Here is a 55,149-nt window from a genome sequence, read left to right as displayed (position 1 = left end):
GTTCGGCTATACGGGCATCAAGAGCTTCGAGCCGGACTTTAGCAAGCTTCCGCGCTGCCTCCCGGTCGTCTCCCGCATCGAGATCCAGGAGTTCCTTGATCTCCTCAAGCGTGAAGCCCGCGGTCTGCGCCTGCCGTATGAATCTGAGACGGCGCAAGTCGTCCTCTCCATAATGCCGAACACCGACATGTTTCCTCGGCGTCGTCAGCAGACCACGCCGCTGGTAGAAGCGGATGGTCTCGACCCCCACGTTTCCAGCCGTCGCAAGTTTTCCGATCGTTATATCCATAGGCTGTTGACTCCGTACCACGGTACGGAACGTATGGTCATGCCAACGGTTTCACAAGACAAGGAGACGTGAAATGTTGGACAAGGTTCAAAACACGAAAAAGGCGGTCATCCATCGCATGGTGATGCCTGGCCATACATGCCCTTACGGGCTGAAGGCAAAGTACCTCCTGGAACGGGCCGGGTACGAGGTCGAAGACCACCACCTGGAGACACGTGAAGAAACTGAGGCGTTCAAGAAGGAGCACGATGTCGCGACTACGCCGCAAGTGTTCATCGACGGCAGGCGCATCGGCGGACATGACGACCTGCGCAGATTTCTCGGGAAAAAGGTGGTCGATCCGAAGGCAACGACCTACCGCCCGGTTATTGCGCTCTTCAGCATGACTGCGCTTACCGCGATGGCGGCGAGCTACGCCGTCAGCGGCGATGCGTTCACGCTGAAGTCAGCAGAATGGTTCATCGCATTCTCGATGGTGGTGCTCGCACTGCTCAAGCTTCAGAACGTTGAAACGTTTGCCACCATGTTCCTGAACTATGACCTGCTCGCGAAGCGGTGGGTCCCGTACAGCTACATCTATCCTTATGCGGAAGGGCTGGCTGGCATCCTGATGGTGGCTGGAGCCCTCAACTGGATTTCGGTCCCTCTCGCCCTCTTCATCGGCACCGTCGGTGCCGTCTCGGTGATTAAGGCAGTGTACATCGACAGGCGGGAACTTAAGTGCGCTTGCGTCGGTGGCTCCAGCAATGTCCCGTTGGGTTTCATCTCGCTGACTGAGAACCTGATGATGATCGCGATGGCTGTCTGGATGGCTACAGCCTCAATCGGCCTTGTCGGCGCTCACGCGATGTGACCTGCGCCCGCTTTCAAGGATCGGAGACGCTTTCTTCGCAAATCTCCGATCCTCACTTGATGAAGATCAACGCAAGCGTATTGTGGAGCGGTAGCTTGTTCCCGAGCACAACTGGGCTAAGCGAGATGAACCTGCGGAAGCTTTCACCGCTGATTTTGAGGATATGCGTCGCGCTGATCGCGGTCGCCGTTCTCTTCAGCGCGCCCGCCTCCCATGCAGCGCACCAGTCATGTTCCAACGTGGCCAGCAACTCCGTCTGGCAATCCCACAACGATGACCACCATTCGAAAGCAAAAGCGGCCCTCGGCGATCAGGCTTGCTGCAGCAGCATCTGCGCCGTCTGCCTGCTGATCATCCCGTCGCCGACGGCGTCTTCATCCGTCTCGTTCCTGCTGGCCCAAACTTCGGATTTGCAGGCTCCCCTAGTCGGGAGAGCGCCCTCACCCGGTCTCAAGCCTCCGCAGTCCGCCGTCTGATGAACTTGTCCGCTTTCAGCAGAAATCCACCACAAGTATTGTCTACGTACAGACAAGGATAGAGAGGCATAACATGTATCGCCGTCAATTTCTGAAGACTCTGGCCGCAGGTGCGGCAGCGGTCTCGCCCATCATCAACTCATCCAGCGCGCTTGCAAACTCCACGCCCGTGGACCTCATCATCGGCAAGAGAACTCTGGATGTGAACGGCAGGGCCGCCAGCGTTTTCGGGCTCGTAGACCGCAACGACCGGCCCGGTCTCATTTTAGACGCGGGTTCTGATTTCAACGTCCGCCTTCTCAACGAGACATCCGAGGACACCCTCATCCACTGGCACGGTCTGACGCCGCCGTGGACCATGGATGGCGTTCCGGAAAATCCGGCCACGCTACTCATGGCCAAAGACAGCCGGAACTACAACTTCCCGGTCGGCACTGGTGGCACCCATTGGATGCACGCTCACACTCTGCAGGAGCAGAGCCTGCTTGCAGCACCGTTGATCGTCCGGACAACCGAGGACCGGGCGCGCGATGAACAGGAAGTCGTGGTACTCCTCCATGACTTCTCGTTCAAATCTCCTGAGGAATTGCTGGAGGCCTTGCAGGGCGGCAGTTCCATACACAGCGGCATTCAGTCAGGCCAGCAGGGCATGATGCAGATGATGACGAACATGCAGGGTCACCAGATGCCAATGACAGATATGTCGACGATGAGCATGCCAAAAGAGGGAATGTCGTCGCCTGACCTGAACGATATCGAATACGACGCATATCTCGCCAACGACCGCACTCTCGACGATCCTGAAGTCGTCAGGATCGATAAGGGCGGTCGCATCCGCCTGCGCATCATAAACGGAGCGACGGCGACCTCGTTCACGATCGATATTGGCGGCATCGTCGGTAGCCTGATCGGCGTGGATGGGAAAGATGTAGTGCCGATAAAAGCAAGCCGCTTCCCCATCTCCATGGGCCAGCGCCTCGACATCCGGTTGGAGCTTCCTACAGGTCCAGGTTCGTATCCGATCCTTGCGCTACGCGAGGGCGCGACAGAGCAGACGGGGATCGTCCTCGCGACCAAGAACGGAATCGTCGGAAAGATCGGCACCAACGCCTCGAAGGCGGGTCCCGTTCTCGACCTCGGGCTCGAGCAGAAGCTCCGTGCGAAGACACCTCTTTCCGCGCGGACTCCAGACCATCAGTTCGCGGTTGACCTGACAGGTGACATGGCTGCCTACACCTGGAACATTGCTTCCTCCGTGCCACTGGACGTCTCCAAGGACAAGCGAGTTCGCCTGACCATGCGGAACATGTCCATGATGGCGCACCCGATGCATCTCCACGGGCACCATTTCCAGGTTGTGCGCATCAATGGCGAGGATGTCGCGGGAGCCGTTCGCGACACCGTCCTTCTCACTCCGATGGCAGAAGTCGCCGTAGAGTTCGACACGATCAATCCTGGCCGATGGCCGCTTCATTGCCATCACCTTTATCATATGGCGACGGGGATGATGACCTATGTCGCCTACGACGGCGCGATGTGATCAGGAGACCTGACATGGCACACGACCATCATGGACATGCCCACCATCATGATCACGCCCAACCCGGCGAGGTGGGAAAGACGATCCCACTAAAGACACCGCCTGCGGGCGAAGGAACCGTTTACACCTGCCCGATGCATCCACAGGTCAGGCAGATCGGGCCGGGCAACTGCCCGATCTGCGGAATGACCCTGGAGCCGGAAGCGCCGACGCTTCAGGAGGGTCCCAGTGAAGAACTCATGGACATGCAGCGCAGGTTCTGGGTCGGCCTCATGCTGGCCCTTCCCGTGCTGGCGCTCGAGATGGGCGGGCATCTGACGAACCTGCATATGCTGCTTGGGCCGCAGACGTCGAACTGGATACAGATGGTCCTCGCCACTCCTGTCGTTATCTGGGCGGGCTGGCCCTTCTTCGAGCGCGGCTGGCAGTCACTGGTGACGCGCCATTTGAATATGTTCACCCTGATTGCCATGGGCACCGGGGTCGCTTGGATATACAGCGTCGTCGGAACGGTCATGCCGGGTGCGTTTCCGGAAACCCTACGCTCGGCTGAGGGCACGGTCGCCGTATACTTCGAGGCCGCCGCCGTCATCACCGTGCTTGTTCTGCTGGGGCAGGTTCTCGAACTTCGGGCGCGTGAGCAGACTGGCGGCGCGATCCGTGCGTTGCTGGATCTCGCACCGAAGACGGCGCGGCGGGTTAAGGCCGACGACGCCGACGAGGACATCGGTCTTGACGCGGTCGTCGTGGGAAACAGGCTGCGTGTACGTCCGGGGGAGAAGATTCCCGTCGACGGCACCCTTCTCGAGGGCCGAAGCTCCGTGGACGAGTCCATGATCACAGGCGAGTCCATGCCGGTCACAAAGCAAGTCGGAGCCAAGCTCATCGGAGGCACGATGAACCAGACTGGCGGCTTCGTCATGGAGGCTGGCAAGGTCGGACGCGACACGATGCTGTCACAGATCGTCCGGATGGTCGCGGAGGCGCAGCGATCCCGAGCTCCCATCCAGCGGCTCGCGGATGAAGTGTCAGGGTGGTTCGTTCCTGTGGTGATCGCGATCGCCATCGTGTCCTTCATCACCTGGATGCTGATCGGCCCGGAGCCGCGTTTCGCCCATGGCCTCATAGCGGCGGTCGCCGTGCTGATCATCGCCTGCCCCTGCGCGCTGGGCCTCGCCACCCCGATGTCCATCATGGTCGGTGTCGGCCGCGGCGCAAGGCTAGGCGTGCTCATCAAGAATGCAGAGGCCCTCGAACGCTTCGAGAAGATCGACACGCTGGTCGTCGACAAAACCGGAACCTTGACCGAAGGTCGACCCAAGGTAACGGCGATCGCGCCGAGCGACGGCATTTCCGAATTGGAACTACTCCGCCTTGCAGCAACCCTAGAGCGGTCGAGCGAGCATCCGCTGGCGCTGGCCATCGTAAACGCCGCCAATGAGAGGGGTATTCCGGTCGGCGACGCACGGGACTTCGACAGCCCGGTGGGCAAGGGCGTGACAGGCACGGTCGAAGGCAGGAGGCTGATCCTGGGCAGCCACCGGATCATGGGCGAGTCCAGTGTCGAAGTGGCCGCGATGGCTTCCAAGGCCGAGGAGCTACGCGACGAAGGCGCAACCGTGATCTTCATGGCGGTTGATGGCGCACTTGCAGGTCTTTTCGCAATCGCCGATCCGGTCAAGGAGACCACGCCCGAGGCCGTTCAGTCTCTCGTGGGCGAAGGAGTTCGGGTGGTCATGCTGACGGGCGACAATACGACAACGGCCAAGGCGGTCGCACGGAAGCTCGGCATAGCCGAAGTTGAGGCTGAAGTCTTGCCGGAAGATAAGAGCAAGATCGTCGCGCGCCTCCGTAACGAAGGGCGCATTGTCGCCATGGCCGGAGATGGTGTGAACGATGCTCCCGCGTTGGCGGCGGCGGATGTCGGAATAGCGATGGGAACAGGCACGGACGTCGCAATCGAGAGTGCGGGCGTGACCCTTTTGAAGGGAGACCTCCAGGGGATCGTTCGCGCCAGGCAGTTGAGCCGGATGACGATGCGAAACATCCGTCAGAACCTCTTCTTCGCGTTCATATACAACGCGGCCGGCATCCCCGTCGCGGCCGGCCTCCTCTATCCGACCTTCGGCCTTCTGCTTTCTCCGATTATCGCGGCGGCTGCCATGGCCCTTTCATCGGTGAGCGTGATCGCCAACTCACTCAGACTCCGGAGCATCAAGCTATGAACTATTCCCAAACATGGTTGGCTGGTGGCCGCTTCGCTGACGATCACCGTCACAGTCTTATCCTCAGCGACAATTCATATCAGAGGCAGCGGATGAAGGTATCAATGTCAATTCTTGCCTTCTAGACAGCAGGAAATGAAATAGTAAGCTTAAGCCCGGGCGAGTTGTCCGCTACACTAGTATGCGCTTGGTGGAGATCAGCGATGGCCTTTACCATACTGAGACCAAGCCCGGATCCGAATGTGGTTCTACTTTTCTCTAATCGATAGAATCGATCGAATACCCGCGGCACCTCGTTCACCGGTATACCAGGTCCGTCGTCACTAACGGTCAGCTCAATGAAACTCGCTTCCCGGCGCACGCTCATTTCAATTCGCGATCCTACTGGGGTATGTCTCATTGCGTTTGCCAACAAATTAGTCAGCAATTGACTGACAAGGTCTGCATCACCAACGATCGAGCATATTTCCGTATCGCTTTTAATGGATAGAATATAACCAGAGTCCGCAGCGATACTCTCGTAGATTTCAAAAATGTCCCGAGCTAGAATTGAAAGATCGAATATCTTGAAACTCGCTGTCCGACTGCGAGACTCAATTTGAGCAATTCTCAAAAGCGCATCAAAAGTATCAGCAATCGATCTGAGCTCCAGCAATGCTGTCTCGATCGAGGCTTTTGAATCCGCCAAGTTTTCAGCCTCCAGCGCATCATCAAGGATTAGGAAGGCCCGCCCGATGGGGGTTTTCAAATCGTGCGCAATATCAGTTGTTACCTGTGTCAAAGCCAAGACGCTGGCCTCAAGACGGGAAATTGCCACATTGACTTCACTGGCGAGAACGTCAATATCGTCCATTCTCCTCGATATTCGCAGGCGCTTGGAAAGCTCTCCATGCCCGATGGCGTAGGCTGTATCTGATAGCGCGGCTATCCTCTGCCGACTTCTGTATGCAAGAATCCCTGCCCCCCCGAGACCGATCGTGAGTACGATGGCTGTGGTCCAACCGAAACTCACGAGAACAATACCGGCCAGCTGATTTGTATCTGTATAGCTTATCCCTACGATCAGATCATTATTTCCAAGAGCCCCTCTAAAGAGTTTGTAGTTGTTATCGCTATCGTGCTGATCTTGTGGCGATAGATTCGAAAAACCTTCTGGAGCACCAGATATTCGTCGATTTCCGGCTAATATTTCGCCGGAATTCCCACGCAGAGTGTAGATTGTCTCCGCACCCTGTATAGCTGGGCCATGGTTCCTGATCATATCGGTCGCGCCCGACAGCCCGCGCGTGTCGAACGCCACAGATATTTCTCTGAACCGCTCCATAACATTGGAATTGAGACGTTCATCGAGAAATCTCAAAACCATTTGGTAAGCGACGACGTTCGCCGCAAGGTAGGCTACGAAGAATAGGGAAATGTATAGAACGGCGAGCCGAATAGCTGTGCTTTTTAGAAGGCTACCTGCGCGCATGAAGGCTGTAGCCATTGTTGCGAACCGTGTGCAAAAGAGGTTTGTCAAATGGCTTATCAATTTTTGCGCGCAGCCGACTTACGTGGGTCTCGACCACGGAGCTTTGCGGATCAAAGTTGAAGTTCCATATTTTTTCTAGAAGCATCGTCTTAGTAAGTACCCGCCCTTCATTGCGCATCAATATTTCAAGCAATGAAAACTCGCGCGGCAATAGGTCGAGAGGATTTCCTGCGCGGCTCGCGGTTCTTTTCATCAAATCGATCTCGAGATCACCAACACACAGCACGGTTTTCTCGACTGAGATTGGGGGACGGCGAACAAGCGCGTTTATGCGCGCCATCAGCTCCGAAAACGCAAACGGCTTCACCAAGTAATCGTCACCACCTGCTTCAAGCCCTTCAACCCGATCATCAACACCGCTCATGGCTGTTAGGAACAGAACTGGCGTTCGCACCGAAGCGCTTCGCAAGCTCTTAACAACGGTCAAACCATCCAATCCGGGAACCATTCTGTCAACGACCAGAATATCGTAAGAGTCGAAACCCGCAGAGAGACCTTCACGACCATTTGCCACACGGTCAACGACATGACCAGCTGATTCCAGGCCCTTTACAATATAGGCCGCTGTTCGGTCATCGTCCTCGATGAGAAGGAGTTTCATATGGCGTTCTCACTAATTTTGTCGAGGCACACGCGACGTTATTCGATAGCAAGTACCTGTCATCACGGAGATTAGGGTTTTGTTACGGCGATGAAGTTGGAGATTTCTGACAAATTTGTAAAGCTGATGAAATTGGCTTGAAAACGTCTCGTTTCATTCTCTACGGGCTGCAATCGGCAGCACCAGAAAAGGAAACTTCGATGAAGTCCAAAATCCTCTCTCTCTCTTTGGCATTCGCAGCCTTGGCGTCCACCGCACTCGCCAATCAACCGATCAATCCAGATGCTTCACAGATTAGCAGGATCACCCAGGGCCATGGTCAGCCAGGAGAGACTGCCACTGCGTCTTCCGATCCGAATGTCTCGTTCCGCGTGCTCGACAACGGTTGGATTGAGCGTTCCAACAAGAAGTATGGCACGGTGACCATCACCGACCCACGGCGCGAATGGAAACGTACTCACGAAGGACGCTAACTCCGTGCAAACGATTATCTCTAGGATCTCTCGCGGCCTAGTCAGTGGTGCCGCATCGTTGCTAGGTCCTACTGCGTGGGCGGAGCGGGAGTGCATCAGTGAAAAATACCAATATCGTGGCATCCTATAGCAGACTGAGGTGACAGGACGGGTCTATCTCGGTTCTGGAAACCTTAGCCAAAATGGTTTCGAACGTTCCGCCAACGCCGGCGGAAACTTGGAAGCTGGCGTTGTCGTTGATTTGCCAAAGGGGCAAAAATGGCCCTCCCGCAAAAATGGCAAGGAAAGCATTGCCGGGCTTCTGCCAGTTCAATTCAGGGAGACGGTAACCCTGACGACTTTACAAACCGGTGCAGACTTTGTCCCACCCGAAGAACCGGAATCGCTACCGCCAATCTCGTGGCTTGTTTGGAACGAAGGCATACTCTCTACACCCGACAGTACACAAGCCATGGTAATTGGTGCGGACAGCAACCCCGTCGAAACACCTTGTAAATGGCCCGCTCCAGCACCTGTGATCGTAACACTTGTGGAGGGTAACTGGCGCCTCCCAGTCATTTCTGCGGGTGCGTTGGTTGTTACACGCCCCCCTGACATGACCGTCGAAGATGTTCTGGCAACGCTTGCTTACTTTCCAGAACCCGACATCATTGACCATCCTGATGATGGCGGGGAGGGTAGTGAAGCGTTTGCCGATCCTTCTGACGCATCCGAGGCGTGGCCTGCCACCTACGCGATCCGGAGAATGATGGAGCTCCTAGTACGTTTAGGCGAAGTTCAAGTGCGCATCGACCCAAGAGACTGGCAGCGATGGTGTCGGGAATTGCGGGAGTCGCTATGCGCTATCTCCTTGCAAGAGCAGGGTATGATCGAGTTCTTTCGGAAAGCTGGAGCAAATCCGCTGCCCGCTTTGGCGGACACGCATATGCGACCAAATGGATCTGCAGGTGCGCTGCTGACTGACGCACTTTCTGTTGTTGCGAAGGACTGGAAGCTAAACGACTGTCCGTCGCTTTGGGACAGGGAGAATGCGTGATGGTAGACTGGAAAAGCGTCGCGGACTTCCTTTCTTGTATCGCTGTAGAAAGTGAAGAGACCCTCTTGGATCAAGGGCAGCGCGCGAGTGTAATGGAACTGGCTCGCCGCATCGGGAAAGGTCAGCGCTCCGCCTTACTAGCGGACGAAGTGGGGATGGGAAAAACCCGCATTGCAGCTGCTCTCATTCACGCGGTTCGTAAAGCGGGGGGACGCACTGCAGTCGTTCTTCCCGCGGGCCTTGGAGTGCAGTGGCAGCAAGAATTAAGGCGTTTTAACGCTGACGACAGGACGTTACTGCCGCTACGCAGTTATGAAAGCTTTATCTCGGGTTTTTCTGGAGAAAATGATGCAGAAGGTAGCGAGCGACGCAAACGCGGCCACAAAGAATGGCTGACGTATCGCCGTCAGCAGCGCGAACTACCCGAAGGGGGTTGGGCTGCGGAGAAAATCGTGATGATTTCGCACTCCTTTGCAAATATGCAATTCCCCAATCGGGGCGAAGGGCCGGCGAGCGGTTGGCGCCGGGAGCTGCTGCCAAACGTTTCTCGTCTGGTAGAAGGTCGGCGCCGTAACCTGATACGCAATAATTTTTATTCAGGCGAACTAGGTCATGTCCACGCCAGCCGCAGGGCAGCCCAAGAGATTGCAGATGCTATACAAGCGCATGATTTGCCTTGGGACAATTTGCAGAACGATCAGAGATGGTTGTCTTCTGAAGAGTACAAACGAAAAATCCTGCCCCTGATCGGTTACGGTCTCGGCCAGTTCGATCTGATCGTGGTGGATGAGGCCCACAAAGCACGGGGGGCAGATACGAGCCTCTCACGCATTCTTGGACCAGTAAGTTGGGAGGCAAAGTCTCCTTTCCGCCTCGGCATGACAGCTACCCCGGTGGAACTGAATTCCAGCCAATGGATCGATACGCTGGAACGTATCAACGGACGCGAAAATCATGATCAGATCGCAGCGCTTTCCGAACTTACGGAATGGATTACCGGCTATGTCACAGTGGTTCGGAGAATTCAGACCGAGGTATTGGACAAAGCACTCGCTGAAGATTTTGCTACAGCAGCAGCGAAGTTCTGCGATGCCTTGCGGCCCTATGTCTTGCGTCGCGACAAGCGGAGTGATCCAGAATTTAGCGCATTCAAGGAGATGCATGGCGATTATCGTGAGGTCGTAGATGTGGCCGTGTCTCCCGAAGCGGAAGGTTTCACCCGCGATTGGTTGCGCCGCTTCTGCGCAGCCGAGGCACTCTCGTTGCTTCCGCAGGATGATCCGCGTGTAAAGCGGTCGAGGCTAGCGATTGCCCAAGGATACGGACTTGGTGTGACAACCGAGGAGGAAACTCACGAACAAGCGGCACAAGACACCGACCTAGTTGGGCAGGCGAGATTCTGGAAGGATGCATTTTCATCAGGTGATGCCGATATCTATAGTCATCCTGCACTTGTTGCGGCTGTTCGAAAAATAGAAAGCTACACAGACGCGAAAGAAAAAGTCCTCGTTTTCGGCAAATTCCTCGTACCCATGAACGCGCTAACTCGGCTTCTGGACGCGCGCGAGATGCTACGACGCTTGCGTGACAATATGCATTGGCCCGCTAGTGGGATTGCAGAGAGCAGTATAGCTGCCGTTGCCGCGGCATTGAGGGATCCCGTTTTCGCAGCTCCGATAGGTGGGGTCGCAGAGATCAACAAGATACTCAAACATCGCTACGATGAGTGGGCTAGCAGCCGTCGAACAGAGCTTTCTCGCCTGCATCGGGATATTGAAGGTCTTGCGAACCAAGGGGGAACCGCGGCATTTCTCAACGAACTTCTGCATCGCAGCGCTGACAAAGAAGAGCTGCAGATCGGTACTTTGCTCGAAGCGCTTGGCGATAGGCGCCGAGTTGCTGATGCCCCTTGGACGGGTAACGAGCTGCTTGCTCTATTTGATTCACTTTTGCGGGATCTTGCGAGCGAGGAAGACGGCGAGAGTCGTGACACGCACAGAGCAAAGCTTGAATTGTATCTGCAGGATTATTCCGGACGCGAGGGAAACTTCGCCCGCATGATGTCGGGCTCAACTGCTCCTCAAACACGTCGCACTCTACAATCTGCTTTTAATAGAGCGAGCAGTTGGCCAATGGTGCTGGTTGCGCAATCACGTGTCGGTCGTGAAGGCCTCAACCTGCACGAAGCGTGCCGCACTGTGGTGCTGCTTCACGCCGAATGGAACCCAGGCATTGTCGAGCAACAGATTGGGCGAGTAGACCGCAAAAACAGTCTTTGGCTTAGAGATTGGCGAGACTGGGATCCCCAGCGGGTTGGACCTCCACCCCGTATCAGGGTTCACCCTGTTGTTGTCAGCGGCACCTATGACGATCACAACTGGCAGGTTTTGAAGGGTCGTTGGCTGGAGTTGAGAGCACAGTTACATGGCGACGTCCTACGCCCCCACCAACTGGCGTCCGAAATCGATGACACAAAATCAGCATCTATTGAACTGGTTCGTCGCTCGACGCCTGATTTTTCGCCTCCTTGTTGTAGTTATCCGGGGCAACTGACAGAGTGAGAGTTCCGTAAAAACAGCTGTGTGAGCAGAGAGATACAAGAAAGAGCCGAGAACTAACCCATCATCTTCAGTGTTCCCCGAATGACATCGACTTACTACCATGTCGGATGTGATGTTCGAGCACTATTCGCAAACCACAATGCATTGGCTGATGGCATGGTATTTTGAGCGGTTTTCATATGACAAATATCAATCACAGTAGGCCGACACTTCGCCTTCTCGACAACTATAAGCGTGAACTTAGGTCCCTGTCACATAGCGATAAAATCTCGAAAGTTGCGACGGAAGAACCGACGCGTGGTAGAAAGAAGCGGATGCCGGACGTGAGCCCATCCGCGCAGAAAATTATTCTTTCAATGTTTGATGCTGCTGATCGATATTACCAGTCTTTCTCAAAATTTTTGCAGACTTTGTCACCAGAGGCCGAAAAATCGATCCGAAAAAAGGGGGCTGCATTTCGGAGAGAGTTAGACCACACCCAAGCAAAGCTCATAGATGAATGCGTTAAACTGGTGGTGGAAGCATTGCGTGAGAAAATTGAGGGAAAGAATGGTGTCGTAGAATGGCTAATCTGGTTCCAAGATGACGCCCAGAATACGAACGATTCCGGTCTACTTAATATCCTGGAAATTGGTATAAGGCCGGCCTTCAAGAAGATCGAAGCCGCCATTGATGAGGGTGCCTTCCGACAAAGTCCCAGCTCCTCAGAGTGCTGAATGACAGACGTTTCCCTCACGAATATTACGATAAACAGCAACAACCTCTATTGCCGCAAAGCCGCAATTTGCAGCATCGACTTTGTCAATCGAAAAAGAAACCACCTCGCAACCTATGGCTCTGGAGCATCCTTGAAGGGAGCAATGGAATCGATCTCCGCGATTTTCTGGAATTCGCCGAGATATTCCTGGCGATGATGTTCAAGCCAGCGGCTGATGCGGCCATTTGCAAGCAGTTTTGCGATGTATCCCCGTGCTACGGTGAGGTGAAGGTTATCTATCCCGTAAGTTTCTTCAACGCTCTTTACTTGTGTTTGCAATGCAGCCAACTCCCGCTCCATCCGAGCGATCTGCTGTCCTGACGGCGTTCCAGCGCCTCGACCTGAGCCTTGCTTGCGGACAACAAGTTGGCTGTCTGGTGTGGCAGCGCGTATCGCTCTAGCAAACATGATGGAAAAGTTGTGTTGACCGATCATCAAGTCTGCGGCCTCAATTTGCCGGACAGCCGACATCTGCCTTAAGACATCAAAGACAGTCATAGAACACGGTGTATCTTTCAGCATTTCTGCGGCCTCTGGACTAATGCCTTCAAGCAGTCGAAACCGACGAATGACCGACTCGACCTGAAGCCCAAGCGCATCTGCAATGTCCGCGGACGACACACCACGTTCAATAGCACGCGCAATCATCCGATGCTCCTGGATCGGGGCGAGGCGATTTACCCGCTTATTGTATGTGTAGGTATCGTCGTCGGTTGCGATCAAACACTCGACTTCGATGGTGCCAAGCTCCTTCAAAGCTTCTAATCGTAGATGGCCATCGAGCAGAAACCAGAGACCAGGGTTTTTGTTGTCCGCGATGACTACCGGCGCCTCGACCAATCCAATCGCCTTTATCGAACTTAAAACCTGCGCGAATTTCCTGCTTTCGCGGGCGCCTTCAGGCAGGGATTTCAGCGGTACGATCGCAGAAATGGCTATTATTTTTATATCTCGATCAAATGCGAAGTGAATTCGGCCATCGCCGCCGCTATCATTATCAAGCCCATCGCTCATCGCGATCTCCCGAAATTCGGCTGGAGAGTGCTTTTGGCATGGTTGCCAATCCCTCCGCTCTCAACAGATTGAGGAAACTTTCATCCGCGATCAGATCCTTCATGGCCTCGACAACGAAGAGAAGCCGGGTCTGTGCAAAATCTGATTTTTTGATCAAGAGCCGCTGTTTTTCGGCCTCCCTCTGATAGACCTGCATGAGATCATGAGCCGTCATCCGCTTTCCGGTGGCTTTGCGGCCGAAACGCCCTTGTTGTATTCCTTTTCCCTGAGCTCGCATGCGAACATCGAGAAGCCGCCTGACGGCCGCAAGTTTTTTCCCCCGAAGCTGACCAGCTTCATATGCATCCAGGAGCAAGCTTTGCGCCTCCTCGGTTTCAGCTCGAGATATTTCCATCGCAAGGGTAATCGGGATGAGGCCGGTTTCAACGGCTGCGACAAGGCGTTCCTCGCCCTTCTCGAGAAGTGCGGCGATCATGTAGACCCATTGTGCGCCGACACCAATCCTTTTGGCGATTGCAGCGTCGGTGTAACCTCGTGCTCGCAAGGCGCCAATCTCACGCATGAGATCGATTGGTCGCGGGGTCCGTCGAGCAATATTTTCGACCAGGCTCATGACAAGGCATTTGTCCTCGCTCGCCTCGATGACGACCGCCGGGATCTCGCTTTGTCCGAGCATTTGAAAGGCTTCCAGACGGCCTTCCCCGCAAACCAGATCGTACCGTGGCCCGCCTGGGCCATTGTGGCGGCTGACAGTGATCGGGCGCTTGAGACCGATGGTCTCGATATTGTTCACGATATCCCGATGCTGTCGTTTGTTGCGAGCGCGCGGATTGAGCACCGATATGCGTGAAATCGGGATCATTTCTATATGGCTTGAATGAAGAGCAGACATCACGCGGCCTCCGACAAGTTAACGGGCGCTGCAATTTGATAGAGAATAGAGAGGTCGTCGAATCTATAGGCATCAAGCTGCAAGGCATTGTCTTCTGCCATCCTCAATCGATCGGCGAGAAGATCTAGCCTTGGAAAGAGGTAGTAGTCGAATGCCTTCTGGTTGGCCGAATCCATGCGGACAACCACGGTGATGTCGGGAGCAAGTGAGGTATCGAAACGCAGGTTCCAACGTAGAAGTCCCGTCGGTGTCTGGAAGCAGCGAGCGATTACAATTGACAAAGTGAACTCCTCGTTGACCGTTACACGATCGGTTTCGATGTCCTGCCACGCCTTGCTGCCAGAGGATTTCAAGGCGCCCATCACCTGCTCAAGCACATCGGGATGGCGCTTGCGGAGTTCTCGATTGATCTCGACGTAACGGTAATCTCGATCTGGATTGAAGCCCACGAGACTGTAGGCTCGCAGAAGGCTGCCGAACCGTGAGCTGTAGGCACTGCTTGACGGCATGCCATCGCATTCATCGATGACGATACCCGACAAACTTCCCGTTCGCTGGTACAGGTCTCGCAGAGACTGCAACATTTCTTCGTCGCTCAACCGGAATGACCGGGTGTTGATAACGGTCCGAGCGGCTTCGAAGAGCGAGCGCTCGATGACAGCGTCGAACACGCCGTTAGCCCTGATCCACATTTCGGGACCATTGCGGACATGGCGTTTCTTCAACTTGAAAGACTGTCGGTTCCACACATTGTCGCCGGCATATTTCTCGTTGATCAGGATTTGATGGACGGTTCCTCTCGTCCAGTTGCGTCCAAGGTCAGATTTGATGCCCCGCTTATTCAGCTCAGCTGCAATTTCGCTCTCACTTTCCCCGTGATGGACGAATCTGCGATATATTTCGCGAACCAACTCCACCTCTTCGTCCGGCCCCAAGGTGAGGATCACACGGTCAGTCTGAATGCTTTTGTGCTCGCCGCGCTGGAGAATACCTTTTACCTGGCCGCGTTCATCAATCAGGGTCCGTCGTAAGCCGAAACCAGCGGGTCCGCCTTGTCGGTATCCCTTTTCGATCAGGCGGCCCTGCCCTGCGAAAACCTTCGTAGATAACTCACGGCTATACTCTCCGGCCATAGCCCGCTTGACGCCTTTGACGATGGTGGACACCGGGCTGCCGTCATTCTCAAACTGTTCGGCGCAATACTGTATAGAGATCCCAGCACGACGGCAGATGTATTCGTAATACGCGCTTTCATCAGCATCCTGGAAGCGGCCCCATCGACTGACGTCATAGACCAGGACCATCGTGAAATCGGTTGTGCCGATCTGCACGTCCTCGATGAGCTGGCGTAGCGCATCGCGCCCTTCGATTTTCAGGCCACTCTTTCCCGAATCCGCGTATGTCCGGACAATCTCAATACCACGCGCCCGAGCATAGTCCCGAATTGCCTCCGACTGGTTTTCGGTAGAATATCGCTGATGATCGGTCGACATACGGACATATTCGGCAGCCCGAATTGGCTGCGGCTCCGATGACATGCCGTTAAAGGTCTCCCGATCCACTTTTTGCCCCTCCTGTCGTTGATCAAAGGCGCTTGATCCTGAGGCTGGCGCGGCGCCGAGCACATCCATTTTTGCAGACATCCGCATCGCAATCCTAGCGCATGAAGGAGCGGAAGATGTTGCCGAAAAAGGGCAGTAAGTTGCCGACTTGGCCCGGCTTTCTGGGTGACCGAGAGGTCCTTGCCCTCACCGTCGCCGATCTCTTGAAGAAAGAGCATGGCGATAGTCACCGCGCAATCAAGGAGTTGATGCGCCAGACAGGCGCCAGCGAACGAACCGTAAAACACTGGCTGTCTGGTCAACATGCTCCAGAGGTTATGTTTTTCCTTCGGCTCGTGGTCTCCTCGCCGGTCGTAAGAGCGTTCGTGCTTGGTATCATCGAAGGCCCGGCATCCGAGCAAACTTCTACTGCGAATGATCGCGTTATTCGCGTAGCGACCAGAGAGGCCTACGCCACTGGCGAAGCCGCTAACGCCACGCTGGCGGCAACCAGACGCCACAATGACCCTTATCGTGTCCCTGAACATGACCCTAAAGATGACCCTGAACCGCGATCCTTCAATCAGCGACAGCTATGGTTCTTGGAGCAGATCAGAATGGGTGAGCGCTTCAGTGCGAAGGAGATCGTTCAAACTTGGCATGTCAGCCTGAAAACCGCGCGTCGGGATATCAGCGCATTGCTTCATTCCAAGTTACTGGAGTACATCGGATCGCGAAGAAAAGGTCGTTATCGAACGAACTCACGATGAGAAAGGATATCAGTCGGCCTCATCGGCGTCATGTCCACCAGAAGCGATGTCGGCAAGATCTTTGTTGGAGGTATCGAACTTGCCTCGCCTGCTCAGAAGACCAGCATCCTCGAGTGCCTCGATGTTGGGAAGGTCACGCAGGGTCTCAAAGCCAAAAACCGACAGAAATCGGGGTGTTGTCACATAGGTGTAGGGCGCACCGGGTGTCGGACTTCTCGGCCCTGATACGATGAGGCCCGCATCTCGCAGGCCGGCGATCGTGTCACGACTGACCTCCTTGCCGAAAATCTCTGCCAATTCGGCCCGGGTGATCGGCTGAAAATATCCCACCGCCGTCAACACCATAGACTCGGTCTCTGACAGCCGTGGTGCAATTGATCTCGCCGGAGCGGTCGAAATGCGAATTGTCTCAGCAAACCGCGCTCGGGTGCGATGCTGCCATCCGCCTGCGACCAATACCAGTTCGTATGGTCGATCTCGTAATTCGTCGATGAGGTCATCAACCAACAGATCAATACTGCACTCTTTGCCGACCACCCGCGCCAGCATCTCGCGGCTGACCGGTTCGGACGAGGCGAATATCACCGCCTCTACCCGCAACATCCACTCACGCCAGCGCAGTTCTGGAGGCAGTCCCTCGAGCTCACGATCATAAAGGACCTCCTGCTGCCGGTCTCTCGCTTGGCGTTGACTTGTTTTTGCTGCGCTCGCTCCCCTCATCGTCATAACCCATAAATTCGAAAGGAAGAGCGGCCGGACAGTTCCCGCACCGCTTCCAAACTCTCCAGCCGCTCAAACAGTCGAGTGGCTGCCCATCGTGACAGATTGCACCCCGGCGCCGAGGCCGGAACCGCGTCTTCATTGAGGAGCTTTTGGATAACCGCATCGCCCCCCTTGGTCCTCACCTTTGGCACTGCTGCCATTAACCGAGCGGCACGGCGATCAATGTCGGCGGCAGATTGAAGCGCCGCCTCGACACTGCTGACCAGCGCCAGACAAATTGCCTTGGGATAAGCTGGCTCACCTGGCCGCACTCGACCTCTTCCGCCGATGGTGCGGAATGCAGACCCGAACCGTACAGGTAGCAGAAGCGGCACGGGTCGCGCCCATCTCAGCTTCTGGGCCAGTACGATGTCTGCCAAAGCCAGAGCCAGGACTTCCGCGTCCGGACGAAGCGCCATGATCGCGGATACCAGATCAGCGATCGCAATGGGGGCCGCGCGCCCGGACTGGATTGCCACATCGGCGAGATCCGCGATCGAGGACAGCTCCGTGTCCCATCGGATAGACAGAAGCTCGACCAATTCCCTGACAAACGCAGTACCCGGCATCGCTGTTCGACGTGCCAGCATTCGTGTGGCCAAAAACAGCTTTCCGGCCGGTCCCGGATCTCCATTCGCGGGAGTCAGCAAAACGGCGTCGCGCAGCGCATTCTCTTCTTCATTCCGATCGAGCATGCGGGCCGCGACGGCGGCTGATTTCAGGGCTAGGCGGTCGCGCCAGCAGCCGAGCCAAGGAGGATCGACGCGGATCAAATCATCGAGGGATTTCAATCCGATACCGGCGGCGAAAGCGGCATCAATTTCGTCGATGTCACGACCATATGCCAACGTCCAGCCCGGCATGTTCGCCGACCATGTCACTGATGGAATTTGCACTTTGGTGATCGAGTTCATGCTTCGCAGCATAGATCAAATGTGCGGTTTAGGCTATAGATATCGACACAAACTGCACTACATGTCAGAAATATAAAATGTCCGATAATCTTGCATTATCGTTCATTTCTGTCATTATAGAGGAATGGCCCAAATCATCGAGCAAAACAGCGAAAATCACGCTTCGGAGAGCTTTGCTCCGTCTGACAGCACGGCCGCCGACGACGGGATTTTAGCGCCGCGGCGATTGGCCGAAGTTTCGATGCACAGCACCCGTCTACCCTCCCCTCTCCCGGAAGCAAGCACCGGATTGCCCGCCCACCTGGAGCAGCTTTCCGAGCGGGCACGCGATTATGTCGAGGCGGCAAGCTCGGCGAATACCCGCAAAGCCTATGCCTCCGACTGGAAGCATTTTTCCGCCTGGTGCCGGCGCGCCAATCTCTCCCCCCTGCCCCCGGATCCGCAGACCATTGGCCTTTATATCACCGCCTGTGCATCAGGAACGGCTGAGCGCGGCGCAAAAGCCAATTCCGTGTCAACGATCGAACGACGGCTGTCGGCGATTGTCTGGAGCTATGCGCAACGCGGTACGCCGCTCGACCGGCAGGATCGCCATATCGCCACCGTGCTCGCCGGCATTCGCAACACCCACGCCGCCCCTCCCCGGCAGAAGGAAGCGGTATTGCCGGAGGATATGATTGCCATGCTGGAAACGCTCGACCGCGGCACCCTGCGCGGCCTGCGCGACCGGGCGATGCTGCTGATCGGCTTCGCCGGGGGGCTGCGCCGGTCCGAAGTTGTCGGCCTGGATTGCGGCCGCGACCAGACTGAGGATTCTTCCGGCTGGGTGGAAATTCTCGACAAGGGCATGCTGTTGCGCCTGCGCGGCAAGACAGGCTGGCGCGAGGTCGAAGTTGGCCGCGGTTCCTCCGATACGACCTGCCCCGTGGTCGCGCTGCAGACCTGGCTCAGGCTTGCGCGGGTTGCGCACGGCCCGCTCTTCCGGCGCGTCACCGGCCAGGGCAAAGAGGTCGGCCCCGATCGGCTGCGCGATCAGGAAGTAGCCCGCCTCGTCAAGCGCACCGCTCTGGCGGCTGGTATGCGCGGAGATCTGCCGGAGGGAGATCGCGGATTGATGTTTGCCGGCCATTCGCTGCGGGCCGGCCTGGCGTCCTCGGCCGAGGTTGACGAGCGCTACGTCCAGAAGCAGCTCGGTCATGCCAGCGCCGAGATGACCCGCAGATACCAGCGGCGGCGCGACCGCTTTCGCGTCAATCTCACCAAGGCATCGGGGCTTTGACGGCCCCCTCCCCTGCTCGACCGGAAGCGGCTAGGTTTAAACCGGGTGGCGGGTTTTCAGCTTAGCGCTTCAATTGAAATCGGGAAGTAAAAGCCACACACGGCATCGCTCGGTCCAGCAGGCATCCAGCTATTACAACAGTACCACACGACGAAGCGGACGTGCTGCTCGCATACTCTGACGGCGTTCACGCGAGAACCGTCGCCCAATGTCCGGTTAGCTGCATCGTGGCCAACCGATCTAAGAATTTTGCCATACTGATATTCTCCTCATTCAGAATCGCATCTTCATTGTATGGGCTACGCTGAAAGGCGGGAAATTCGGCTGCCGGAGTGATCCCTGCATCAGCTCAAAGAATTGGGCCCAAGCGAACTTGTTGGCGATCTCGTCTGGCCGCTCAAAAGTGAACATCTCGAGTCCACCGACATTTCCGGTCACTCTGTATCGTTCCTTCGCAACTGGCGTGATGTAGAGCCGGATCGCATAACGGATGTTGTTCAAAAACTCCGCGATCGTGCTGGCGTGGTAAGCGAGCAAGTGGGTGTGAAACCAGTCCCAGCAATCTGGCAGCGCCATGAAGGCGTCGCTCTCATCGATCTCGACTTTGTTCTCGGCCAGAATCCGGCGGAGAGTATTGGCTTGCCCGCCCAGCCGCAGAAAGTTGTGCTTTCCGATGTCACCGCTCATACGGACGAAGTCGATCCGTTTGATCCGAAGATCCACCTTTTGCTCGATGTTACCGAACCGAACTCCCTCTACGAACGCATAGGCTTCAAGCCAGTCGCTGAACTCCTGCACGATCCGACTGAGGTGGTCGATTTTCGTTCCGATCAGCGGTTTCTCGCAAATACACTTCAGATAATAGAGTGTCGTGTGATCGACTTTACTGCCATCCTTTGGCGGCTTGGGCAGGCCGAATGGCAGGGGCGAGCCACCCTTACCCGTCACCGGTGACAGAAAGTCCCGGAGGAAGGTTCCGAACTGCCGCAGGCTTCCGGCGGTCTGTGGGAGGAGGTTCGTGTCGTTGCGAATCTCGCCAAGCGGGCAGAAGATCGCGTGATTGACCATTTCGTCGACCATACTAATGACAGCACTCAGGACGATCGCCTCCTGCTCTATCTCAGAAAATGCTCCCAGTTCGATCATCATCCACCCGCCAAAATTGCTTGAGAAATCAGATGGTGCGAATGTGCTACACAAGACCACACTGCAGGAAGGAAATCGAGATATGGCACGCCGAAAGACAACTATGTCGATGGATCAGCGCGCCGCATTACCGCTCGCCAAAGAAAATCCCGACATCGAATACCTTCGCCTGAACCGGCAAGAGATCTGCGAATGCGAGATAAATTCGTCGATCAGGCTATTCCTGATCGACGAGGATCCGATCTCGGCACACGTGCTCGCAAGCGCCGCGACCGCCATCATGGAAGCCGTCGGCAAGGGTCGCAGTGACGTGGGGTTGAATAGTGTGCGAGAGATGTTGAAGTCGGCGGAGGTCCCACCTGATCTCGAAAACGAGGTGTTCGCTGGGCTGCAGCATCCCTACAATTTTCTCAAGCACTCATCCTCTGATCTCACTGTAGAGAACGACTTTTCGGTCGACTACATCGTAATGACCGTCTACAGCGCTGCCCATAGCTACAAGTTGCTTTTCGAAAAGACGACAGCAGAGATTCGGGTGTTTAATGCCATCGTCCAGGCATGGCGGCCGCACTGGTGGTCTCACGATCCGAACCTCGGCGGCAAGATCACAGTCGCTCGGCAAATGGGGCTACTGGGAGCAACGCGGCACGAATTCTGCGAGATCGGTCGGAGATATCTTCAGCGCGAGTGGGACCAAGAGCGCGTCTGAACGAAAACAGGCGATCTGCAAGCCGCCGGTTTCTCTCGGATTCATTGCTGATCGGAAGGCGCGGAAGAGATAGCCGAGCGAAACCGGGGGCAGTTCATCATCGTCCCTGGGCGCCCCTGAGCTTCCCACGGATAACTTCTGCAGCCATCATATAGACTTGTGAAGGCGAATTGAACTGCAACTGGGCTGCCAAGCCAATGGTTATCGATATGGGGCCCGTTCTCAAAGAAAGCTTTTCTATCGCGGCTCGGTGCTCAAGTCTTCCGACCGAATTAAGCTCTAGGCCCTTGATAGTTCTGTGACCCTTTATTGTGCGCTTCTGGAAGACGTATCCCTTGCGAACGGTGATGTGTTCGCTGAAGGTATCAAGGTGGGGATGAACCCATCGAAAATCCGCCGAAGACGTTATGGCGACCGGTGCCCCATTGCTGACCAGTACAGGGCACCTGACCACTTTGGCCGAATTAGCAACATTCTTTGAAACGCGTCTTGTCAAACGACCACAAAGCAGCGCGTAAGCCTCGTTCTTTTTGCCGTTACACGTCGCGCAAGACAAAGCAAGATTGCGGATTTCGAACGCAAAATGCGGCCAAGCTGCCTTCTCTATAAAGTGCTCCAGATGTGTAACGGGTGGATCCGAGGGGAGCGGCCGTCGACAATAGCAGCAGAGACCCCGTTGGGAGGATCTGAGTTCAAGTTTCAAAGAAGTTTTGAATTCGGTGACGATCGCCGCCTTACTAGTCCATGCGAGTCCTGCGAACGAAGCCGCGGTGACTCCCAATGCATAGGATGGAGTAGGGTCGATTCTTTCAAAACCGATATTCATTCTCTGCCCTCACCTTCCAACAAGGCGCCTATGACTGTGCGTAAGGGGTCATCTTCCTGCAGCGCCTCAAGCACATCCCTCAGCTTCGGACGCAATGCTTCATATTCAGCTGTCCCGGCGAGATCCCGCTCAACTAAATCGACAGCTTGTTGGACGAGTTCGACCACGTACAGATTTCTACTCGAGGCAATGCCGAACTGGTCGAGCAGAATGCTGTCGCTGGAAGCACCGAAAGGTGCAGGCTGAGCTGGTATGACCTCTCTGGGAACAGTTAGGTCGACGATCATGCTTCCAGGCTTGGCGCTAGCCACAATGAGTGGAGAGTGCGTAGAAACAACAAGATGGCCGTCTTCCATAACGCCGCATATTTCAAGCAGTGTGGCCATGAACTCTTGTTGCCAATGGGGATGAAGGCTGTTCTCGGGCTCGTCAACCAAAACGATGGAGCCGGCGGTCACGGAAAAGCCCAGAGCAAGCAGGCTCGTAAGCATGTGATATTCGCCAGAGCTTAGCTCATAAACAGAAAACTCCTCTTCACCATCGCGTCGAACGGTCGCTCGATCGATCACCAAGATATCCAGCATTAGGCCGAGCCTGACCGCGAGGTTCTCCTGCGTGGCGACCGCGCTATTTTTGCTCAGCGTTATTTTAGAGAACCTTCCCTTCCGTTCATCGATAAGTGAGGTCAACACATCGAAGTCGAAGTCTGAGAATTCTTCCCTAACACTTTGCGCGGCTGCCAGCGACATCTCACCGCGAGATTTGGGTTCCCTGAGTCCGCTCAGGGCACGCTCCAAAATTTCCCGGGGAGTGATTGAAGGGAACCGCTTTTTGAATCTCTGCTCGTAGCGGATCTCGAGCGAGAGGGAAGGGTCTAGGCCTGAAAGCGAGAATGCCTTTTCGAAGAATGGATCCAGAAACCGATCTCTCACCGCCGGATTCAGGGCAAACGTGACTGCTGTCTCTAGAGGCAGCTTCTTACTTAGCAGGTTGGTACCTGCCCGTTGCCCAATGTAGTGATAGTTCGGGACGTCGTATTCTGTATTTCGCCCACCGATCATTTTCTGAGGAAATCGATCCGCCACAGAGCCGGAGAAGCAAATAACCGGCGCCTCTGCTGAGATGCCGGGAACACCCTGGAACGTCACGTTCGCTTTATCGGTCGGCAGAACTATCGCCGATACCAGGTCGCGGAGGACGGAGCTTTTCTGTGACCCGTTCTGTCCAGTGAGCAGTGTCATTTGGAAACCAGGGTCAATATTGCCGTCGTGAAACTCCAATACCCTCTGATCACCCTGACGGGTCCAATATCTCAAGCTACGTATCTTCGGCATCAGAAAGTCCGGCGGTCAAAATTGCAGTTGTGTTCCTCAACATTGGTAGCTAAGCGTCGCTAAGAATTAGCTAATCGAGCATCGCTGAGCTCGCCAACTCACGTACCATCCGAGTATTGCTACCACGCAGGCGGTCCTTTCACTTCAATCAGGCCGAGGACGGAATTGGCTTCCGTTGCCCCTGTATCATTTCGCCTGCACCGAATGCTACGAATAAGTTGCCAGCCGGAAACTTTTCGATATTATCCAATTGTTCCAATATGTTACGATCTTCATCGCGTACTTCACACGGTTATGCCGATGATCGGGCAAGTTCGGAATGGGCTCTAAGCTGCGCAAAAAGCATCGGTCCAAGCGAAAATTCCCCGCGCCGCGCCTTCGCGGTCAGATCCCGCAGATAACCCCCGGCCGAATTGATATGGCCCGCCCGCTCGTAGATACAGGCAATTGCAATTGCCGCAGCCGCCTGCCCCATCACCTCGCAGGCCTCTTCGTAGGCTGACGGGCTGACCCCAAGCATCGACCGGACCGTGACCGCGGCTGACATCATCTCACGCCAGCCGCTAATCGATCCACCGGGCCCAAAGCTTACAATTTCCGGGCAGGCTCTCAGCACCATCGATAACGGGAACGCTTCAGGTTCGCCCTTTCGCTCCGGCCGTTTGGTTGGCTCAGACTTTTCGCCCTGCTTCTTTTCGAAGCGAGGTTCAAGTTCATTGAAAGATTCGGTATTTGAATTCTGTTTGTGGCATCCAAATGCGATGTCATTGCCATCGCTTTTTTCGGTTTCTTCGTTCGTTTCCAGCATCCTGGAGACTTCTTCATGCAACAGTGACATTTCGTCGAGGCTCGCGGTCAGATTGGCTAGCGTCGGGCGCCGAACGAAACGTCCAACGATGTCAACAAAACAAGCCTCCGCGGCTGCCCAATCACCAGGGAGATTCTCTTCCATTCCTACAGTGATGAGCTTGCGGACGTCTCGGCGAACGATCGTGAGGCGGTCCTTCGTGATGCGGAAACGGCGCTGCTCGGCGGCAACATCCTGAGCGAGGGCCGCGAATTCGCTCGCTCGCGCGATGAGAGGCGCCAAGCTGAAACCGTAAGCGTCCTCGATACTGCCTTCGTTTCCTTTGCGGGCATAACGTTTGCCGTTTGGGCTATCCTTCCTGATGATGATCCCAGCCTCTACGAGCATTCCCAGGCATTTCCGAAGTGTCGTTCCCGCGATGCCGTTCGAGCGCGCGGACAACTGGGCATTTGAAGGGAACACGATGAGATTCGTATCGTGGCAAAGCTCCGTTGCAGGATAGAAGGATAGCAGTGCGTTAAGGACCGCGAGTGCACGGTCCTGCAAACCAAGGCGCGATCGGGCGTCACCGACGTCGCGAAACACTCGCCATTTGTCGATCGGCCTTGCCGATTCCGTTTGTTCTGCCTCTACCTGCCTCTTCACCAAGGCAAGCGTCATCGGCCGCCGCCCAAAAGGCGTCGTTATGTATCCCGTTTCCATGTTCCTCACCTTTCACAAGGCAAAGAAAAGGCTACGCCGGTGTGGCGTTGACTCTTGACTGTGATTCCGGGAAGTGCGATTCTCTAAGCGACCAAACTGAGAGAGGCCTTCTGGAACACCGTTTCGGAGGGCTTTTTCTTTGCTCTATCGATCCTTTCCTCGTTTCGTCTAACCTACTGCTTCGTCTTCTTGAACGACGCGTAGATTTCAGGGAGCATCGACATCAGGTAGTCCCCGAATTCTGGGGCAGCCTTTTTGTCGATCATCAATGTTAGTGTGCGCTTGTCCTGGCGGAAGCTCGCGGCCTTTACGCCGTCATCGGCCTGCCAAGTCGTCGCAGCGGATCTCTCTTTCTTGACCTTTTTGGGCGCGGCAAGCTCAAAGATCCGCGCGAAGCGTTCGTCAGAGGGGAGAGCTTTCACTTCCTCGTCAGACAGCAGCGCTCGAACCCTATCCGCGGCGTCATCCTTGCTCAGCCGTGTGGCAAGTTCACCCCATCTGTCGCGGCCCGTTTTCGGGGCCGCGCCAATGCCACGGATAATATCGGCCGGCAACTGCGTGGCCGCTTGGATCAAGCGAGACAGATTGCTTTTGTCGACCGCAAGGGCAGCCATGATCACCGGCCGTTGAAACCCCTTTGCTTCGAGCTCGGCCGCGTATAGCGCGCGTTCGATGAACGATAGATCCTGGCGAGCGCTGTTCTCTTGGCCTTGAGCCAAAACAAGCTCGTCGTCAGTCATCGGCCTGACGGCCGCTTTCACTTTAAGCCCAGCAGCTTTGACTGCACGAAGGCGCCGACGACCGTAGGCGATTTGATAGCGTCCATCGATGGACGGGTGAGGGCGGACGAGAATTGGAACTTGCTGCCCGTTCTCCCGGATGTTTCGAGCAAATTCCTCGAACTGCTCGCCATCTTCGTCAAGCCGATCGATCACAGACGGAGCATCAATTAGATCTGGGTCAAGATCGGTAAGCGACTGAGACTTTAAGAGCTCAATCGAACGAGAAACAGCACCGATTGCTCCTCGCGGCGCGTATTGGGGCGTGATGTTTCCTTGGGCTGTTCCATCACTATCCTCAATGGCTTGGGTCTTCGGACCTGCAAGATCGGAAAGAAGGTGCTTTCTAGCCATTTCTTGCTCCTTTCTTCCAATCTAAAATCAGCAAATCGCCTATATTATTTAGGCAATTGAGCGCGAAGTTTCCGGCTGGCAACTTGTCAGCGAAAGAGCAGCTTATGTGGGTCATGGTGTGCATCACTTTCGGCCCCACGATGATTGGATCAACTGCTCGATCTCTTTGTTCACATTATCGAGTGATTCCATCGCTCGGTCGTAAGTGGCTCTTGTGAACTGATCGCGGCTTACTTCGTACAGGGTCTGTTTGGTGATACCAGCATCAGAGATCGCAGTGCTCTTAAGCATCGGATGATTGAGCACGTGATCGCCAAACATTGTCCGCATGAATGAAACCATCTGGTTCTGCGGGCCATCGCCGGGCTCATAGCGGGTCACGAGATAGCGCATCCAGTCGTAGTTCATGCTGCCGCCCGCATCCGCGACAACACTGAGCAACTCTGAGGTCATCAGCAGGAACTGACACATCGACATGACGTCCAACATCTGCGGGTGCACAGTCACGAGAACAGCTGTCGCAGCACAGAGTGCCGAGATCGTCAGAAAACCCAGTTGCGGAGGGCAATCGACCACGACGACGTCGTAGTCGTCGGCCACGGAGGAGATCGCTTCGTCCATGCGCGTGAAAAAGATGTTTTTTCGGTCGTTGGAACCGAGAACCTTGGCGGTGTCATGCTCGAACTCCATAAGCTCGAGATTGCCCGGCACGAGATCGAGATTGGTGAAGTAGGTCTTCTTGATGACCTCCTTCAACGGGCGCCTTTCACTGTCGTAGCGCACCGCGCCATAGAGCGTCTCGTTGTCATTGACATCGAATTCCGGTTGGAAACCGTGCAGTGCAGACATACTAGCCTGCGGGTCGAGATCAATCGCAAGCACACGATATCCGTTCAACGCCAGAAATTGAGCGAGATGTGCGGCGGTCGTCGTCTTACCGGAGCCACCCTTGAAATTGACGGCAGTTATGACCTGAAGATGTTCGCGTCCGCTCCGGCGAGGTGAATAACGGCGATCACCCTTGCCGTTCTCGTCGAGGTATTCTCGGAGAGCCTGGATCGTTTCAACCGAATAGGAACGGCGATTGTTGTTCCCGATTTCAGGCTGGGGTCCTTTCCCTTCGAGAGACAAATGGCGGAGATAGCCGTCGTTGATGCCGATCAACTTTGCAGCTTCGGTTGACGAAAACGAGCGAAGCGTCTTTCGAGCCTCAGGCGGGTACAGCTTCACACGATGTTCGTGGAGCGCGCCCGACAGATCTCGCGCATGGGCGGCTATCAGTTTATGGATAGCTTTCTGAAGCTGAGCGGGATTCTCCACGACGTCCTCTCGTACACACGGTAATTTTCGTAAACACAGCGATTTGCCGTGGATAGGTCAACCGATTCCGTTCGGTTTTGCAAGATATTTAAAGTTAATCAATAGTTAACGCGCTCGTCTCCCGCCGCTGTATGAGGAGAAGAAATGAACCGATTCTGTTTATGAATCGGCAGGTTAGCGCCGAACAATGCTAAGTTGGGATCAAGCCTTCACTAACACTTTTGTTAGTGCTCCGATCGCTGCTCCATCTGCAAAAGAGCGGTGGAAGGACGCTGACAGATAGAATCACTCGCTAACACTTTTGGCAGTAGATCGAACTTCTCTGGCCCGGCAAACCTCCATACGTCACCAACGCAAGGGAGATTTGCTCGATGCGCATCGTCGCCATCAAGAACCCAAAGAGCGAAGTTGAGCACCGCCTCATCCATGAAATGCACAGGCTCCGCGCCCGCATCTTCCGCGGTCGCCTGGCATGGACAGTTCGTTGCACCTCCGGTCTCGAGATCGACGATTTCGACAAGCTAAAGCCGACATACGTCCTATGTATCGACCGTTCTGACGCAGTGATTGGATGCGCTCGGCTCTTGCCGGCGACCGGCGGCACGATGCTGGAGAAGGTTTTTCCTCAACTCCTGGAGATGGAAAATCTCGCCACTCACCATCGGATGATCGAGAGTTCTCGATTTTGCGTCGATACGAGCGCGACTGCTGAACGGGAGCAGGCCGGCCTCCATTCAGCGACACTCGCTATGTTCGCCGGCATCATCGAGTGGAGCATCGTGAATGGCTATCGAGAAGTCGTAACCGCCACGGATGTCAGACTTGAGCGTATCCTCCGTCGCGCTGGCTGGCCGCTAAGCCGCCTCGGCCCACCCGCCCAGATCAATGAGACGAAGAGCGTCGCTGGCCTGCTCCCTGCAGACTGGGTGAGCTTCGATCGACTTCGCCCCAGCATCTATTCCTCGAGTTTCTCACTCCATCAGAAGGAGGCGGCCTGATTATGCTCAGCACCCAAAACCGCTCACTCCCCCGTCTCGTCAGCAAGCTCCAAAACGCCCTGGGAGATCATCTGTGTATCGCACTTGAAGACCCAAGCGTCGTGGAGATCATGCTTAATCCGGATGGTCGTCTGTTCATCGAACGGCTGGGGCATGGCATGACCGCAGCTGGTGAAATGACACGCGCTGCGGCCGAGACCGTCATCGGGAGCGTCGCTCATGTTCTGAACTCGGAGGTCGACGACGAGCGCCCGATCGTGTCGGGCGAGCTTCCAATCGGCGGACATCGCTTTGAAGGATTGCTGCCGCCGGTGGTTTCCGGGCCATCGTTCACGATCCGTCGTCGCGCGTCACGCCTCATCCCTCTGGACGACTATGTGGCAAGCAACGTGATGACCGCCAAGCATGCCGAGATCATCCGCAGTGCTATCGCCTCAAAGCTCAACATCCTCGTTGCCGGTGGCACGGGCTCGGGCAAGACGACCCTCACCAACGCGATCCTCGCAGAGATCGTATCGAGCTCTCCCGACGATCGCCTCGTCATTTTGGAGGACACAGCCGAGATCCAGTGCGCCGCGGACAATGCCGTGAGCCTTCACACCAGCGACGCGGTCGACATGTCGCGGCTCCTGAAAAGCACGATGCGCCTTCGACCAGATCGGATCATCGTCGGGGAGGTCCGCGACGGTGCGGCACTGACCATGCTGAAAGCATGGAACACAGGACACCCTGGCGGCGTCGCAACGATCCATTCAAACAGCGCACGCTCCGCACTCCAGCGTCTCGAGCAGCTGACCGCCGAGGCAAGTCAACAGCCTATGCAGGCGGTCATCGGAGATGCGGTCGATCTGATCATCTCGATCGAACGAACGGCCAAGGGCCGGCGCATCAGCGAAATCCTTCACGTCACCCGCTTCGCAGGCGGCCAGTACCAGACAGAACCCTACGCAGAGGAAAACCGCGATGCAGCATAAGAGATTTCTCCTAGCCCTTGCCGTAATGGCCCTTTCTGTCGTCGCCGCCACTTCGCCAGCTTTCGCCAGTTCCGGCGGAAGTCTGCCGTGGGAAGGGCCGCTCGAGCAGATCCAGGAATCTATCACTGGTCCGGTCGCCGGCTATATTGCGTTGGCCGCTGTCGCAATCGCCGGCGGTATGCTGATCTTTGGCGGCGAGCTCAACGATTTCGCTCGTAGGCTGATGTACGTGGTCCTGGTCGCAGGCATTCTGCTTGGTGCCACCACGATCGTCGGCCTGTTCGGCGCCACCGGTGCGTCGATCGGCCTGCCATCGGAGCAACTCGCAAGCTTAATTTCTTGCGGCGAAGGGGAGGGGGCTTTATGAGCCTCCACCGCAATCGCATTCATCGCGCGCTGTCTCGTCCGAACCTTCTGATGGGCGCCGACCGCGAGCTGGTGCTGATTACCGGGCTTGCGGCCGTGATCCTGATCTTCGTCGTGCTGACGGTCTATTCCGCTCTCTTTGGCGTGGCGGTCTGGATCGTCATTGTCGGCCTGCTTCGCATGATGGCCAAGTCCGATCCGCTTATGCGGCAGGTCTATGCCCGTCACATTTCATACAAGTCCCACTACCGGCCGACGGCCGCGCCGTGGCGCAAATACTAGAGGAGTCCCGATGGCTGCCCTCAAACGTTTCCGCGCGACCGGTCCCTCGTTCGCTGATCTCGTTCCCTATGCCGGCCTGGTCGACAACGGCGTCCTGCTCCTAAAGGACGGCAGCCTTATGGGCGGCTGGTATTTCGCGGGTCCGGACTCCGAAAGCGCCACCGACCTCGAACGCAACGAGCTTTCCCGGCAGATCAATGCGATCCTCTCGCGTCTGGGTACTGGCTGGATGATACAGGTCGAGGCGATCCGGGTGCCGACGGTCGACTATCCGACGCCGGACCAGTGCCATTTTCCGGATCAAGTCACCCGCGCGATCGATGCCGAGCGCCGGAGCCATTTCGGGCGCGAGCAGGGCCACTTCGAGAGCAAGCACGCGATCATTCTCACCTATCGGCCGCTCGAGTCGAAGAAGACCGCGCTCAGCAAATACATCTATTCGGACGAGGAGAGCCGAAAGAAATCCTATGCGGACACGGTCCTGTTCGTGTTTCGCAACGCGATCCGGGAAATCGAACAATACCTCGCCAACACGCTTTCGATTGCCCGCATGCAGACCCGCGAGGTCCGCGAAAGGGGAGGGGAACGGGTCGCACGCTATGACGACCTCCTGCAGTTCGTTCGGTTTTGCATCACCGGTGAAAGCCATCCGGTCCGGCTACCGGAAGTCCCCATGTATCTCGACTGGCTGGCGACGGCGGAGCTGGAGCATAGCCTGACGCCAAAGGTAGAGAACCGCTTCCTTGCTGTCGTCGCCATCGACGGTCTGCCGGCGGAAAGCTGGCCTGGCATCCTCAATAATCTTGATCTCATGCCGCTGACATACCGCTGGTCGTCACGCTTCATCTTCCTTGATGCGGAAGAGGCGCGCCAGAAGCTCGAACGGACCCGGAAGAAATGGCAGCAGAAAGTTCGTCCCTTCTTTGACCAGCTTTTCCAGACGCAAAGCAGATCGGTTGATCAGGATGCCATGACGATGGTCGCGGAGACCGAAGACGCTATTGCTCAGGCCTCCTCCCAGCTTGTCGCCTACGGCTATTACACCCCTGTGGTCATCCTATTCGATGAGGACCGTGACGCCCTACAGGAAAAGGCCGAAGCTATCCGCCGGCTGGTCCAGGCAGAAGGCTTCGGGGCTCGCGTCGAGACTCTCAACGCGACAGATGCGTTTCTCGGAAGCCTGCCCGGCAACTGGTATGCCAACATCCGTGAACCGCTGATCAACACAAGCAATCTGGCGGACCTCGTTCCGTTGAACTCGGTATGGTCAGGCAATCCGGTGGCGCCGTGCCCGTTCTATCCGCCAAACTCACCGCCGCTGATGCAGGTGGCCTCGGGATCGACCCCGTTTCGCCTCAACCTACATGTCGAAGATGTCGGCCACACCCTGATTTTTGGACCGACGGGCTCGGGCAAATCGACCCTTCTCGCTCTGATCGCCGCGCAGTTCCGCAGGTACGAGTTCGCCCAGATTTTCGCCTTCGACAAGGGCAACTCGCTCCTCCCCTTGACGCTTGCTGCCGGTGGCGATCACTACGAGATCGGCAACGACCAAAACGGGGAGGGGAGAGCGCTGGCGTTCTGCCCTCTGTTCGATCTTTCGACCGATGGCGACCGGGCCTGGGCGACCGAGTGGATTGAAATGCTCGTCGCGCTTCAGGGCGTCACCATCACTCCTGATCACCGTAATGCGATATCCCGCCAGATCGGGCTGATGGCGACGGCACCTGGAAAGTCGCTGTCGGACTTTGTCAGCGGCGTGCAACTGCGCGAGATCAAGGATGCGCTCCATCACTATACCGTCGATGGCCCGATGGGTCAGCTTCTCGACGCGGAAGAGGACGGTCTGACGCTCCGGGCGTTTCAGTGCTTCGAGATCGAGCAACTCATGAACATGGGCGAGCGTAATCTGGTGCCAGTCCTCACCTATCTCTTCCACCGGATCGAGAAGCGGCTCGACGGCTCCCCTAGCCTGATCCTCCTCGACGAGGCTTGGCTGATGCTCGGACATCCCGTGTTCCGCGACAAGATTCGGGAGTGGCTGAAAGTTCTCCGCAAGGCCAATTGCGCCGTTGTTCTGGCGACCCAATCGATCTCCGACGCCGAACGCTCCGGCATTATCGACGTGCTGAAAGAATCGTGCCCGACCAAGATCTGCTTGCCGAATGGCGCTGCACGCGAGCCGGGCACGCGCGAGTTCTATGAGCGGATCGGCTTCAACGAGCGCCAGATCGAGATCGTCTCGAGCGCCATTCCCAAGCGCGAATACTACGTCGCCACGCCAGACGGACGGCGGCTCTTCGACATGTCGCTCGGGCCGGTGGCGCTGAGCTTTGTGGGCGCATCCGGAAAGGAAGACCTGAAGCGGATACGAGCGCTGAAGGCGGAACACGGCCAGGACTGGCCTAGCCATTGGCTTCAATCGAGAGGAGTTCACGATGCCACGTCGCACCTCAACGTCCACTAACTGGATCGTCGCAACGATGACCGCGGCAATCGCGCTATCGCCCATTGTTTCCGCCCACGCTGGATCTGCAACAGGAGCTGCCACCGAATGGACGCAGCTCGCCAACAATGCTCAGCTCATTGACCTTCTCAAAAGCTCCGGCCTGCAGGTCGACAATCAGCTGACCCAGATCACGCAACTAGCCGAGCAGATTCAGAACCAGCTGAAGATCTACGAAAACATGCTGCAGAACACGGCGCAGCTCCCCGACCACATCTGGGGCCAAGTCGAGAGCGATCTCAACCGACTGCGCAGCATCGTCGATCAGGGGCAAAGCATCTCGTTTTCGATGGGAAATGCAGACGACGTTCTCCAGCAGCGGTTCAAGAGCTATGCGGATCTGAAGACCAATCTGCCCAATTCTGAGTCCTTCTCGAGCACCTACCAATCCTGGTCGGACACGAACCGGGACACGATCGGCAGCACTCTGAAGGCGGCGAGCCTGACAGCGGATCAGTTCGACACGGAAGAAGGCACGATGAGTTCGCTGCGTTCCATGTCGGAGTCGGCCGACGGCCAGATGAAGGCGCTCCAGGTCGGACACCAGATCGCAGCCCAGCAGGTTTCCCAGATGCAAAAGCTACGCGGCCTGGTTTCCCAGCAAATGACGATGATGGGGACGTGGCTGCAAACCGAACAAACCGACAAGGACCTCGCGCAGGCCCGCCGTGAGGAATTCTTCAAATCAACGGCTCCCTCAACATCAGGCGGCGAAAAGATGAAGGTGGAATGGTGAGAACGAAACTGATCTTGGCCATCCTCGCCGCAATCATCTCTGTTGGAGGAACAGGCCTCTGGTTCCTGATCTCGGAGAGAGAGGACGCAAAAGAACGGCACGAAAAGTTCTTTGGGTCGACGAAGGAGTATCCGACATCGGGCGGCGAGAAGATGAAGATCGAGTGGTGATCGCATGACCTCTGAGCTCAAAAAGATCAGGGGCATTGCGGTGCTCGTCGCATTCATCGTCGTGTCGGTCCAGCCCGCGATAGCGCAGGAGGGGTCGGTCCTGACAGCCCTCCAGAACGAGATCACCACTGCCGCCAAGGGTTGGGAGACCACCGTCATGGATGCGGCGAGATCCCTGTTCTGGATTCTCGCGGGGATCGAAATCGGTATTGCTGCCGTCTGGCTGGCGCTTCAGGCCGCGTCCCTTGACAGCTGGTTTGCTGAACTGGTCCGGCGCATCATGCTCGTCGGCTTCTTCGCATTCGTACTCGCGCAGGGTCCGACCTTCGCGAAGGCGGTCGTCGATAGCCTGTTTCAAATCGGCGCGGGCGGCGGCACAGCGTCGCCTGCCGATGTGTTCAACGCCGGTTTGGCGGTCGCAACCAAAATGTCAGAGAAGGTGCAGTTCGGGCTGTTCGAGGACAACGCCCTCGCAATCTCGGCCGCGTTTGCAATGGTCGTTACAGTGATCGCTTTCTCGCTCGTTGCTGCGATCTTTGTATCTGTGATGGTCGAGATGTATCTCGGTCTGCTCGCCGGAATGATCATGCTCGGATTGGGAGGCTCGTCCTTTACCAAGGACTTTGCCATCCGCTACCTCATCTATGCATTCTCGGTTGGCATGAAGCTCATGGCTCTGGTCATGATTTCCAGAATCGGCTCCGAGGTCTTGATCGGCTTGGCGAACCGGCCCGACGTCGGGGACCAGTTTCAGACCGCTTTGGCGATCGCCGGGATCGCGGTCGTGGTCTTCATTATCGCCATGTATGTCCCGAACATCATCCAAGGCGTCGTTCAAGGGGCATCGGTCACAGGTGGAATGGAAACCATCCGTCACGGTGGACAGGCCGCATCATTTGCACTTGGAGCAGCCTCTCTAGCCGCCGGCGCCGTCGGAGCCGGAGCCGCGGCGGCTCAGTCAGCACGCGCGGCCGGATCCTCTATTGCGGGCGCAACACTTCGCGGCATGGGAGCCGGTATCGGGTCCGCTGGAAAAGCAGCCGGGTCGGCCGCCAAGGAAAAGGCAATCGGTTCGCCCGGCGCTTATGCCGGTTCGATCATGGGCCTTGCCAACGCCAAGCTCGATCAGAGCCGAACCGGACAAAGCGGCCCCAAGACGCCGCCAGAACGAAACGACAAGTAATAATCAGAAAGGCGACAAGCGATGGCAGCAAACCGGCCGCCCGACAGCCCCTACCTTGCCGCGCGGCAGGAATGGACGGAACGATATGGATCCTACGTCCAGGCCGCGCGCGCATGGAGGATTGTCGGCATTCTCGGACTTTCGATGGCCGTAATCGGCTTCACTTATGCCATGTATCTCAGCACGCAGGTCAAGCTGGTGCCCTACATCGTCGAGGTCGACAAGCTCGGCACCTCGGTGACGGCGGGCTTCCCTCAACAGATCGAGTATGCCGATGCCCGCGTCGTCCGCGCGACACTCGGCAACTTCATCACGAGCCTGAAGTCCATCACGCCCGACGCGGTGGTGCAGAAGCAATATATCGATCGGACCTATGCGCTACTCAGAACATCCGATCCTTCGACCCAGAAGATCAATGCCTGGTTTCGCGGCAACTCGCCGTTCGAAAAGGCCAAGACATCGACCGTCGCCATCGAGGTCAACAATATCGTGGCGCTGTCTAACCAGACCTACCAGATCGACTGGACCGAATACGAGCGTGATCGCAAGGGCAAGGAAACCGGCACGAGGCGGTTCCGCGGCATCGCGACGGTCGCGCTGACCGCGCCACAGGACGAGGCGATCATCCGCCTCAACCCGATCGGTCTTTATGTCCAGGACTTCGACTGGACCGCACAGCTCTAAGGGCAGGGAAATCACATGCACAGAACAGGATTGATTGCGGTGGCCGGCTGCATGGCCGGGCTTGTCCTTGCGGATTACGCGATGGCGCAAAGCATGACGTCGAACGAGGTGAAGGGGACCAATATCTCGCGAAAATGGCGGGGGACGCCGGGTCTGGTAACGACTGGACCTGACGGCAAAGTCATCTTTCTGTACGGCGAGACCCAGCCCTCCGTCATCTGCTCGCCACTTCAGGTCTGCGACATCGAGTTGCAAGGCGGCGAGATTGTCCGCGACGTGCTTGTCGGTGACACGGTCCGTTGGAAAGTCGAGCCGGCGACATCGGGGGCGACTGGCGGGCAGGCGATCCACCTGATCGTCAAGCCGTCGGAGGCCGGCCTCGTCACATCGATGGTTGTTACGACCTCTCGGCGAACCTATCATATCCAACTCAAATCCCATCCCAGCCAGTACATGGCCCGCATCGGGTTTGAATATCCGGAGGATGTGTCGACGAAACTGGCCGACATCAATGCCCGGCTTGAGACCGGAGGCATTCCGGGGACCGCCCCCGACAAGCTGAACTTCTCCTACTCGATCAGTGGTAGCGCCTCATGGCGGCCGAAGCGCGTCTATTCCGACGGCGCCAAGACCTACATCCAGTTTCCTCGGTCCATCTCCGGACAGGACGCGCCTGTCCTGTTTGTCGTCAGCGGTGGCCAGAACCGCATCGTCAACTATCGCATGAAGAACGACATGATGATCGTCGACTACGCCGTCGACAAGGCAGTGCTCGTCTCTGGAGTCGGCTGGCGCCAGCAGAAGATCACGATCCGGCGGGGAGGCTGACGAATGAGAAAGACCCTCGCCGCCATCATCTTCACTGCCATCGTTTCCGGTTGCCAGACAGCAGATGAGACGCTGACCACAAATTCCACACCGATTGCCGTCACTGGCGCCACCGCGAGCGCCATCGCCGGCGATATGGCGAGCCGCCTTGCCGAACAGGTCGGCCCGGCCGGCACCACGATCCTCAAGATGGATAAGGACACCTCCGAGTATGCGGCTGCCCTGGAGGCTGCACTAAAGGGCTGGGGATACACGGTCATCGCCGACGGGAAAGTGGGCAAGGATCAGAAGCCGGTCGAGGTTGCCTGGTCGATCGACAGCGTCGACGGACAGGTCCTCGCGCGGGTCAGCACACCGGCCATCGCGCTCGGGCGCGCCTACACCGCGACGTCAGCCGGCGCCACGCCTGCTAGTCCGCTTTCGATCATGCAGCGAAACTGAGGGGAGGGGAGACCATGGTTCAATCGCTTCAGCTCGGCACAGCGGGCAATGCCGACGATCAACAGAGTATGAGACGCCTCAATCGCCTGCCGATCATCGTCGCGATCGTCATCATCGTTCTGTTCTTCGGTGTCGTGATCATCGGCCTGTCGTGGCGAGGCCTCTCCTTCAACCGCGGGAACGAGCTCGACAGCACCTCCGCTTCACCGGCAACAACGTTTGGCGATCAGCTGAAACGGGGCGTGACGGACGGGATCATAGGCGAACCGGAGCAACGAGAAGTGTTTCAGCCGACGCCCGTCGTTGTCGAACGCGAGCCGGTGAGAGAGGCCGTCGTGGAGCGGCAGAACGAGGTCCGGACGGAACGGCGATCGCAACTCGAGCCGGAAGCCGAGTGGAAGGCGCGGCTGAAGCGCGAACAGGACGAGCAGATCCTTCGTGAAGCCCAGCGTCAGAGAATGGCAAGCCTCCAGGCACGGGCAACAGCGCTCGATTCTCCGCTCAAGGTTGACGTGTCCGAGGTCCAGAAGAGTGCTTCCGAAAGCAGGACGGACCCCCGACAACCGCTCAATGCCACGACGAACAGCGCATCCGATCTCTATAGCGCTGCGATGAAGTCCGGTCTGCTCGGACAGGACGTCGATCAGAACGGGCAGACCTCGAAGGAGGACTTTTTCAACCAGGACATCAAGGATCTCGGCTATCTGCCGAACCAGGTCGTCCCGCAGCTCTCGCCCCACGAATTGAAGCGGGGATCGGTCATCCCTGCAACGATGATCACGGGATTGAACTCCGACCTGCCGGGAAGGATTTCAGCGCAGGTCAGCCAGAATGTCTATGATAGCGCCACCGGCTACCGGCTGCTCATCCCGCAGGGGGCGAAGCTATTCGGTCGCTACGATTCCAAGGTGTCGTTCGGGCAGGAGCGCGTGCTGGTCGTTTGGACAGATCTGATCTTCCCGAATGGATCGACACTTCAGATCGGTGGCATGTCCGGCACGGATGCTGAGGGGTATGGCGGGTTCAAGGGCAAGGTCGATCGCCACCTCTGGCGCACCTTCGGGTCTGCCGCGCTTGTCGCCATCATCGGCACGGGGATCGATATGTCGATGCCGGAGAGCTCGACTTTGGCTACACAGGATACTGCTTCTGATGCAGCAAGGCGAAATTTTGCCGAGAGCTTCGGCAGGGTGGCCGAGCAGACCATCTCAAAAAATCTCAATGTCCAGCCGACCATCAGGATCCGGCCGGGCTATAAATTCAACGTGATGGTCGATCAAGACATTATTTTTCCGAGTTCATATCGGCAATAGAATAGACCATGGCGCAAATCGGTCATCTCTTATGTAATTGAATCGCGAGGGAATAATACAATCTTGCGTGGGTAAATTCTTTCTTTTAATACTCAACTTTAGGCGGGCACAATTGTGTGCTTCGCCTCCGTTTCGGAGCTACCGAGCCCTCTACAAAGGGTACTGCCACTTATGACTGCAACCTTGTTGCGTTCATACCCTCACTCAAAGGAGGCCATGAATTGAACCAATGGTTTGAGCGTTTGACCGAACAGGTCGCCCTGGCGCATGACGAAGCCACGGTGAAAGCGACCTTGGAGAAGTTAAGCCGTGAAGCGGGATTTGGCGCCTATGCCTATCTCAATCTTCAGGCGGAGACGCAGACGGCGATCTCAAACTATGACGTCGAGTGGCAGCAGCGGTACTTCGAGAAATCCTACGCTCTGATCGATCCCGTCGTGCGGAGCGCACGCGATCAGCTTGAGGCATTTGCCTGGTCCAACGAAGCATCGCTGAGGATGAGCAAGGAGCGCAGGAACTTCTACGGAGAAGCCGGGGAGTTCGGGATACGCTCCGGGATTACGATTCCGATCAAGACCGGCTTTGGTCGGATGGCAATGCTCACCCTGGCTTCTGAAGAAGCTGACTTTGCCCTGGGGCAAACGCTGAACCCGGTTCTTGCTGCTTCTGCGGTCGCGCAACTGCACTCGAGGCTTGAAGGTCTGGGAGCGAAGCCGACCCATCACACTCCCATTCGCATGAAGTCCGACGAACTGACCTGCCTGCGCTGGTCTGCAGAGGGCAAATCGATGAAGGCCATTGCCATCATCGAGAGCACGACATACGCCAATGTCGCGTTCTTCCTCCGTAACGCCAAGTCGGCATTGGGAGCGACGAGCTTGCCGCAGGCAACAGCTATGGCCAAGGAGTTTGGTCTGATCTAGCTCAGTGGCCCTTTGATTTCGGCATGTCCGGTATGTAGCCCAAGATATCAAGAAGCGTCGATACGACCGTCTGCTGCGCGTGGACGGCGATCATCGCCGTGATATAGGCCTGACTTGCCTCGCGAGCCGTCTCCGGGTCAGACGCGGCATCGACCTTCGCTTCGAGCATCACGGCGTCATCGCGCAAACGACGATGCTTATCTATCTCGCGCACGACGTGGCGTTCTATCTCTTCGGGCGTCTGGTCACTCATCAATCCGATAAGTGGGCGCAATATTAGTTTGGTATCAGACACAGGCCCGTCTGCACTTGCTTTGAACATTATCGGTCCAATTACCGCCCATATGCTGCCGGTGTAAACCTTCTTTGGAACGAGGTATCCGCAAAGGCAAATCGGTTTAAATCTCAATTACATACTATAGTTGATAAACTTAAAGTATGTAAACGTCGATCTTCTGCGCATGGATATGCGCAAGCTGGTCGGCCGGAATTTTGCCCGCCTCCGTCGGGAAAAAGGCCTGACACAGGAGGATGTGGAAGCGCGCTCCGGCTATAGCCAGCAATATCTCAGCGGCCTTGAAAGAGGAAAGCGCAACCCCTCTGTCATCACCATATATGAGATTGCCCAAGCGCTTGGTGTGAGCCACGTCGAACTGGTCACGCCCGACAAAGAGACCTGAAGAGAAACGCTTTTCCTCGCGAGTTAGATACCCTCAGTTCTGCTTGTTTCACAGATCGCGGAAAGGCCTCTTCACTTCCCATCCCAAAGCTATTATATATTCTCCCCAAGGAGAATGATTATGACTCAGTTGGTACGCGCCTATACGCCTGCGGAAGCAGCTGCCGTCAGCGAGATCGCCGTGAAATCGGTACACAACGCAATCGACAAACGGATCATCGCCCGGCGCCTTGCTGAAGATGAGGGGCGAGCACTATCTGACGATGACCTGCTGCGGCTCAAGCTTTGGTATGGGGTCGGCTCGATCCTGTCAGCCGAGCGTCGCCAGCGGCTCTTCGACACGATAGACCAGAATCCGGATGCCGACACTGTTCGAGCAGATGACTATCTGATCGTGGATGTTGCCCGCGCACGCCAACAGCTTGCGGCACGTGCAGAGGCACTCCGGGAAGCAGAACGGGTTATCGAAAGCGTAAAGGGTGTTCTTGGCGGTGAACCGGTGTTCAGCAAGACCCGCGTTCCAGTCAGGACGATTGCCGCTATGAAGGCTCAGGGTGCGACCACCGAGGAAATCGTCGAGGGGTATCCTTCGCTCACCACGCGTATGGTCGAACTCGCGGAAATCTGGACTGCCGCTCACCCGGCACGAGGCCGGCCGCGCAAACTCTCAGACCTTGGCGCGACCGTGAAATCGGCAAAGCGTCTCTCACTTCCGAAAGCCGCCAGCAAAACGTCCGGCAGCTGATATCGTGAAGTTCCTGATTGATGAATGCCTGCACACCTCTCTCGTGGCCGTTGCTCAGGATAACGGCCACGATGGATTCCATGTGAACTGGCTGGGATTGAGCGGCGAAAAGGATTGGGATCTGATGCCGCGCATCGTCTCGGAGGACTACACCTTCGTCACCAACAACGCGCGTGATTTCAGAAAACTCTACGGCAATGAAGAGATCCATGCCGGATTGGTTATCATCGTGCCTCAGGTCGTTCCGGCATTGCAACGCGACCTCTTCACACTCATTTTGGAGGAGGTGGCCGGCGGCGAAGAGCTCCTGAACGAGGTGATAGAGATCAGCATCGAGGGCGATGAGGCGGTTCTCACACGCTATTCTCTCCCGGAAATCTGAGACCAAGACAAGTTCGCTCATTCGAAAAGCAGAGACCCGATCCGGCCACTACTTCTGGCCCCCGATCCTGGTCAGATCGATCCGGATACCAGCATCGTCGGGCTTGGTTGGAGTTACTTGCGGCATTTCAGAGGGTGCATCATCCTCGGCTTTGTCGGTATTCTCGACCTCAACATTCGAACGCTGCACGACCGTGCCACCCGGATCCTCAGCCTGAAACACACTCTCACCCTCGAACTTGCCGGTCCGCCAGGCGTGGATCGCGTCATCGAACAGCTGCGGGAAAACCTCTTCGCTCGTCGGATTTCCGTACCACTTCGCAACGATGCGGAGGATCTTGGCGAACATTGCCGTACCCGTCCGCAGGTTGGCGCAGGGTTCGACAAGATCTACTTTCAGCTCCGACGCATCCTTCACCCCTATGCCCGCCGGGATCTGGGTCAGACCAACCCTCACGACAGAGCCAGCAATGTTCACACGGACGATCTCGATCGCTTCCTCGGGTGTTTTCGGTTTTGGAATGAGGATCAGACGGCCACCAGACTTCACCGTGATGGCAAGCGGATCGTCCGAACCGACCGCTTGGACGAACTGCTCGACGATCGCAGGCTTCAACGATGGGTCGGCACATTCCTTGATCAACGCAGCATCCAGCATGCGAGCTCCATGTTTCAGATGTTGAATGAGATGACGAGAGGAAGATCGAACAGGCGGGCCCAGGCCGCGCTGCTCGCTCGCTGTATAGCGATGATCGATGTCCCCGCAGTCCACCAGCCATTTCCAACTGCGATGACGGCCTCAGGGCGGTGGAAGGCCGATTGCAAGACCGGCCAGACGAGGAGCTGCTCGTAGCAGATCAGCGGCGCGACTTTTGCAGTGCCGACCTCGACGACGGGGTTGGCGAAGAAATGTGCCCGCGCGCCAGATTCATCACCACCACCAATCCAGGCTCTCCACGGCTGCCACATCGATCCGGGCACCGGCATTCGCTCCCGGTAGAGAATCTCTGTCCTCTCAGCGGATATCGTCACGAGCACGTTGTCGTAGCCGCGACCATCGATGAGTGCGGCTCCAGCGATGACGGTGATATCGGTCCCGGTCAGCCCTTTCTTCCAGAAGCGAGCAACCGTCGGCGTCCAGAAACCGAGAGCACTTTCCGGCAACACGATCGTCGTGCCGGGCGGTCGGGCGCGAACGATATCGATCAGGTCCTGTTGCCGCTGGAGGCCCGCTTCGCGGCCGAGTGACGCGCCCATTTCAAGGTCGACACCGGTCCATGACGGCGGTAGAATCGCTGTCGTCCACCCAGCGGCGGACCAGAGCCAGAGGCCTGTCATTGCTATCACTGCAGCCGGCCGATACGGCGTCGCCATGACGGCAAGGCCGGCTGCCATCGCCGCGATACCACACCATCCCCAGCTGGGAAACAGAACGCCCGCCGCGGTGATCGGATGCGCCCATCCCAGAATGCCGAATGGTGGAACCGCCATGACAAAACATGCAGCCATGTATCGGAGCGGTTTCAGCCATCCCTTGCGATCGGTCCAGAGCACGACATGGACGACCACGAAGGCGGACGAGGCGACTAGCCAGAGCAGAAGTCCGGGCCAGATATCCGACGAATAGAAGTTCGCCACGCCCTGCGGCAAACCCCGCGATGCAGCGAGGAAGTAGGCAGCGGAGATGACCGCCGCGTGGAGCCGCGTCCGCGCCAAAGACCAGAGTATTGGGAACGCCGTAGCGACAGGTAGGAGGAGCACATGACCACTCCAACCGATCCATCCGGCGCCGGCTGATAATGCGAAGAGGACACCCGTTTGGAAGAGCTTACGGCGCATAGGTCCAGACCTCATGCGCCAATCCAAGGATGCCATCCATCGGCAGAGGACCGAAGTACCGGCTGTCGAACGAACCCGGGAACTCGGAATGGAGGAAGACCGCGCCGGGCGGAACGACACCACCATCGTAGTGCACCATCTCACGCCCCTGGCCGTCCGTCCGTGCAACGCGCGAGTGAGGGAGTGGCCGACCATCGATGCGGACATCGTCATGGATCTCGTTCACCTGTCCGGACGTCGCCACAACCGTCTTGATCAGCGGCGCTACTCGGCCGGCGCAGAGGCCGAAGCGCAAATATCCACGCGCCCGCGCCTCGCGCATCGCGTCGGTGTTCGGTGGGCAAATGAAGACCAGATCGCCGACCAGGATCGGCCGATCGGGTTTGACGATCCGCCACACGCCCAGGGGCTCGCTTGGTGTGAGATTGACCCTGAAGCCCTGACCTCCGAGGAACACAATGAAGCCTAGTGTGAACAGGCTGACGCTGCTGATCCGATAGAACCAGACGAGCCGTTTCATGCGCCGTAGCACTCTGTGTCGATGACGCATCTTCATTTGAGGTTGAGCCCCTCAGCTTTCGTCTGGCGCAGTGCCTCCGCCTGCTTGAGCGCGGTTACAGTACGTTCATGCGCGGACAGTTGCTGCACCGACCTCATCGTATTCCAGGCTTGTTGCACCTCGCTTTTCTGGGCAGCATTCATGCCTGACGTGACGCGCTGGAATGCCTCGCCATTGGCGTCCTTCGCAGCAAGTGGCAGGAAGGTCCTCTCTCCAAAACGCTCGGTAACCGCCTTGGCGAAACCTTCGAGTTCGGCCTTCACCATCTTATCGGCAAGCGCATATTCGAGACCCGATGGCAGATCGTTTCGGTCTATGGCATCCCGCACGCGTTCGAGAACGTTCTTCGCATTGGCAGAAAGGGCGGGGATCTCCAGCGCGGCCTTCTCACGAACGGCAAGTTCCTGTGCGTGGTTGCGGCGTTCAGCTTCGCCACGCTGACGCAGATAATCGCTGATGCTGTCGGCGAGCGGCGCGACATTATTGAGCGCCCGATCCCTATCGGACTTGTCAGAACGGCTGGCGAGCAGGCCGGTTTTGCCCTTGAGAGTGCCGAAGGCTTCAGGCTCAGCAGCCATCCTTGCAATTGTCTTCGCGGCCGTCTCGGGATCCCGCAACATGGTATCAACGTCGACGGCCCTGAAGGCAGCTTCGGGGTTGGAAAAAACATGATGGAAGCGCATGGACACTTCCTCCCACTGCTTCTTCAAAGCGGGGTCGGTAGCGATCCTGTCCTCGACTGCCTGATCCATGGACTTCGGGAAGTTGGTAATTCCGGCCACCATGGGCTTTTCCTCCTTGGCTGTGTTCGGAATGAAGATGTCGGTGCGGCCTCGGGCGAGGCCGAGCTTTGCGCCGAGTGCCTTGAGCCGTGCGGTGAGCTCGATCAGCCGCTGCTTCTGCCGGACCGTCCACGCGAGCCGATCTCTCGATATCGTGCGCGCAACATTCATCAGATGCAGGCCACGCGCCTCCGCAAACTGCAGCGCGGCGCGGTAGGACGATGCATGCGCATAGTCGAGGGTCGTCTCCTTCGACCCATCGCGCGCAAGCCGCTCCGTCAGCCGCTCCATTGCCAATTCCCTGATGGGCGTGACCTTCCAGGTGTTGCGCTCGGCCGTCGTGCCATCCGGCAATGTGACGGTCTCCGATCCATCGTGCTTCAGACCGATGCGATCACCGATGTTGGGCTGAGCGACGTCGATGGCACGTTTGAGATCGACGCCCCAGATGGTGCGCTGCTGTCCGTCCCGATGCTCGAGCGTCACGAAATAACTGTCGCGATTCCCGGACTTGTGTTCGTAGGGCGCCACACCATGCTCGACCAGAATACCGCCGCGCCGATTGGTGAACTCTTCCATGCCCACATGGAGCTCTGCCACCTCGCGATGACGTGTCATCGCGACATAGGTCAGATGACGGTCGAGCGTGCTTGATGCGAGGACTTTTACTCGGTCGACGGTTGCGCCCTGGGACTTGTGGATCGTGGTCGCATAGCCATGATCGACATTGGCGTAGAACCGTTGTTCGACGACGATCTGTGTTCGGCTATCCCCGTCGCCGATCTCGGCCACGATGCGACCAGGTGCTGCTTCAACGACTTTGGCCAGCATGCCGTTCTTGACGCCAAGACTGCCTTCGTTTTTCAGGAAGACGATCTGGTCGCCGGGGGCGAAGTGACGTTGACCATCCTCAGTCTTGAACGCGAAACCCGCGCCGATAATGCCGCGTTCCACCAGCTTCGCCCGCGCCAGTTCATTCAGCTCACGGACGTCACGACGACGGTGAGCGAGCATGAGGGTGGTCTTGCCCTGGTCAAAGTCCTGGTTCCAGCTCTCGATCAGACCTTCAATGGCGTTCTGTTGTGTCCAGTAGGCTTGCACCAACCCAGCCTGCTCATAGGCATTCAGTGCGGTCACCACGTTTCCGCGCGCCAGATCGAGAGAGGCATCACGCATCCACTGATCTTTCTGGCGATAGATCGTCTCCAGCTCAGCGTAACCGACGCGATCCGCAATGGCCCGGAATGCCGCACCTGCCTCGATCGGCTGTAGTTGATCGGGATCGCCGATCAGGACAAGCTTGGCGCCGGTCTTCGTCACCGCATCGACGAACAGGGCAAGCTGGCGAGACGACACCATGCCGGCCTCGTCCAGCACGAACACCGTCTTTTCGTCGAGCTGCCCGCGGCCCTGGCTCCAGCGGAGTTCCCAGGACGAAAGCGTGCGCGATACGATACCGGCTTCCTTCTCCAGGCCCTCGGCCGCCTTGCCGGCGAGTGCCCCGCCGACGACACTATAGCCGGCCACCTCCCACACCTCGCGGGCGGCTTTCATCATCGTCGTCTTGCCGGCGCCTGCACGGCCTATGACCGCGGCGATCCGCTCACCTCCGGCGACATGTTCGATGGCGGCCTTCTGCTCGTCCGACAGCCGCTCATGGCGCGCAAACGTCGCGTCAAGCACCGGCTGCATTACGCCATGTGACGAACGTTGCGAGAGCCAGATCGCCCGGTTGGCCATCTCAGCCTCGAGACGAATCAGCTCGCGTGTCGTGTACTTTGTCGGCGCCCGGACCCCGGTCGCGAAGTCCATCCGTTCGTGGTCAAGCCGAAGGGTTTCCGGGTTCTGCAGGATGCGCGCCATCAGGCTTTGGAAGAGACCGGCATCATCGATATAGCGATGCAAGATCTTCGCGACATCGCGTTCGTCGAAGACGCTCTTCTCCCGAGTGATCAAATCGAGCACGATCTCCGGATTGTGCTGGATCCGGCGAGCATTCTCCACCCGCCGCTCTTCCTGCAGCTCCAGCCGTTCGAGTGCGGCTTTCTCCTCCCCACCCTCAGCTTTCCTCTCGATCGCCTTCGTGCCGACGCCGAGATGGATGGTCGGCGTCAGATCGATGCCTTGCTTCTCGAAGGACCGGCCATCGATCCTGATATCGAGACCGGCAAGGGCCAAATGCCGGTTCTGGCAGGCGAACCAGCCGTCCCGAAACGCATTGAAGTCACTGATGCCACCGGCCCAAAGCTCATAAACGATCTTGCCGCTATCGTTGCGCAGCACGTTGCCGTCAGGGCCGGTGACCGCCACCTTCTTCGACCCGAAGCCGTCCTCGGTCAGTGGCCTCAATGTCGTCATCAGATGGATGTGCGGATTGCCAGGCGTGTCGTGGAAAACCCAATCGGCAACCATGCCCTGAACGGTGATATGCAGCGCCACGAAGTCCCTGACGAGTTCGATGTTCTGCTCGGCTGAAAGCTCAATCGGCAGGGCGATGGTGACATCCTTGGCGAGCTGCGCGTCGGAGCGTTTCTCGAACTCCTCGACCTTGTTCCAGAAGGCTTCCGAGGCCCCGGATACGAACCGATCAGCAATCAATGATTGCAGCCATTCAGGCGCATCGGCGGGGATGACGAACTCTTCGTGCAGCAGACCCTGTTTTCGGGTGTAGTCGATCGTGCGGGCTTCCCGCTCATAGTCCATTTTGGCGCAATGCCGATAGGCCGCCGACAGCACGGCGCTGCGGCCGGAGCCGCGTGCAACGATGCTGACTGAGAAATGCGGGACGGCCATTACCGGGCGAACTCCTTCAACCCAACGAAATCAACGTGTTCGCGAGAAGCGGAAGCCCCGCCAGGGCCGAGAAGCAAAGCGTCGCAACAGCGACGTATAATTGCGCCCTTCGGATCCGTCCTTCGAACGGTCGGGATGATGCTCAAAGGCGTAGGCTCCGCCTACTCGCATTTCTGTTAGTAGATCAGCGCGCCGATCTGAACGACTCTGGCTGCGTGAACCACGACAAGCAGCATCAGAGGACAATCCAGAGATGAAGAAACCTTCCTCCAAGATCCGCGAAGAAATCGCCAAGCTCCAGGAACAGCTCAAGCATGCGGAAACGAGAGAGGCCGAGCGTATTGGTCGCATCGCGCTTCGGGCAGGCCTCGGCGAGATCGACATCGAGGAGACTGAGCTTCAGGCGGCGTTCGAGGAACTGGCGAAACGCTTTCGCGGAGGTAAGTCCGGCACGAGCGGACGGAAAGGGGCAGGGGAAAGCGGCACGGGCAGCGGGCATTCCGAAACGCTCGCGTCTGGCGCGACTTCGGGCAGCGATCGCGAGGCTTGAAAGGATGAGCAGGAACGCAACGTCCGATGCCCGGAAGAAGGATACGCGAGACAAGATTGAGCTCGGCGGCCTGATCGTCAAAGCAGGCCTACGCTTCGAGAAGCGAGCGCTTTTGCTTGGCGCCTTGATCGACCTGCAAAAGCGGCTGAAGTCCGACGAAAAGGAGCGGACACGTTTGACGGCGATCGGAGCGGAGGCGTTCGGCAATGAAGGCGAATAGGATCGTTTTCGTCGTTTTGCCTGTCGCCGTGATGATCGGAACCCTGTTCACGATGACCGGCGTCGAGGTATGGTTCGCTGGCTTCGGAAAGACGGAGGCTGCAAGGCTTTCTCGTGGACGGCTAGGGGTCGCCGCACCCTATATGGTGGCGTCGGCGCTCGGCCTGATTTTCCTGTTTGGAACGGCGGGGTCGGCGAGCATTCGCGCTGCAGGCCTTGGGGCCGCTATCGGCAATGCTGTGGTCATCCTGATGGCGTGCTTGCGGGAAGGAATACGCTTGGCAGTGCTCTCACCCCAGGTCCCAGCCGGAAAGTCCGCGCTATCCTATCTCGATCCCTCGACCATGATCGGCACGGCCGCTGCACTGATGTCAGGCTGCTTTGCAGTTCGGGTGGCGATGGTCGGCAACGCCGCATTTGCGCGGGCTACACCGAAGCGCATCACTGGCAAACGCGCCTTGCACGGCGAGGCCGACTGGATGACACTTGCCGAAGCCGAAAAGCTGTTCCCGACGACCGGCGGCATCGTCGTCGGTGAGCGGTATCGCGTCGATCGTGACAGTGTTGCCGGCATCTCTTTCCGTGCCGATACGGCCGAAACCTGGGGTGCAGGTGGCAAGTCGTCGCTGCTTTGTTTCGACGGATCGTTCGGCTCCTCGCATGGTATCGTCTTCGCTGGATCGGGCGGTTTCAAAACGACCTCAGTCACGATCCCGACTGCTCTGAAATGGGGCGGATCGCTCATCGTGCTCGATCCGTCGAACGAGGTCGCGCCCATGGTCTCGAAACATCGTGAAGAAGCGGGCCGGCGAGTCAGGATCCTCGATCCGCGTATGCCCGCGACCGGCTTCAACGCCCTCGACTGGGTCGGCCAGTATGGCGGTACGAAGGAGGAGGATATCGCCTCGGTCGCCTCATGGATCATGAGCGATAGCGGTCGCGCAAGCGGCGTCCGCGACGACTTCTTCCGCGCTTCCGGCCTTCAGCTCCTGACAGCGATCATCGCCGATGTCTGCCTGTCCGGACATACGCAGAAGGAAAAGCAGACGCTCCGCCAGGTCCGCAAAAACCTGTCCGAACCCGAGCCGAAACTGCGACAGCGTCTGCAGGATATCTACGACAATTCGGGATCGGACTTCGTGAAGGAGAACGTCGCCGTATTTGTGAACATGACGCCTGAAACCTTCTCCGGCGTTTATGCGAATGCCATCAAGGAGACGCACTGGCTGTCTTACCAGAACTATGCGGCTCTGGTCTCGGGTTCGACATTCCGGACCGAGGATATAGCGTCGGGTAAGACCGACGTGTTCATCAACATCGACCTGAAGACGCTGGAGACCCATAGCGGATTGGCGCGTGTCGTGATCGGCTCATTTCTGAACGCGATCTACAATCGCGATGGCGCAATGGAAGGCAGGGCGCTCTTTCTTCTCGATGAGGTCGCAAGGCTCGGCTATATGCGGATTTTGGAGACAGCGCGTGACGCCGGCCGCAAGTACGGCATCACGCTGACGATGATCTATCAGTCGATCGGCCAGTTGCGCGAAACCTATGGCGGGCGCGATGCTTCCAGCAAGTGGTTCGAGAGCGCAAGCTGGATCAGTTTCGCGGCCATCAATGATCCGGAAACGGCAGACTACATCTCACGTCGCTGTGGCATGACGACGGTCGAGATCGATCAGGTCAGCCGCAACTTTCAGTCACGCGGCTCGTCGCGGACACGGTCGAAACAGCTGGCCGCCCGGCCACTCATCCAGCCCCATGAGGTGCTACGCATGAGGGCGGATGAGCAGATCGTGTTCACCGCTGGCAATGCACCGCTACGCTGCGGCCGCGCAATCTGGTTCCGGCGCAACGATATGGAAAGTTGCGTCGGGCAAAACCGCTTCCATCGCTTTTCCACATCGTCAAATGCGTCACTCGAACCGCGCGAAGCAGACCCGCAATGAACTCAAAAACCGCGCACATTCGGCGCTATGGAATCGTCGGGAGAACTGCGATGCTCTTGGCGATAGTTGCGACGGCTTTTGGCACTTGCGTTGCACCCGCGAATGCAGACGACCTGTCAGCTGACTTTACGATTTGCGGCGAAGGACGGCGGGTAGACTGTGTGGTCGACGGTGATACGTTCTGGTTTAAGCGCCAGAAAATTCGAATAGCGGATGTGGATGCGCCCGAACTCAGCCCGCCGCGATGCGAGGCCGAGCGACGGAGTGGCATGGCCGCGAAACAGATGTTGTTTGCCCTTTTGAATGCTGGACCGTTCACGCTGGCACCAGCCGATCGCGACGCTGATCGATATGGCCGCAAGCTTCGTATTGTTCTCAGGAATGGGCAATCCATCGGTGGGATGCTGATCGCTGCGAAGCTGGCAAGGCCGTGGGCAGGGGCGCGGCGCGGTTGGTGTGACTAGGTGACGGGATTGGCGTTCAATATCGCATCCGCCTTGATGGAAAACTCGCGAATGCGGGACAGAGAGGAGATACGCGGGTTACTCGTTACGATTGGGAATCGGGTGATCACGAACGGCTCCACCCTGTCCATGCCAAGGCGATTTTTGAGCAGTTCCTCTCGCGAGCGTTCCTTGATGATCGCCCGCTCATAGTAGCGTTCCAACGTCCGGTTTGTGCGAATGAAACGTGCCGGGTCGAGATCAATCCATGACGGATCGACCAGATTGTTCTTACACTGGATATTAAAAACGATGCCGCCACGAGTTGCGACAACATCGAACTCTTTTCGGTCGATGCGTTTGATCGGATGGACCTCGAACCCCTGCTTTGCAAGCTCTTCCTTGATGCGCTCTTCGAAGATAAAGCCGGAACGGATCTGAAATCGACGTTTGCTGTAGAGGCAGACATTTTTGAAATTGTAGAGGAACCGGCTGAGCGACGTGACGGAGCTGCGCAGTGCCCCCTCGAAGGGAACGAAAGCAGCATGACAGTTGAGCGCAGCAACGAATGTCGGGCTCGATGCTGTCAGCAGACGCCTATGTGGAAGCGAGACCCGATGCTTGTCCGCGAGTGCATCCAGATCTTGCGGTGATATCGTCACCCAGAAATCGTCCTCGACTTGCCAGGAGAGGTCGCGAACCACGCTCGCCAGGCCGGCGAAAGCGGTATCCTCAAGTTTGAACTCAGCGAAGGCTGCCTCCATCAATGCGATGTCGTTGCGCAACTCGGCGGCACTGAAAACGCGATCCGACGGGACAGGCTCATATTCTACGGGCGCGGCGTCGGAGGCTAGGTCGATGATAGGCACTCGTTCGGCCTCAAGAGACATGTCGTCGAGGGTATGATAATGGTGCGAAGTGGTGAACCCATGCGGCTCGACGTAGAGCTTGAAGTCATCATGAAGCTCGCTCATCGCCCGTTGCTGCAAAAGCCCGGTGATTGTCGTCCCGCTGATCTCGGCCTGTGACAGCATCCAGGCTAGGGCATCGGGATGGGGCATGCGGACCGTCCCCCTGCATGCCTGGGGAATTATGTAGAGCAAGCTCATCAAGTGACGGCGCCGGGACTGTAGGTAACCGACTGCGTGCGCTACCGACGACAGGCCAATCGCAGCGGGGATGTGTCCCGCCATCGCAAAGCTGTTCTGCATCCGAGAAAGCTGCAGTAGGAGCAACGTCTGCCGTTGCTCGAATGCGGCTCCATAATAATAGCCGAGGTAGTGAAGAACGAATTTTAGCCTACGTGGACCGAACTCGTGAGGTTCAAGATTTAGACCGAACAGCGCTGAAGCAAGTACCTCATCATCCATTTCTCCGGGCAGATTAATGAGCTCCTCAATCGCCCTGATTGTTTCGAACCAGGATCTGACGGTCGCGTCAGGCTCGAACCTCGCCAGCGCTTCCAACACGCCGCCGGCATGCTGAGCAAGTTGGCTTTCAATCAGCTTAACGGCATTTTCGCCGGTCAGTGGCGTCGACTTCATTTATTGAACCTGTGCGAAACAATGCAATGCGACTCGCTCCATGGTAAGACCAGCAGACGCTTTGCAACTAGACAGATATGATGAGCATATTTCTAGCGGTTGATGCAACGCGCCCGACAGGCACACGACGTCGTGCGCAGTCCAATATTTGGGGGGAACAGTGAGCGAATGGGAATGTGCATTCTGCGGACCGACGGATGCAAAGCGAACCAGGGAACACCTTTGGCCGGCGAGCCTGCATCGACGGGTGGCTGCTCTTCTTGATGGGGGAGAGCAAAAATTCTGGATAGCGCGTTTGGGCAAGGCATTATCTAACGAGCCAACCATTCGCGATGTTTGTGCGACCTGCAACAACGGAGAGCTGTCGAGCCTGGATAATTACATATGCCAGGTGTTTGATCGTGAATTCAGTTTGATCCGCGAGCGCGGCGACGAGGTGAAACTGGAATATGACTACCACTTGTTGAAGCGATGGCTTCTGAAGATGTCGTACAACTCAGCGCGTATGAGCAGTTCCGATGCGGCGCTTTTTCAGCCGCTCCTGCCCTATATAATGGGGAAAAATCAGTCGATCGGGCGGAGCGTCAAGCTCTTCCTGGAGATGACATATCCAAGCCACCTAACTGAGGAAGAAGCGCACGACGGAGTGCCGATGACTGTGAGGCCTGCCATCAATCGTGTCGGGTTTGTCGGATACAAAACACCCGCTGGCATGAAGATCGTCAGGGCAGTTCATCTGAGGAGCTTCAGTTTTCTGCTTGCCTTTCTACCCCCCACAGCAAAGGCAGCATCGATGCAGGCATTCGTGACGGAATTTCTCTCATCACGTCCCGCAGCGCGCGAGCTCAGAGCTTCCATGTCACAGGTGAGCCTCTACTGTGATGGGATTGATTGTTGGTCGTCGATTATATCGGGCATGACGCATCGAATGAAGCCAAAGGAAACATGATGTCCTGCGACCGGAAGCTTGCGAGAGGATCGTCATCCGGAGGGGCGGAGACCGCGTGCGGGCTCCGGTCGCCCCGCGACTAGAGCCGCACGACGAAGGCGTCTCGCCCGGAAAAACTTCACTGATATGAATCGATACGCATTCACCGATTCACAAGTGTCGTTGGACGTCGATCGCGAAATTTCAGATTCTACGGGCATGATCGCTCAGCCCTATCATCTCTATGTCGAACGCACCGATGCCACTAAAAACATGGCTCGCTACTACGCGATGGAGATCACCGCCACACTGTTCGGGGAAGCCTGCCTGATCCGCTCATGGGGGCGGATCGGTCGACGGGGGCAGTGCATGAACCATCATTTCGAGCGGGAAGAAGATGCGGTCAACCTGTTCCTCACCCTCACCCGTCAAAAGCGAGCCAAGGGCTATCGTCCCAGCGCCCAAGGTCTCAAAGTAGCCAACTAGCGTATATTTGACGGTGGACGGTGGAGATTGTGGGCCGCCGAAGCGGCCCTGATGGCGCCTTACTCGGGTCGCTTGTCGTCGACTTCGTAGCTGATCTCGATCTCGACAAAAAACGGGATCTTGATCGCGACCTTCAGACCGAGCTTGCCCTTGCGAAAAAGGTGACCGATGACCTTTGCGAGGATGCCAAGCCGACGGCCGGTTGCTGTCAAGAATTTAGCGAGCTGTTGCATATGATTTCTCCTGTCGATTGCGTTTCGTCGCGGGGATGAAATGCGGATCGGGAAGGAGTGCCGCACCGGTAACGGCCGGAGCGCAGCGGAGGACCTGGGGACCGCTGAATTTTGGCCCGCGAGGAGCCGAAGGCGGGGAAAATTCTGCAGGCATCAGGTTGCGGCAGGACGCACAATCCGCATCATTCCCAATGTCGATGAAATGGGATCGACAGGAGAATTGCGGCAGATCGAATACGACACCCGCCACCTCAGAAAGGCGGCTCGGCTTCGACAAGGCCCTCCATCTCGGCAGCAGCGATGGCCAGTTCCGCTTGGGCGACTTGGAGCTCGCCCTGGATCTGACGGCGCTCGGCGCCATCGACAGCGTTACGCAGCTCGGCCCGCAGTTCTTCGATCTGGATTTCGAGTTCGTAGGTCATCTTCGTCTCCTGACGTTTGTGAAAGATGACCGCTGGCCCCAAGAACGGGATGGCGGGGTCAGGGATCGCGCCAGCGACCGGCAGAGCCGGGGAGTGGGGGAGCCGATTTACGGAGGCTGCCCACTGGGCAGGTGGAGTAAATTGGGGGAACCGCTCATCCTTGAGACCGGTATGCCCGCTTGGTAGGATCACTCGTTCTGAGCAGCTTCCCCACTCACAGTATGCCACCAAAAAAGCCGGGCCTGGCTCGATGCCCGGTCCGGCTTTGGTTCTCCGGAGAGAAGAAGGCCCCGCCGATGGCGGAGCCTGGTGATGTCAGTCAGTCCCGGTTCGGGCGAGACCAGATGAGTTGGAGGCCTTCCTCGCCTTCCACCTCGGCGAGCGTTGCGTAGATGGGAGCCGGGAAGCTCGGATCGTCGAGCTTGACCGAGAGGTAGTCGCGGCCCTGCTCGGAGGTCTTCTGCCACGCCGCGCCGAGTTCAACGCTTCCTGCGTAGACGCGGAACTGCGGGCCTTTGTCCGAGGGATTCTCGACCCGAGCGATGCGCGCCTTGACGTTGAGGGCGAGCGTGCGGATGGAGCCGGTGAAGCCGTTTTCGGTGGAGGTGAAAGTGCCGATGGTAGCCATTGTCGTATTCCTTTTCTCATGTTCGGGCCGCGCCCATCGCGGCCTCGATGGCAGTCGCAAAGACTGGGGACGATCGGACCGCACCCAGCCGGGGTCCCCATCGCGCTCGCGCGCTGGGGTGGCGATTGGGCCGCAATGAAATGGAGGGCGACAAGTCGCAGATTTGTTAGTGGGAGAGGAGGAGCCCGTGAGGGATCCGGGGTAAGAAATCTGAGCCCTGTCGTTGCGGGAAGACGATCGAGGCGCAGCCGGTCTCCGGTCAGACATGCCACATCGAGCCCGCAGATGGGCTGCCGGAAACTCTGACGTGAAGGGATATGGCAATGGCAGTCCGCCGCATTTGCCCTGGGCACGAATGGCATGCGTTCCATCGCCTCACTTGCACCGCCGTCGCCGCATGCTTGAGTTGGGGAAACGCCACCCCGTAAACATTGGCCGGCTTGCCCGCTATGCGCCGTGCGATATCGTGCACACGCGAATCGCCGCCTGGAGGAACAATGCGTCAGCAGACCAAGCCGTTCATCATTGAGCGCAAACCATCCCGCAAACCAAAACCCGACGCTGCAAAACCGTCGATCTGGAGAAGGCTGGATGCTGATATTGCACAAGGTCTTCAAGACCAACGCGACATCGATCACGCGGCCGCCACCGGTGGTGCCGACCGCGCCTGAGTGTCAGGCCGCAGCCTTCAAATCCGCGTCCGGCTGCAAGGAATGCAGGAAGCTCACCGCGCGCTGCGCATGGGCCGCCGCCTGGAAGATCGCCCGCTTGTCGTCGGCAAGGACCGATAGCCACGATTGCAGATAGGATGCGTGATCCGGCCGTGGCTCGAGCTCCGGTGCAATGCCGAGATCAGCGCAGAGGAAGCAACTGCCAAGCTCGGCAATGAGTTCTTCACGCGCACGCTCCGTCCGATCCTTGGCGTAACGCGAAAGGTCACGGCCGACGCGATGTGCAGCCGCAGTCCAGTGCGTGGCCTCATGGCTGAGCACGGCTGCGTATCCGGCAGCATCGCGAAACGCCTCAAAGGGCGGCATCTGGATATAGTCCATGACCGGCGAGTAGTAGGCCTG

58 protein-coding genes (1 of these 58 only partly in view) are annotated in these 55,149 nt (G+C 57.3%); 33 read left to right on the top strand and 25 right to left on the bottom strand.

What is annotated here, in order from left to right:
- On the bottom strand, positions 1-289 hold the 5' portion of the coding sequence (locus tag ACQZ5Y_RS26470) for a MerR family transcriptional regulator (protein ID WP_236763120.1). It extends 95 nt beyond the left edge of the window; only the first 289 of its 384 coding nucleotides appear in the window; it begins with the start codon at positions 287-289; its stop codon lies off the left edge, out of view.
- A gap of 73 nt (positions 290-362) precedes the next feature.
- Between ACQZ5Y_RS26470 and ACQZ5Y_RS26465 the strand changes: the two genes are divergently transcribed.
- Entirely contained in the window at positions 363-1,142 is a 780-nt protein-coding gene (locus ACQZ5Y_RS26465) for a MauE/DoxX family redox-associated membrane protein (protein WP_174051739.1), read from the top strand.
- Between the two features lie 52 nt (positions 1,143-1,194).
- Here the strand turns inward: ACQZ5Y_RS26465 and ACQZ5Y_RS26460 are convergent, their stop codons facing one another.
- Positions 1,195-1,392 (bottom strand): hypothetical protein, encoded by a 198-nt coding sequence (locus ACQZ5Y_RS26460; protein WP_174060312.1) that lies wholly within the window; start codon positions 1,390-1,392, stop codon positions 1,195-1,197.
- Between the two features lie 299 nt (positions 1,393-1,691).
- Between ACQZ5Y_RS26460 and ACQZ5Y_RS26455 the strand changes: the two genes are divergently transcribed.
- Complete coding sequence (locus ACQZ5Y_RS26455) at positions 1,692-3,158, top strand: multicopper oxidase family protein (RefSeq protein WP_174051741.1); 1,467 nt, start codon at positions 1,692-1,694, stop codon at positions 3,156-3,158.
- Between the two features lie 14 nt (positions 3,159-3,172).
- On the top strand, positions 3,173-5,383 hold the full coding sequence (locus ACQZ5Y_RS26450; protein ID WP_174051743.1) for a copper-transporting P-type ATPase: 2,211 nt from the start codon (positions 3,173-3,175) through the stop codon (positions 5,381-5,383).
- Between the two features lie 121 nt (positions 5,384-5,504).
- Here the strand turns inward: ACQZ5Y_RS26450 and ACQZ5Y_RS26445 are convergent, their stop codons facing one another.
- Together ACQZ5Y_RS26445 and ACQZ5Y_RS26440 are read right to left on the bottom strand one after the other, a co-directional pair.
- On the bottom strand, positions 5,505-6,869 hold the full coding sequence (locus ACQZ5Y_RS26445; protein ID WP_236763122.1) for a sensor histidine kinase: 1,365 nt from the start codon (positions 6,867-6,869) through the stop codon (positions 5,505-5,507).
- Entirely contained in the window at positions 6,841-7,515 is a 675-nt protein-coding gene (locus ACQZ5Y_RS26440; RefSeq protein WP_072492785.1) for a winged helix-turn-helix domain-containing protein, read from the bottom strand. The genes ACQZ5Y_RS26445 and ACQZ5Y_RS26440 overlap by 29 nt, the downstream gene beginning before the upstream one ends.
- Positions 7,516-7,715: 200 nt before the next feature.
- On the opposite strand from ACQZ5Y_RS26440, the gene ACQZ5Y_RS26435 reads away from it, so the two are divergent.
- The 4 genes from ACQZ5Y_RS26435 to ACQZ5Y_RS26420 all read left to right on the top strand — a co-directional run bounded on the left by ACQZ5Y_RS26435 (position 7,716) and on the right by ACQZ5Y_RS26420 (position 12,301).
- Positions 7,716-7,988, top strand: a complete 273-nt coding sequence (locus tag ACQZ5Y_RS26435) for a hypothetical protein (protein WP_174019161.1) — start codon at positions 7,716-7,718, stop codon at positions 7,986-7,988.
- A gap of 139 nt (positions 7,989-8,127) precedes the next feature.
- Positions 8,128-9,024, top strand: coding sequence for a hypothetical protein (locus ACQZ5Y_RS26430; protein ID WP_174051745.1), 897 nt, complete (start codon positions 8,128-8,130; stop codon positions 9,022-9,024).
- Positions 9,024-11,585, top strand: coding sequence for a DEAD/DEAH box helicase family protein (locus ACQZ5Y_RS26425; protein WP_174060313.1), 2,562 nt, complete (start codon positions 9,024-9,026; stop codon positions 11,583-11,585). The genes ACQZ5Y_RS26430 and ACQZ5Y_RS26425 overlap by 1 nt, the downstream gene beginning before the upstream one ends.
- 179 nt (positions 11,586-11,764) lie before the next feature.
- A complete protein-coding gene (locus ACQZ5Y_RS26420) occupies positions 11,765-12,301 on the top strand; it encodes a hypothetical protein (RefSeq protein ID WP_174051749.1) in 537 nt (178 codons plus the stop codon).
- Positions 12,302-12,414: 113 nt separating this feature from the next.
- On the opposite strand, the gene ACQZ5Y_RS26415 is transcribed toward ACQZ5Y_RS26420, so the two are convergent.
- From ACQZ5Y_RS26415 to ACQZ5Y_RS26405, 3 genes are read right to left on the bottom strand one after another with little or no spacing between them, the layout of a single operon-like run.
- A complete protein-coding gene (locus tag ACQZ5Y_RS26415) occupies positions 12,415-13,356 on the bottom strand; it encodes a plasmid partitioning protein RepB C-terminal domain-containing protein (protein WP_174051751.1) in 942 nt (313 codons plus the stop codon).
- On the bottom strand, positions 13,340-14,218 hold the full coding sequence (locus tag ACQZ5Y_RS26410; RefSeq protein ID WP_174051763.1) for a plasmid partitioning protein RepB C-terminal domain-containing protein: 879 nt from the start codon (positions 14,216-14,218) through the stop codon (positions 13,340-13,342). Before ACQZ5Y_RS26410 ends, ACQZ5Y_RS26415 begins: the two co-directional genes overlap by 17 nt.
- Positions 14,219-14,247: 29 nt before the next feature.
- Positions 14,248-15,897, bottom strand: a complete 1,650-nt coding sequence (locus tag ACQZ5Y_RS26405) for a recombinase family protein (RefSeq protein WP_272871267.1) — start codon at positions 15,895-15,897, stop codon at positions 14,248-14,250.
- A gap of 29 nt (positions 15,898-15,926) precedes the next feature.
- Between ACQZ5Y_RS26405 and ACQZ5Y_RS26400 the strand changes: the two genes are divergently transcribed.
- Positions 15,927-16,559, top strand: coding sequence for a hypothetical protein (locus ACQZ5Y_RS26400; RefSeq protein WP_236763123.1), 633 nt, complete (start codon positions 15,927-15,929; stop codon positions 16,557-16,559).
- Positions 16,560-16,568: 9 nt separating this feature from the next.
- Here the strand turns inward: ACQZ5Y_RS26400 and scpB are convergent, their stop codons facing one another.
- Together scpB and ACQZ5Y_RS26390 are read right to left on the bottom strand one after the other, a co-directional pair.
- The gene (gene scpB, locus ACQZ5Y_RS26395) at positions 16,569-17,279 is read right to left on the bottom strand and encodes an SMC-Scp complex subunit ScpB (protein ID WP_236776256.1); all 711 of its coding nucleotides are present in this window, start codon (positions 17,277-17,279) and stop codon (positions 16,569-16,571) included.
- Between the two features lie 2 nt (positions 17,280-17,281).
- The gene (locus ACQZ5Y_RS26390; RefSeq protein ID WP_174051757.1) at positions 17,282-18,235 is read right to left on the bottom strand and encodes a DUF1403 family protein; all 954 of its coding nucleotides are present in this window, start codon (positions 18,233-18,235) and stop codon (positions 17,282-17,284) included.
- A 124-nt stretch (positions 18,236-18,359) separates the two neighbouring features.
- On the opposite strand from ACQZ5Y_RS26390, the gene ACQZ5Y_RS26385 reads away from it, so the two are divergent.
- Positions 18,360-19,514 carry a site-specific integrase gene (locus tag ACQZ5Y_RS26385; protein ID WP_174060314.1) on the top strand — a complete coding sequence of 385 codons (1,155 nt, stop codon included), beginning with the start codon at positions 18,360-18,362 and terminating at the stop codon, positions 19,512-19,514.
- Positions 19,515-19,787: 273 nt separating this feature from the next.
- Here the strand turns inward: ACQZ5Y_RS26385 and ACQZ5Y_RS26380 are convergent, their stop codons facing one another.
- Positions 19,788-20,663: a hypothetical protein gene (locus tag ACQZ5Y_RS26380; protein ID WP_174060315.1), complete on the bottom strand. Its 876-nt coding sequence runs from the start codon at positions 20,661-20,663 to the stop codon at positions 19,788-19,790.
- A gap of 79 nt (positions 20,664-20,742) precedes the next feature.
- Between ACQZ5Y_RS26380 and ACQZ5Y_RS26375 the strand changes: the two genes are divergently transcribed.
- The gene (locus tag ACQZ5Y_RS26375; RefSeq protein ID WP_174060316.1) at positions 20,743-21,369 is read left to right on the top strand and encodes a hypothetical protein; all 627 of its coding nucleotides are present in this window, start codon (positions 20,743-20,745) and stop codon (positions 21,367-21,369) included.
- A 97-nt stretch (positions 21,370-21,466) separates the two neighbouring features.
- Here ACQZ5Y_RS26375 and ACQZ5Y_RS26370 read toward each other — a convergent pair whose 3' ends face one another.
- The 5 genes from ACQZ5Y_RS26370 to repA form a co-directional block, all read right to left on the bottom strand.
- Positions 21,467-22,195: an HNH endonuclease gene (locus ACQZ5Y_RS26370; RefSeq protein WP_174060317.1), complete on the bottom strand. Its 729-nt coding sequence runs from the start codon at positions 22,193-22,195 to the stop codon at positions 21,467-21,469.
- The gene (locus tag ACQZ5Y_RS26365; RefSeq protein WP_174060318.1) at positions 22,192-23,529 is read right to left on the bottom strand and encodes an ATP-binding protein; all 1,338 of its coding nucleotides are present in this window, start codon (positions 23,527-23,529) and stop codon (positions 22,192-22,194) included. The genes ACQZ5Y_RS26370 and ACQZ5Y_RS26365 overlap by 4 nt, the downstream gene beginning before the upstream one ends.
- 292 nt (positions 23,530-23,821) lie before the next feature.
- Positions 23,822-25,039, bottom strand: a complete 1,218-nt coding sequence (repC, locus tag ACQZ5Y_RS26360; protein WP_174060319.1) for a plasmid replication protein RepC — start codon at positions 25,037-25,039, stop codon at positions 23,822-23,824.
- Positions 25,040-25,212: 173 nt separating this feature from the next.
- Positions 25,213-26,172 carry a plasmid partitioning protein RepB gene (gene repB, locus ACQZ5Y_RS26355; protein ID WP_174060320.1) on the bottom strand — a complete coding sequence of 320 codons (960 nt, stop codon included), beginning with the start codon at positions 26,170-26,172 and terminating at the stop codon, positions 25,213-25,215.
- A gap of 123 nt (positions 26,173-26,295) precedes the next feature.
- A complete protein-coding gene (gene repA, locus ACQZ5Y_RS26350) occupies positions 26,296-27,492 on the bottom strand; it encodes a plasmid partitioning protein RepA (protein ID WP_174060321.1) in 1,197 nt (398 codons plus the stop codon).
- Between the two features lie 371 nt (positions 27,493-27,863).
- On the opposite strand from repA, the gene traI reads away from it, so the two are divergent.
- The 13 genes from traI to ACQZ5Y_RS26285 all read left to right on the top strand — a co-directional run bounded on the left by traI (position 27,864) and on the right by ACQZ5Y_RS26285 (position 38,896).
- Positions 27,864-28,490 carry an acyl-homoserine-lactone synthase gene (gene traI / locus ACQZ5Y_RS26345; RefSeq protein ID WP_174060322.1) on the top strand — a complete coding sequence of 209 codons (627 nt, stop codon included), beginning with the start codon at positions 27,864-27,866 and terminating at the stop codon, positions 28,488-28,490.
- Positions 28,491-28,492: 2 nt separating this feature from the next.
- Positions 28,493-29,464, top strand: coding sequence for a P-type conjugative transfer ATPase TrbB (gene trbB / locus ACQZ5Y_RS26340; RefSeq protein WP_174060323.1), 972 nt, complete (start codon positions 28,493-28,495; stop codon positions 29,462-29,464).
- Positions 29,454-29,831 (top strand): TrbC/VirB2 family protein, encoded by a 378-nt coding sequence (locus ACQZ5Y_RS26335; RefSeq protein ID WP_174060324.1) that lies wholly within the window; start codon positions 29,454-29,456, stop codon positions 29,829-29,831. Before trbB ends, ACQZ5Y_RS26335 begins: the two co-directional genes overlap by 11 nt.
- Positions 29,828-30,112, top strand: coding sequence for a conjugal transfer protein TrbD (locus tag ACQZ5Y_RS26330; protein WP_174060325.1), 285 nt, complete (start codon positions 29,828-29,830; stop codon positions 30,110-30,112). The genes ACQZ5Y_RS26335 and ACQZ5Y_RS26330 overlap by 4 nt, the downstream gene beginning before the upstream one ends.
- A gap of 10 nt (positions 30,113-30,122) precedes the next feature.
- On the top strand, positions 30,123-32,579 hold the full coding sequence (locus ACQZ5Y_RS26325; RefSeq protein WP_174060326.1) for a conjugal transfer protein TrbE: 2,457 nt from the start codon (positions 30,123-30,125) through the stop codon (positions 32,577-32,579).
- Positions 32,551-33,354, top strand: a complete 804-nt coding sequence (trbJ, locus tag ACQZ5Y_RS26320; RefSeq protein ID WP_174060327.1) for a P-type conjugative transfer protein TrbJ — start codon at positions 32,551-32,553, stop codon at positions 33,352-33,354. Before ACQZ5Y_RS26325 ends, trbJ begins: the two co-directional genes overlap by 29 nt.
- Positions 33,348-33,524, top strand: coding sequence for an entry exclusion protein TrbK (gene trbK / locus ACQZ5Y_RS26315; RefSeq protein WP_174060328.1), 177 nt, complete (start codon positions 33,348-33,350; stop codon positions 33,522-33,524). Before trbJ ends, trbK begins: the two co-directional genes overlap by 7 nt.
- A gap of 4 nt (positions 33,525-33,528) precedes the next feature.
- On the top strand, positions 33,529-34,707 hold the full coding sequence (gene trbL / locus ACQZ5Y_RS26310; RefSeq protein WP_174060329.1) for a P-type conjugative transfer protein TrbL: 1,179 nt from the start codon (positions 33,529-33,531) through the stop codon (positions 34,705-34,707).
- A 21-nt stretch (positions 34,708-34,728) separates the two neighbouring features.
- Positions 34,729-35,391, top strand: coding sequence for a conjugal transfer protein TrbF (locus ACQZ5Y_RS26305; RefSeq protein ID WP_062428114.1), 663 nt, complete (start codon positions 34,729-34,731; stop codon positions 35,389-35,391).
- Positions 35,392-35,406: 15 nt separating this feature from the next.
- A complete protein-coding gene (gene trbG / locus ACQZ5Y_RS26300; protein ID WP_174060330.1) occupies positions 35,407-36,219 on the top strand; it encodes a P-type conjugative transfer protein TrbG in 813 nt (270 codons plus the stop codon).
- A gap of 3 nt (positions 36,220-36,222) precedes the next feature.
- Positions 36,223-36,660: a conjugal transfer protein TrbH gene (gene trbH / locus ACQZ5Y_RS26295; RefSeq protein ID WP_174060331.1), complete on the top strand. Its 438-nt coding sequence runs from the start codon at positions 36,223-36,225 to the stop codon at positions 36,658-36,660.
- A gap of 14 nt (positions 36,661-36,674) precedes the next feature.
- Positions 36,675-37,973: an IncP-type conjugal transfer protein TrbI gene (trbI, locus tag ACQZ5Y_RS26290; protein WP_174060332.1), complete on the top strand. Its 1,299-nt coding sequence runs from the start codon at positions 36,675-36,677 to the stop codon at positions 37,971-37,973.
- 221 nt (positions 37,974-38,194) lie between these two features.
- Complete coding sequence (locus tag ACQZ5Y_RS26285) at positions 38,195-38,896, top strand: autoinducer binding domain-containing protein (protein ID WP_236763124.1); 702 nt, start codon at positions 38,195-38,197, stop codon at positions 38,894-38,896.
- A 1-nt stretch (position 38,897) separates the two neighbouring features.
- On the opposite strand, the gene ACQZ5Y_RS26280 is transcribed toward ACQZ5Y_RS26285, so the two are convergent.
- Positions 38,898-39,218, bottom strand: a complete 321-nt coding sequence (locus ACQZ5Y_RS26280) for a transcriptional repressor TraM (protein WP_272871268.1) — start codon at positions 39,216-39,218, stop codon at positions 38,898-38,900.
- Between the two features lie 139 nt (positions 39,219-39,357).
- Between ACQZ5Y_RS26280 and ACQZ5Y_RS26275 the strand changes: the two genes are divergently transcribed.
- The 3 genes from ACQZ5Y_RS26275 to ACQZ5Y_RS26265 all read left to right on the top strand — a co-directional run bounded on the left by ACQZ5Y_RS26275 (position 39,358) and on the right by ACQZ5Y_RS26265 (position 40,702).
- On the top strand, positions 39,358-39,576 hold the full coding sequence (locus ACQZ5Y_RS26275; RefSeq protein ID WP_174060334.1) for a helix-turn-helix domain-containing protein: 219 nt from the start codon (positions 39,358-39,360) through the stop codon (positions 39,574-39,576).
- 120 nt (positions 39,577-39,696) lie between these two features.
- On the top strand, positions 39,697-40,320 hold the full coding sequence (locus ACQZ5Y_RS26270) for a DUF433 domain-containing protein (RefSeq protein ID WP_174060335.1): 624 nt from the start codon (positions 39,697-39,699) through the stop codon (positions 40,318-40,320).
- Positions 40,321-40,324: 4 nt separating this feature from the next.
- Complete coding sequence (locus tag ACQZ5Y_RS26265; RefSeq protein ID WP_174060336.1) at positions 40,325-40,702, top strand: DUF5615 family PIN-like protein; 378 nt, start codon at positions 40,325-40,327, stop codon at positions 40,700-40,702.
- A gap of 48 nt (positions 40,703-40,750) precedes the next feature.
- On the opposite strand, the gene ACQZ5Y_RS26260 is transcribed toward ACQZ5Y_RS26265, so the two are convergent.
- Genes ACQZ5Y_RS26260 through traA form a run of 4 tightly spaced genes read right to left on the bottom strand, consistent with a single transcriptional unit; the run spans position 40,751 to position 46,674 of the window.
- The gene (locus tag ACQZ5Y_RS26260) at positions 40,751-41,359 is read right to left on the bottom strand and encodes a TraH family protein (protein ID WP_174060337.1); all 609 of its coding nucleotides are present in this window, start codon (positions 41,357-41,359) and stop codon (positions 40,751-40,753) included.
- Between the two features lie 14 nt (positions 41,360-41,373).
- Positions 41,374-42,540, bottom strand: coding sequence for a conjugal transfer protein TraB (locus tag ACQZ5Y_RS26255; RefSeq protein ID WP_174060382.1), 1,167 nt, complete (start codon positions 42,538-42,540; stop codon positions 41,374-41,376).
- Entirely contained in the window at positions 42,530-43,060 is a 531-nt protein-coding gene (gene traF, locus ACQZ5Y_RS26250) for a conjugative transfer signal peptidase TraF (RefSeq protein ID WP_236763125.1), read from the bottom strand. Before traF ends, ACQZ5Y_RS26255 begins: the two co-directional genes overlap by 11 nt.
- Positions 43,061-43,092: 32 nt before the next feature.
- Positions 43,093-46,674, bottom strand: a complete 3,582-nt coding sequence (gene traA / locus ACQZ5Y_RS26245; protein ID WP_174060338.1) for a Ti-type conjugative transfer relaxase TraA — start codon at positions 46,672-46,674, stop codon at positions 43,093-43,095.
- A gap of 253 nt (positions 46,675-46,927) precedes the next feature.
- Here traA and traC point away from each other — a divergent pair, with 253 nt between their 5' ends.
- Genes traC through ACQZ5Y_RS26225 form a run of 4 tightly spaced genes read left to right on the top strand, consistent with a single transcriptional unit; the run spans position 46,928 to position 49,856 of the window.
- Positions 46,928-47,224, top strand: coding sequence for a conjugal transfer protein TraC (gene traC, locus ACQZ5Y_RS26240; protein ID WP_174060339.1), 297 nt, complete (start codon positions 46,928-46,930; stop codon positions 47,222-47,224).
- Between the two features lie 4 nt (positions 47,225-47,228).
- A complete protein-coding gene (gene traD, locus ACQZ5Y_RS26235) occupies positions 47,229-47,444 on the top strand; it encodes a type IV conjugative transfer system coupling protein TraD (protein WP_062597704.1) in 216 nt (71 codons plus the stop codon).
- The gene (gene traG / locus ACQZ5Y_RS26230; RefSeq protein WP_174060340.1) at positions 47,431-49,392 is read left to right on the top strand and encodes a Ti-type conjugative transfer system protein TraG; all 1,962 of its coding nucleotides are present in this window, start codon (positions 47,431-47,433) and stop codon (positions 49,390-49,392) included. Before traD ends, traG begins: the two co-directional genes overlap by 14 nt.
- A gap of 50 nt (positions 49,393-49,442) precedes the next feature.
- Entirely contained in the window at positions 49,443-49,856 is a 414-nt protein-coding gene (locus ACQZ5Y_RS26225; protein WP_174060384.1) for a thermonuclease family protein, read from the top strand.
- Here the strand turns inward: ACQZ5Y_RS26225 and ACQZ5Y_RS26220 are convergent.
- On the bottom strand, positions 49,853-51,379 hold the full coding sequence (locus tag ACQZ5Y_RS26220) for a hypothetical protein (protein WP_174060341.1): 1,527 nt from the start codon (positions 51,377-51,379) through the stop codon (positions 49,853-49,855). The genes ACQZ5Y_RS26225 and ACQZ5Y_RS26220 overlap by 4 nt on opposite strands.
- Positions 51,380-51,539: 160 nt before the next feature.
- Between ACQZ5Y_RS26220 and ACQZ5Y_RS26215 the strand changes: the two genes are divergently transcribed.
- Complete coding sequence (locus ACQZ5Y_RS26215) at positions 51,540-52,328, top strand: hypothetical protein (protein ID WP_174060342.1); 789 nt, start codon at positions 51,540-51,542, stop codon at positions 52,326-52,328.
- A 126-nt stretch (positions 52,329-52,454) separates the two neighbouring features.
- The gene (locus tag ACQZ5Y_RS26210; protein ID WP_174060343.1) at positions 52,455-52,793 is read left to right on the top strand and encodes a WGR domain-containing protein; all 339 of its coding nucleotides are present in this window, start codon (positions 52,455-52,457) and stop codon (positions 52,791-52,793) included.
- 59 nt (positions 52,794-52,852) lie between these two features.
- On the opposite strand, the gene ACQZ5Y_RS26205 is transcribed toward ACQZ5Y_RS26210, so the two are convergent.
- The 3 genes from ACQZ5Y_RS26205 to ACQZ5Y_RS26195 all read right to left on the bottom strand — a co-directional run bounded on the left by ACQZ5Y_RS26205 (position 52,853) and on the right by ACQZ5Y_RS26195 (position 54,076).
- Positions 52,853-53,026 carry a hypothetical protein gene (locus tag ACQZ5Y_RS26205; RefSeq protein WP_174060344.1) on the bottom strand — a complete coding sequence of 58 codons (174 nt, stop codon included), beginning with the start codon at positions 53,024-53,026 and terminating at the stop codon, positions 52,853-52,855.
- A 251-nt stretch (positions 53,027-53,277) separates the two neighbouring features.
- Positions 53,278-53,448 carry a hypothetical protein gene (locus ACQZ5Y_RS26200; protein ID WP_174060345.1) on the bottom strand — a complete coding sequence of 57 codons (171 nt, stop codon included), beginning with the start codon at positions 53,446-53,448 and terminating at the stop codon, positions 53,278-53,280.
- Positions 53,449-53,767: 319 nt separating this feature from the next.
- Positions 53,768-54,076 (bottom strand): DUF736 domain-containing protein, encoded by a 309-nt coding sequence (locus ACQZ5Y_RS26195; RefSeq protein ID WP_052821062.1) that lies wholly within the window; start codon positions 54,074-54,076, stop codon positions 53,768-53,770.
- Between the two features lie 497 nt (positions 54,077-54,573).
- Here ACQZ5Y_RS26195 and ACQZ5Y_RS26190 point away from each other — a divergent pair, with 497 nt between their 5' ends.
- Positions 54,574-54,747 (top strand): hypothetical protein, encoded by a 174-nt coding sequence (locus ACQZ5Y_RS26190; protein WP_174060346.1) that lies wholly within the window; start codon positions 54,574-54,576, stop codon positions 54,745-54,747.
- 3 nt (positions 54,748-54,750) lie between these two features.
- Here the strand turns inward: ACQZ5Y_RS26190 and ACQZ5Y_RS26185 are convergent.
- Positions 54,751-55,149: zincin-like metallopeptidase domain-containing protein (locus ACQZ5Y_RS26185; RefSeq protein ID WP_448782474.1), on the bottom strand; the 399-nt coding region annotated here is incomplete at its 5' end.

The organism is Agrobacterium sp. A3-95 (assembly GCF_053521785.1).
Note: the sequence above shows the minus strand (reverse complement) of the source record. Positions and strands in the feature narration are given on the sequence as shown.

What these genes read in the sequence shown, in the direction of transcription:
- ACQZ5Y_RS26465 (WP_174051739.1), top strand. Translation starts at nt 363, where the DNA reads ATGTTGGACAAGGTTCAAAACACGAAAAAGGCGGTCATCCATCGCATG.
- ACQZ5Y_RS26455 (WP_174051741.1), top strand. Translation starts at nt 1,692, where the DNA reads ATGTATCGCCGTCAATTTCTGAAGACTCTGGCCGCAGGTGCGGCAGCG.
- ACQZ5Y_RS26450 (WP_174051743.1), top strand. Translation starts at nt 3,173, where the DNA reads ATGGCACACGACCATCATGGACATGCCCACCATCATGATCACGCCCAA.
- ACQZ5Y_RS26445 (WP_236763122.1), bottom strand. Translation starts at nt 6,869, where the DNA reads ATGGCTACAGCCTTCATGCGCGCAGGTAGCCTTCTAAAAAGCACAGCT.
- ACQZ5Y_RS26440 (WP_072492785.1), bottom strand. Translation starts at nt 7,515, where the DNA reads ATGAAACTCCTTCTCATCGAGGACGATGACCGAACAGCGGCCTATATT.
- ACQZ5Y_RS26435 (WP_174019161.1), top strand. Translation starts at nt 7,716, where the DNA reads ATGAAGTCCAAAATCCTCTCTCTCTCTTTGGCATTCGCAGCCTTGGCG.
- ACQZ5Y_RS26425 (WP_174060313.1), top strand. Translation starts at nt 9,024, where the DNA reads ATGGTAGACTGGAAAAGCGTCGCGGACTTCCTTTCTTGTATCGCTGTA.
- ACQZ5Y_RS26420 (WP_174051749.1), top strand. Translation starts at nt 11,765, where the DNA reads ATGACAAATATCAATCACAGTAGGCCGACACTTCGCCTTCTCGACAAC.
- ACQZ5Y_RS26415 (WP_174051751.1), bottom strand. Translation starts at nt 13,356, where the DNA reads ATGAGCGATGGGCTTGATAATGATAGCGGCGGCGATGGCCGAATTCAC.
- ACQZ5Y_RS26410 (WP_174051763.1), bottom strand. Translation starts at nt 14,218, where the DNA reads ATGATCCCGATTTCACGCATATCGGTGCTCAATCCGCGCGCTCGCAAC.
- ACQZ5Y_RS26405 (WP_272871267.1), bottom strand. Translation starts at nt 15,897, where the DNA reads ATGCGGATGTCTGCAAAAATGGATGTGCTCGGCGCCGCGCCAGCCTCA.
- ACQZ5Y_RS26400 (WP_236763123.1), top strand. Translation starts at nt 15,927, where the DNA reads ATGTTGCCGAAAAAGGGCAGTAAGTTGCCGACTTGGCCCGGCTTTCTG.
- scpB (WP_236776256.1), bottom strand. Translation starts at nt 17,279, where the DNA reads ATGAGGGGAGCGAGCGCAGCAAAAACAAGTCAACGCCAAGCGAGAGAC.
- ACQZ5Y_RS26390 (WP_174051757.1), bottom strand. Translation starts at nt 18,235, where the DNA reads ATGAACTCGATCACCAAAGTGCAAATTCCATCAGTGACATGGTCGGCG.
- ACQZ5Y_RS26385 (WP_174060314.1), top strand. Translation starts at nt 18,360, where the DNA reads ATGGCCCAAATCATCGAGCAAAACAGCGAAAATCACGCTTCGGAGAGC.
- ACQZ5Y_RS26380 (WP_174060315.1), bottom strand. Translation starts at nt 20,663, where the DNA reads ATGATGATCGAACTGGGAGCATTTTCTGAGATAGAGCAGGAGGCGATC.
- ACQZ5Y_RS26375 (WP_174060316.1), top strand. Translation starts at nt 20,743, where the DNA reads ATGGCACGCCGAAAGACAACTATGTCGATGGATCAGCGCGCCGCATTA.
- ACQZ5Y_RS26370 (WP_174060317.1), bottom strand. Translation starts at nt 22,195, where the DNA reads ATGAATATCGGTTTTGAAAGAATCGACCCTACTCCATCCTATGCATTG.
- ACQZ5Y_RS26365 (WP_174060318.1), bottom strand. Translation starts at nt 23,529, where the DNA reads ATGCCGAAGATACGTAGCTTGAGATATTGGACCCGTCAGGGTGATCAG.
- repC (WP_174060319.1), bottom strand. Translation starts at nt 25,039, where the DNA reads ATGGAAACGGGATACATAACGACGCCTTTTGGGCGGCGGCCGATGACG.
- repB (WP_174060320.1), bottom strand. Translation starts at nt 26,172, where the DNA reads ATGGCTAGAAAGCACCTTCTTTCCGATCTTGCAGGTCCGAAGACCCAA.
- traI (WP_174060322.1), top strand. Translation starts at nt 27,864, where the DNA reads ATGCGCATCGTCGCCATCAAGAACCCAAAGAGCGAAGTTGAGCACCGC.
- trbB (WP_174060323.1), top strand. Translation starts at nt 28,493, where the DNA reads ATGCTCAGCACCCAAAACCGCTCACTCCCCCGTCTCGTCAGCAAGCTC.
- ACQZ5Y_RS26335 (WP_174060324.1), top strand. Translation starts at nt 29,454, where the DNA reads ATGCAGCATAAGAGATTTCTCCTAGCCCTTGCCGTAATGGCCCTTTCT.
- ACQZ5Y_RS26330 (WP_174060325.1), top strand. Translation starts at nt 29,828, where the DNA reads ATGAGCCTCCACCGCAATCGCATTCATCGCGCGCTGTCTCGTCCGAAC.
- ACQZ5Y_RS26325 (WP_174060326.1), top strand. Translation starts at nt 30,123, where the DNA reads ATGGCTGCCCTCAAACGTTTCCGCGCGACCGGTCCCTCGTTCGCTGAT.
- trbJ (WP_174060327.1), top strand. Translation starts at nt 32,551, where the DNA reads ATGCCACGTCGCACCTCAACGTCCACTAACTGGATCGTCGCAACGATG.
- trbK (WP_174060328.1), top strand. Translation starts at nt 33,348, where the DNA reads ATGGTGAGAACGAAACTGATCTTGGCCATCCTCGCCGCAATCATCTCT.
- trbL (WP_174060329.1), top strand. Translation starts at nt 33,529, where the DNA reads ATGACCTCTGAGCTCAAAAAGATCAGGGGCATTGCGGTGCTCGTCGCA.
- ACQZ5Y_RS26305 (WP_062428114.1), top strand. Translation starts at nt 34,729, where the DNA reads ATGGCAGCAAACCGGCCGCCCGACAGCCCCTACCTTGCCGCGCGGCAG.
- trbG (WP_174060330.1), top strand. Translation starts at nt 35,407, where the DNA reads ATGCACAGAACAGGATTGATTGCGGTGGCCGGCTGCATGGCCGGGCTT.
- trbH (WP_174060331.1), top strand. Translation starts at nt 36,223, where the DNA reads ATGAGAAAGACCCTCGCCGCCATCATCTTCACTGCCATCGTTTCCGGT.
- trbI (WP_174060332.1), top strand. Translation starts at nt 36,675, where the DNA reads ATGGTTCAATCGCTTCAGCTCGGCACAGCGGGCAATGCCGACGATCAA.
- ACQZ5Y_RS26280 (WP_272871268.1), bottom strand. Translation starts at nt 39,218, where the DNA reads ATGTTCAAAGCAAGTGCAGACGGGCCTGTGTCTGATACCAAACTAATA.
- ACQZ5Y_RS26275 (WP_174060334.1), top strand. Translation starts at nt 39,358, where the DNA reads ATGGATATGCGCAAGCTGGTCGGCCGGAATTTTGCCCGCCTCCGTCGG.
- ACQZ5Y_RS26270 (WP_174060335.1), top strand. Translation starts at nt 39,697, where the DNA reads ATGACTCAGTTGGTACGCGCCTATACGCCTGCGGAAGCAGCTGCCGTC.
- ACQZ5Y_RS26260 (WP_174060337.1), bottom strand. Translation starts at nt 41,359, where the DNA reads ATGCTGGATGCTGCGTTGATCAAGGAATGTGCCGACCCATCGTTGAAG.
- ACQZ5Y_RS26255 (WP_174060382.1), bottom strand. Translation starts at nt 42,540, where the DNA reads ATGCGCCGTAAGCTCTTCCAAACGGGTGTCCTCTTCGCATTATCAGCC.
- traF (WP_236763125.1), bottom strand. Translation starts at nt 43,060, where the DNA reads ATGAAACGGCTCGTCTGGTTCTATCGGATCAGCAGCGTCAGCCTGTTC.
- traA (WP_174060338.1), bottom strand. Translation starts at nt 46,674, where the DNA reads ATGGCCGTCCCGCATTTCTCAGTCAGCATCGTTGCACGCGGCTCCGGC.
- traC (WP_174060339.1), top strand. Translation starts at nt 46,928, where the DNA reads ATGAAGAAACCTTCCTCCAAGATCCGCGAAGAAATCGCCAAGCTCCAG.
- traD (WP_062597704.1), top strand. Translation starts at nt 47,229, where the DNA reads ATGAGCAGGAACGCAACGTCCGATGCCCGGAAGAAGGATACGCGAGAC.
- traG (WP_174060340.1), top strand. Translation starts at nt 47,431, where the DNA reads ATGAAGGCGAATAGGATCGTTTTCGTCGTTTTGCCTGTCGCCGTGATG.
- ACQZ5Y_RS26225 (WP_174060384.1), top strand. Translation starts at nt 49,443, where the DNA reads ATGCTCTTGGCGATAGTTGCGACGGCTTTTGGCACTTGCGTTGCACCC.
- ACQZ5Y_RS26220 (WP_174060341.1), bottom strand. Translation starts at nt 51,379, where the DNA reads ATGAAGTCGACGCCACTGACCGGCGAAAATGCCGTTAAGCTGATTGAA.
- ACQZ5Y_RS26210 (WP_174060343.1), top strand. Translation starts at nt 52,455, where the DNA reads ATGAATCGATACGCATTCACCGATTCACAAGTGTCGTTGGACGTCGAT.
- ACQZ5Y_RS26205 (WP_174060344.1), bottom strand. Translation starts at nt 53,026, where the DNA reads ATGCAACAGCTCGCTAAATTCTTGACAGCAACCGGCCGTCGGCTTGGC.
- ACQZ5Y_RS26200 (WP_174060345.1), bottom strand. Translation starts at nt 53,448, where the DNA reads ATGACCTACGAACTCGAAATCCAGATCGAAGAACTGCGGGCCGAGCTG.
- ACQZ5Y_RS26195 (WP_052821062.1), bottom strand. Translation starts at nt 54,076, where the DNA reads ATGGCTACCATCGGCACTTTCACCTCCACCGAAAACGGCTTCACCGGC.
- ACQZ5Y_RS26190 (WP_174060346.1), top strand. Translation starts at nt 54,574, where the DNA reads ATGCGTCAGCAGACCAAGCCGTTCATCATTGAGCGCAAACCATCCCGC.